Consider the following 55996-nt stretch of genomic DNA (forward strand, 5'->3'; position numbering starts at 1 on the left):
ATTGCCGTGCGCGCCGATCTTTGGCGTGCCATCGCCGAGAATACGGACGCCTTTTTGAATGAGGTCGTCGCGCGCCGCCAGTATATCCGGCACCTCGAAGCAGAGATGATGTGTGCCGCCGCCCGGATTGCGTTCAAGAAAAGTGGCAATCGGCGAGTTTTCCCCGAGCGGGTGAAGAAGTTCGATCTTGGTGTTATCAGCCTGAATGAAAACAACCGTCACGCCATGTTCAGGCAGGGCTTGTGGTTCCGAAACCGCCGCGCCAAGCGCCCTGTAACGGGCAATGGCGGCATCGAGGTCGGGTACCGCGATGGCGACGTGATTCAATCTTCCGAACATGGCCGCCTTCCCTCACACGTTCCGCCTGATGCCTTCGAGCAGGTCGAGCACCTTGTTGGCCGCATCCATGACATTGGTACCGGGGCCGAAGATGGCCGATACTCCGTGGTCGAGCAGGAACTGATAATCCTGGCGCGGAATGACCCCACCGACAACAACGATGACGTCTTGCGCGCCTTTCTGTTTCAGCGCCTCGACCAGCTGCGGCGCAAGCGTCTTGTGCCCTGCGGCGAGCGACGACATGCCGACCACATGCACCTTGTTCTCAACGGCAAGCTCGGCCGCCTCCGCCGGTGTCTGGAACAGGGGACCGGCCAACACGTCGAAACCAATATCGCCGAAGGCAGACGCAATAACCTTTGCGCCACGATCATGCCCATCCTGCCCCAGCTTGGCGACCATGATTCGCGGTTTTGTGCCGATCCGTTCAGCCACACCTGAAAGGCGGGCGGCAAGCGTAGCGAGTTCCGGCTCATCCTTATAAGCCTCGCCGTAGATATCGCTCACCACCTCGGGCACCGCAGCGTGGTCTCCGAAGGCCGCGCGCAGCGCATCGGAAATCTCTCCCACCGTGGCGCGTGCACGGGCCGCGACGACGGCGGCTTCGAGAATATTGCCCTTGTCGCCGCGGGCCACCTCTGAAAGCGCCTGTAAAGCGGCGGTCACGTCCTTGCCATCGCGGCGCCGGCGCGTGTCTTCGATGCGGCGGATTTGCGCGGCCCGCACGGCGGCGTTATCGATATCGAGAACATCGATATCCTCTTCATTCTCGAGACGATAGCGGTTGACGCCGACGATCACCTCCTCGCCCTTGTCCACCGCCGCCTGCCGGCGTGTCGCGGCCTCCTCAATCAGCCGTTTCGGCAGGCCTTCCGCCACGGCCTTTGTCATGCCGCCAAGCGCCTCGACCTCCTCGATCAGCGCCCAGGCCTTCTCGGCCAGCTCATTCGTCAGGCTTTCGACATAATAGGAACCGGCCAGCGGATCGACGACCCTGGTGACGCCGGTTTCGTGCTGGAGGATCAGCTGGGTATTGCGGGCAATGCGGGCGGAGAATTCCGTCGGCAGCGCAATCGCCTCATCGAAGGAATTGGTGTGCAGTGATTGCGTGCCGCCGAGCACGGCGGACATGGCCTCGAAGGCAGTGCGGACGATGTTGTTATAGGGGTCCTGCTCCTGGAGCGACACGCCCGATGTCTGGCAATGGGTGCGCAGCATTAGCGACGACGCCTTTTGCGGCTTGAATTCCTCCATGATGCGTGACCAGAGCAGGCGCGCGGCGCGCAGCTTGGCCGCCTCCATGAAGAAATTCATGCCGATGGCGAAGAAGAACGACAGGCGGCCGGCAAAATCGTCAACATTCAGCCCCTTGGCCAGCGCTGCCCGCACATATTCACGGCCATCCGCGAGTGTGAAGGCAAGTTCCTGCACCAGCGTCGCCCCGGCCTCCTGCATGTGATAGCCGGAAATGGAGATGGAGTTGAATTTCGGCATCTCTCTCGCCGTATATTCGATGATGTCGGCGATGATCCGCATCGAGGGTTCGGGCGGATAGATATAGGTGTTGCGGACCATGAACTCCTTGAGGATGTCGTTCTGGATGGTGCCTGAAAGCGCTGCACGCGGAACACCCTGTTCCTCCCCCGCGACGATGAAACTGGCAAGGACGGGGATGACCGCGCCATTCATCGTCATGGACACCGAGACCTTGTCGAGCGGGATGCCGTCGAACAGGATTTTCATGTCCTCGACGCTATCGATCGCCACACCCGCCTTGCCGACATCGCCCTCCACGCGCGGATGGTCGCTGTCATAACCGCGATGGGTAGCGAGATCGAAAGCCACGGAAACGCCCTGCTGACCGGCGGCCAGCGCCTTACGGTAAAAGGCATTCGAGGCTTCCGCGGTGGAGAAACCGGCATATTGGCGGATGGTCCAGGGCCGTCCCGCATACATGGTGGCGCGCGGGCCGCGGGTGAAAGGCGCAAATCCCGGCAGGCTGTTCAGATGGGAAACATGTTGCAGGTCGTCGGCCGTATAGAGCGGCTTGACCTCGATACCCTCGGGCGTGTGCCAGACGAGTGTGTCCGGTGAGCGCTTCAGCTCCTTCTCAGCAAGGTGAAGCCAATCCCGCACCGTTTTTTCACCCGACATGCATCTCTCCCCGTTTGCATTTCGCTCTAGCATTCTGGCGGGAGATCAAGGCAAGATTCGCCCGGCCCGCCCGCGGGTCCGACCCCGTAAACCGCCCCGGCCGGGATCCGTTCCGGAAAAACCGGCAGCGACCTTCACTCGAACTCGAGAATAACCTCATCCACAGCGAGACTATCGCCGGGTTTCGCCGCCACTCTCGCAACACGACCGCGTTTTTCGGCACGCAGGATGTTTTCCATCTTCATGGCTTCCACCGTCACCAGTGCCTGCCCGGCCTCTACCTCGTCACCCTCACCCACCGAAATACCGGTGATGACCCCCGGCATGGGGCAGAGCAGCAGTTTCGACGTATCCGGCGGCAGTTTTTCCGGCATCAGCAGCGCCAGTTCCGCCACGCGCGGGCTGCGCACGCGGGCGAGAACATCCATGCCACCCCAGCGCAGACGAGCCGCTGCGCCTGCAAGATCGACCTTGACGGCAATGACCTCGCCCGCCACCGTAAACAGGCCAAGGCTTTGACCGGGAAGCCAGCCGGTATCGATGGTGAGCGCTGTCCCGTCTTCAAAACGGACCGCCGCGCCATCCGCACCGGTTTCAATGCTGAGCCGGTGGCGAAACGCACCAAACGAAACCATCCAGTCTTGCCCGATAATGCGGCGATGATTGCCGATGGTACCGGAAATTTCCACCGCTCGGTTCTGAACACGCTGATTGATGATAGCGGCAATGGCAGAAAGCCTGCGTGCTGCGGCTTCATCCGGCTCGACGCCGGAGAAGCCTTCCGGAAACTCTTCCGCGATGAAGCCCGTCGTGAGGCTGCCAGAGCGAAAGCGTTCATGCTGCATGACGGCCGACAGGAAGGGCAGATTGTGGCCGATGCCCTCCACTTCGAAACGGTCGAGCGCCCGCCCCATGGCATCGATGGCCGTTTCGCGATCCTTGCCCCAGCTGCACAGCTTGGCGATCATCGGATCGTAATACATCGAAATCTCGCCGCCTTCGAAAACACCGGTATCGTTGCGGAGAATGGTGCCGTTTTCCTGCGCCCCCTCCTGCGGCGGCCGATAACGCGTCAGACGGCCGATCGAAGGAAGGAAGTTGCGATAGGGATCCTCGGCATAAAGCCGGCTTTCGATCGCCCAACCGTTCAGCTTCACATCCGCCTGTCCGAAGGACAGTTTTTCACCTGACGCCACACGGATCATCTGTTCTACCAGATCGATGCCGGTAATCAGTTCCGTTACCGGATGTTCCACCTGCAGACGGGTGTTCATTTCGAGGAAATAGAAGTTGCGGTCGCCATCAACAATGAATTCCACCGTGCCGGCGGAGTGGTAACCGACCGCTCTCGCCAGCGCCACGGCCTGCTCGCCCATGGCATGCCGAGTCGCCTCGTCCAGAAACGGCGACGGCGCTTCCTCGATGACCTTCTGGTTACGCCGCTGGATAGAGCATTCGCGCTCCCCGAGATAAAGGATATTACCGTGCCTGTCGCCCAGCACCTGAATTTCAATATGGCGCGGCTGGGTGACGAATTTTTCGATGAAGATGCGATCGTCACCAAAAGAGGATTTCGCCTCGTTTTTCGAGGACTGGAAACCCTCGCGCGCCTCAGCGTCGTTGAAGGCGATGCGCATGCCCTTGCCGCCACCGCCGGCAGACGCCTTGATCATGACCGGATAACCGATCTGCGAGGCGATCTTCACCGCCTCATCCGCATCCTCGATCAGCCCCATATGGCCGGGTACGGTGGAAACGCCGGCTTTCGCAGCCAGTTTCTTCGACGTGATCTTGTCACCCATGGCCTCGATCGCGCCGACTGGTGGACCGATAAAAACGACACCCGCCTTTTCCAGCGCCTGCGCAAAGGCAGCGTTTTCCGACAGGAATCCGTAGCCCGGATGGACCGCATCCGCTCCGGTCTTCTTGATCGCCTCAAGGATCTTGTCGATGACGATATAGGACTGTGACGAGGGTGCCGGGCCGATATGAACGGCTTCATCTGCCTGTCTCACATGCAGCGCATTGGCATCGGCATCCGAATAGACCGCAACGGTGGCGATGCCCATCTTCTTCGCCGTCTTGATGACCCGGCAGGCAATCTCGCCGCGATTGGCGATAAGGATTTTCTTGATCATGCGGTTGTTGCCCTCTCCCTCAGCACAAACCCTTAAACAGCCCTCAAATCTCGAAAAAATTCTCGAAGGATTCCGGGAAATTCTGCCGGGCGACGCGTTCGTCTATGACGAGCATTGCCTGATAGGAAACAGGGTCGAAATTTTTCTCCGCAGGTACGACCTCGCGGCCGAAAAGCAGGTTGAGGCGGGCGGCGTCGAGATTGCCGCGCTCGAAGGGCTCGGCACCGAAATGGTGCCAGAGCGAGTGCAGAAAGGCGGCATCGATGCGATGCTCCTTGGTGTCGTTGCGCGCCCGGCGGGGTATCATCTTGATCGGTGTTACCCCTTTGGGATTGGCGCGGCGGATGGTGAACTGGACGCCCGTGCTCGGCATACCGGAAGGAAATCCCTTGTGTTTGGTCATTTCGGGCAGGTTCGCCATCTTTAGTCCTTCTTGTATCTGTTACGCCTTGCCGATCTTGTCCTGTGTCTTCGTGTCGAAGTCGGAGGCATCGTGGCGTTCATGTAATTGTTCAGACGGATCGCCGGAGGTCTTGTTGACGATCACGCCGCGTTTTACAGCAGGGCGTTCGCCGATTTCCAGCGTCCAGCGCATGACGTTCTTATAACCGTCTGCTTCAAGGAAAGCACCCGCATCGCCATATGCCTGGCCAAGCGCGATCTTGCCATACCACGGCCACACCGCCATGTCGGCAATCGTGTATTCCGAACCGGCGAGATAACGGTTTTCGGCGAGATGGCGATCCAGCACGTCGAGCTGGCGTTTGACTTCCATGGCGTAACGATCGATGGCGTATTTGATCTTGATCGGCGCATAGGCATAAAAATGGCCGAAACCACCGCCAAGGAAGGGGGCGGAGCCCATCTGCCAGAACAGCCAGTTCAGCGCCTGCGTGCGGGCATTGCCCTCCCTCGGCAGGAAGGCGCCGAATTTTTCAGCGAGGTAAACGAGGATGGAGCCGCTTTCGAAAACGCGCGTCGGCTCAGGCGTCGAATGATCCATCAGCGCCGGGATCTTTGAATTCGGATTGACGCCGACGAAACCGGAACCGAACTGGTCGCCTTCGCCGATCTTGATCAGCCAGGCATCGTATTCGGCGCCCTTGTGGCCGGCAGCAAGCAATTCTTCCAGCATGATGGTGACCTTCTGGCCATTCGGCGTCGCCAGCGAATAAAGCTGCAGCGGATGCTTTCCGACGGGAAGTTCCTTTTCATGGGTGGGACCGGCGACCGGCCGGTTGATATTGGCGAACTGGCCGCCATTGCCCCTGTCCCAGGTCCAGACCTTGGGCACTTCATACCCGGCGGGGAAATTATCTGCTGAGGATTTTTCGGCCATGAAAATGTGTCCTTGTGCGTTTCAAGAGGACATCCGGACATCCGGGCGCCTGAACATCCATATAGTAAGGTGGCCGAAGCATTTTTCCAGCCCTTCAGCAGATCAGAGCGGAATGGTGTCGTGTTTCTTCCAGCGGGTTTCCACGCTCTTGTTGCGCAGCGACGCAAACGCGCGGGCGATGCGGCGGCGCGAGGAATGCGGCATGATGACCTCATCGATAAATCCGCGCTCCGCCGCGACGAAGGGATTGGCGAAACGCTCCTCATACTCTCTTGTGCGCGCAGCGATCTTCTCGGGATCGGCAAGCTCCGAACGATAGAGGATTTCCGCCGCGCCCTTGGCACCCATCACGGCAATTTCGGCCGTTGGCCAGGCGTAGTTGACGTCCGCCCCGATATGTTTGGAGGCCATCACGTCGTAAGCCCCGCCATAGGCCTTGCGGGTGATCAGCGTCACCATCGGCACTGTCGCCTCCGAATAGGCGAAGAGAAGTTTTGCGCCGTGCTTGATGACGCCGCCATATTCCTGGGCCGTGCCTGGCAGGAAACCCGGCACATCCACCAGCGTCAGCAACGGAATGTTGAAGGCGTCGCAGAAGCGCACGAAGCGGGCGGCCTTGCGCGAACTGTCGATATCGAGGCAGCCGGCCAGCACCATCGGCTGGTTGGCGACGACGCCGACCGTCTGGCCTTCGAGACGGATGAAGCCGGTGATGATGTTTCGGGCAAAGGCCTCCTGCAATTCGAAGAAATCGCCCTCGTCGGCCAGCGCGTGGATCAGCTCCTTCATATCATAGGGCTTGTTGGAACTGTCGGGGATCAGCGTATCGAGCCGCGCTTCCAGGCGCGCCGGATCGTCGTGGAACGGCCGCACCGGCGGCTTTTCGCGATTGTTGAGCGGCAGGAAATCAAAGAGCAGCCGCACATGTTCCAGCGTCTCGATGTCGTTTTCGTAAGCGCCATCGGCAACGGACGATTTTTTGGTATGGGTGGAGGCCCCGCCCAGTTCTTCGGCCGTGACAATCTCGTTCGTCACCGTCTTCACCACATCCGGCCCCGTCACGAACATGTAGGAGGTGTCACGCACCATGAAGATGAAATCGGTCATGGCAGGCGAATAAACCGCACCGCCCGCACATGGCCCCATGATGACGGAGATCTGTGGCACGACGCCGGAGGCGACGACATTACGCTTGAAGACATCGGCATAACCGCCAAGCGAGGCCACGCCTTCCTGAATACGCGCGCCGCCACTGTCGTTGAGGCCGATAACAGGCGCGCCGTTACGCACCGCCATATCCATGATCTTGCAGATTTTCTGCGCATGGGTCTCGGATAGCGAACCGCCGAGCACGGTGAAATCCTGGGAAAACACATAGACCTGCCGGCCATTGATGGTGCCCCACCCGGTCACGACGCCGTCGCCCGCGATCTTCTGACCCGCCATGCCGAAATCCACCGCCCGGTGGGTGACATACATGTCGTATTCTTCGAAGGAACCCTGATCCAAGAGCACGTCGATGCGCTCGCGCGCCGTCAGCTTGCCCTTTGCGTGCTGCGCCTCGATGCGCTTGACGCCGCCACCGAGCCGAGCCTCTTCCCGCCGCGTTTCCAACTGCTCCAGAATGCCGGGCATGTATCCTCCATGCGTTATGCCACGATCAATAACCCAGAAAATACTCTGCCAGAAGCCTTGATCGTGCGCGTATGCGTGCCATAAATATTTGCAATATTTAATTTTGCAAAGTTGCAACATGGCGACGGAAAAACTCTTCATCGGCCGCAAGGTGCGCGGCCTTCGCGAAAATGCCCGCGCCACGCAGGCGCAATTTGCCGAACGGCTGGGCATCTCCGCGAGCTATCTGAACCAGATCGAAAACAACCAGCGCCCCGTTTCGGCCAGCGTTCTGGTGACGCTGGTGGAAAAATTCCAGCTCGACATGGCGGAACTGGCGACAGGCGAAAGCGACCGGCTGGTTTCAGCCCTGCGCGAGGCGCTGAAGGACCCGCTGTTCATGAATTATGAACCGGGGCTTCAGGAGTTGAAGCTGATTGCCCAGAACGCACCTGGTTTTGCCCATGCGCTGCTGCGGGCCCATCAGGCCTATCGCCAGAACAGCGAACAGCTAGTGCAACTGGATGACCGCCTGGGCCGCGGCACCGCACAGGTTGAAAGAACCCCCTATGAGGAGGTCCGCGATTTCTTTCACTTCGTCGACAATTACGTTGCCGAGATTGATCTTCTGGCCGAGGAGCTGGCGCAGGAACTGGAGATCGAGGGAGGCGAGACCGACAGCATTCTGTCAGCGCATCTCAGGAACCGTTACGGCATCCATATCACAAGAACCGCGGCGGCAGGCGGGCTGATCCGGCATTTCGATCCTGTCGGCAAAACGCTCGCCCTCAGTTCCTACATGGCCGCATCCACCCGCTGTTTTCAGCTCGCGTTGCAGATCGCCCAGCTTCACGCCGGCCCGACGGTGGACAGGGTGCTGGCCGGCGCCGGTTTCCGCAACACGGAAGCGGCCGAAATCTGTCGCATCGGACTGCACAATTATTTTGCCGCAGCGCTCATCCTGCCCTATGGGCAATTTCACCGGGCGGCACAGGAACTGCGCCATGATCTCGAACTTCTCGCCGTGCGTTTCGGCGCGAGCCTTGAGCAGGTGGCCCACCGTCTGAGCACCCTGCAGCGCCCGGGCATGAAGGGCGTACCGATCTTTTTCGCCAAGATCGACCGCGCCGGCAACATCACTAAACGCCACAGCGCCACGCGGCTGCAATTTGCCCGGTTTGGCGCGGCCTGTCCGCTGTGGAATATCCATCAGGCTTTCGAAAGCTCCGACAGGATCGTGCGGCAGCTGGCGGAAACACCTGACGGCGTGCGCTATCTTTCCATCGCCACCCAGATCGAAAAGGCCGGCGCCGGTTTCAATACGGAAAGACCGCGTTACGCCATCGCACTCGGCTGCGAGATTTCCCATGCGCAGAATTTCGTCTACGCCGACACGCTCGATCTCGGCAATGCGGCTTCCTTCAAACCGATCGGCATTTCCTGTCGGGTGTGCGAAAGGGTGGATTGCGTGCAGCGCGCCGTGCCGCCGCTGAAACGCAAGCTGCATTTCGATCATCTTTCACGCGGCGCCCTGCCCTATCGGATTGCCGATTTTTGACCCGCTCAGGGCAGTGGCACCATCGCGCGCCGCATGATGTTGGCGTAATAACCCCAGAAAAGCCGGGCGGCGACGGAGCGCCATGGCGACCAGAGTGTCGCGCGTTCCGCGAGCCATTTCGCTTCCGGCCTTATCTCCAGATCGAGCGCATGTGCCACCGCTGATCTCAGCGCCACATCGCCAACGGGAAAAATATCCGGATGGCCTCCGCAGAACATCAGATAGACCTCGGCCGTCCATGGGCCTATGCCACGAAGCGCCACGAGTTCAGAAAGGGCTGCACTCCCCTCCTTGCGCACCACGCCGTCAAGGTCGATCTGCCCTTCGGTAACGGCGCGAGCCAGTCCTTCCAGCGTCGTCGCCTTGGCGCACGAAAGGCCGAAAGTAGCCCGCAATTCCTCCGGTGCGCCGAGATAATTTTCCGCCGTGACCGCGCCGCCCGTCCCGGTGAGAATACGCGCCCATATGGCAGTGGCGCTGGCGCGCGACACCATCTGCGAGACGACGATATGAGCAAGGCCGGCAAAGCCGGGCTCGTGGATGCGCAGTTCCAGCGGACCGGCTATCTCAATGACAGGGGCAAGTGCGGGGTCGAGGCGGGCGAGATGCTCCAGCCCTTCGCTGATGTCATCCATCCCGGTGATGATTTTCATGTCGGTCATTCCATATGCCGCACCCGCTGGCGGGGTGCATTAAAACATGGCAGAAGAAACCATGCCTTCATCCATCCGTCAAAAACCGGTTTACCGTTTCGCACCAAGCCCCAACGGCCCGCTGCATCTCGGCCATGCGCTTTCCGCATTCCTGAACCATGACATGGCGCTGAACAATGGCGGCCGCTTTCTGCTGCGTATAGAGGATATAGACCAGACGCGCTGCACGCCGCAGCTGGAGCAGGCGATCTATGATGATCTCGGCTGGCTGGAACTCTCTTGGGAAGAGCCAGTGCGGCGACAATCGGAGCATTTCGATGAGTACCGGATGGCGCTGCACAGGCTGATCGAGGAGGATCTTGCCTATCCCGCCTTTCTCAGCCGTGGCGAAACCAGGGCCATTGTCGGTGCCTTCGAAGCGGAAGGCGGGACATGGCCGCGCGATCCTGACGGAGCGCCGCTCTATCCGTCCGTCGACCGCGAGAGGCCGAAGGCGGAACGGGCGGCCCTGCTCGCATCCGGCCGGCAACACGCCTGGCGGCTCGACATGGACAAGGCGATCCGCGCCGCCCATACCCCACTGTTCTGGCAGGAGAGCGGCGACGGGGTGACGGGCCAGATCGAGGCCCTGCCCGCGCTCTGGGGCGATGTGGTGCTGTCGCGTTCCGACGCGCCTTCGAGCTATCATCTTTCCGTTGTGGTTGACGATGCACTGCAGGGGATCACCCATGTGGTGCGCGGCATGGATCTCTTCCATGCCACCGCCATCCAGCGGCTGCTGCAGCAGCTGCTGGACCTACCGCAGCCCGCTTATCATCATCACCGACTGATTTTGGGCACGGACGGGCGCAAGCTTTCGAAAAGCGAAGGCAGTACCGGGCTTTCCGCCCTTCGCGCCGAAGGAGCGACGCCCTCAGATATCCGCCGGCTTGTCGGCCTCCTCTAGCGCCTGCCCGCGGCGCGCGCCATTGCCGCCGATGTTACGGCGGATGATCTGCCGGACCTTGTATTTCATCAACGCGGCATTCACCTCCGCGCCGAGCATGAAGATGACGCCGACCATATAAAGGAACACCAGAACCACCATGACGGAGGCGAGACCGGCATAGGTGGCGGCATAATTGGCGAAGGTGGAGAGATAATAGGCGAAGATAGCCGCGCCGATGACCCAGAATATCATCGTCAGCAAAATACCCGGCCAGACATCCCAGATGCGGCGCTTGCCTGCGGGTAGCCACAGATGCGCCGCCACCAGCCCCGCCGTCAGCACCACGATGGTGCCATAAAGGCCGAGGCTGGAGATGGTGTTCAGCACATCCGTCAGCCACGGAAACCGCCGTTCGGCGAAGGACATGGCGACCGGCACGGCGACGAGCACGGTGCTGATGCCGGCAAAGACCACAACGGCAATCAGGACATAAAGCAGGCTGAGCAGCCGGGTCACATACCACCAGCGCGTTTCCGTGACGCGATAGGCGCGGTTCAGCGAAATGCGCAGCGCCTCGACGCCATTCGAGGCAAAGTATGCGGCCGCCAGCACCGAAATCGTCAGCAGGCCGCCGCGCGGGATGGTGAGAACCTGCTGCACCTGAGCTGCCAGCGGACCGGCAATCGCTTCCGGCCAGGTGTCGAAAATCAGATGCACCGCCGTTTCTGAGAACTGGTCGGCGCCCAGAAAACCGGCTAGCGCCGTGCCGAAGATCAGGAACGGAAACAGCGCGAGCAGGATGGACAGCGCCATGTGGCTCGCCATCGCCCAGCCGTCATCCTCGGCGAAATGGGAATAGGCATCGAAGGCAACCTTGCCTGCCAGGCGCACTGCGGCAACCATGTCGCCTCCATTCATCGGCATTTTATTTGTAACTTCGCCCCGAATATGGGAAATCAGCTTCGTTTTGTACAGCGCGCAAGCTGACCTTTCGGTTCCCGAAGGACACGGATTTCGCGCGATTGGATTTTAACGGGCCGGGTAATCGGACCAGAGCGACAGTCGGTTTCCCGGAGCGGCAAATGTCTGAAAAACCCGTCATCATCATCACCGGATGTTCCTCGGGGATCGGCGCCTATTGCGCCGGCGCGCTCCACCGGGACGGCTGGCGGGTCTTTGCCACCGTGCGGCGCATCGCTGACATGGCAGCCCTCGAAAATCAGGGCATAGAAACCCTGATCATGGATTACACAAAGTCCGAAACCATCGCCGCGCTGGTGGACACCGTCGCCGCCCGCACCGGCGGCCGCATCGATGCGCTTTTCAACAATGGCGCCTATGGCCAGCCGGGCGCGGTGGAGGACCTGCCAGTCGAAGCGCTGAGAGCCCAGTTCGAAACCAATATCTTCGGCTGGCACGATCTGACGCGGCGGGTCATTCCCTTTATGCGGGCGCGTGGTGCGGGCCGCATCGTGCATTGCTCGTCCATTCTCGGGCTCGTGCCCTATCGCTATCGCGGCGCCTACACCGCTTCGAAATTCGCGCTTGAGGGGCTGGGCGTCACCCTGCGCATGGAGCTTCAGGACAGCGGTATCCATGTCAGTCTGATCGAACCCGGCCCGATCACGTCGAAATTCACTACGACGGCGCTTGCTCATATCAATGAGCATATCGATCTCGAAAACTCGGCCCATGCCGCAGAATATAAACGCCAGCTGGCGCGTATGGATGGTTCCGGCCCCGTCAACCGTCACAAGCTCGGCCCGGATGCCGTTTATGCCGTGCTGAAACACGCCCTGACGGCTGCAAGGCCGAAACCACATTATCCCGTTACCGTTCCGGCCAAACAGGGGCTTATGCTGAAACGGCTCTTGCCTGCCGGACTTTTCTATCGTCTGCTGCGCAGATTCGATTGAGGAGGAGTAATACCGCATGTCCGGCTTCACCACCGTTCTGGCCCTTATCGTCATGGGGCTTGTCGTCATCGTGTTGATACGCGGCCTCTTCAACATGCTGAAGGGACAGGACGCCAACCGGTCCAACAAGCTGATGCAGCTTCGCCTGCTTCTGCAGGCCATTGCCATCGCTCTGATCATGCTCACCCTCTGGCTCACCGGAGGCGGCCGCTGACATGGTGAAACTGAACAAAATCTACACCCGCACCGGCGACAAGGGCACGACGGCGCTGGTTTCCGGCCCGCGCCGACCGAAGCACGATCTGCGCGTCGAAGCCTATGGCACGGTGGACGAGACCAATTCGGCCATCGGTGTCGCGCGGCTTCACACGGCTGGGCTGGAAAAGCTGGATGCCATGCTTTTCCGCATCCAGAACGATCTTTTCGACCTCGGCGCCGATCTTGCCACGCCTGACGATGGCGAACCGCTGCCTTACGAACCGTTGCGTATAGTCGAAAGCCAGGTCACACGGCTGGAAAGCGAAATCGACGACCTCAACGCCACCCTCGAACCGTTGACGTCCTTCGTGCTGCCGGGCGGCAGCGCCGCGGCGGCAAATCTGCATTTGGCACGCACGGTTTGCCGGCGCGCAGAAAGGCTGATGGTGGAGCTTTCCGTCACCGAGAATGAGATCGTCAGCCCGGCCGCCATCAAATATGCCAATCGCCTCTCCGACTTCCTGTTTGTCGCGGCCCGTTTCGCCAATGATGCCGGCAAGGCCGACATATTGTGGGTTCCGGGCAAGAACCGCTAAGGCGTTTCAACGACGCAACCAAAGGGCGTTCGATGTTCATACCGCTGCACGATGCGAATTCCCTCAAGCATATCCGGCTGCAATATGTCACCATCGGCCTGATCGTGGTCAACGTGCTGGTCTGGCTGTTTACCGGCGTGCTGGCCAGCGACACCGAAGCCAATGCCGCTGCCCTCGGCCTCGGCTTCATTCCCGCCGTGGTGTTCGATTACGCCTATCTGGAACCCGCCCTGCAGGTCGTGCCTGATGACCTCACCGCCATCACCTATGCCTTTCTTCATCTCGATTTCTGGCATCTAGCCGGCAACATGCTGTTTCTCTGGGTCTTCGGCGACAATGTCGAGGATGCGCTCGGCCATTTTCGTTTCCTGATCTTCTATCTCGCCTGTGCCATCGCCGGCGCGCTGTTTCACGGTTTCGTCGCACCCACCTCGGAAGGACCACTGATCGGTGCCTCGGGTGCGGTTTCCGGCGTCGTCGCGGCCTATTTCCTGCTGCATCCAAAAGTGCGCGTCTGGGTGCTGGTCCTCATGCGCATTCCGCTTCCCCTTCCCGCCTTCATCCCCCTGGCGTTATGGATCGGCCAGCAGTTCCTGATGCTGGCGCTCGGGCTGGAAGAGAATGTCTCCTGGGGCGCGCATGTCGGCGGCATCTTGGCGGGCGCCATCATGGTAATTTTCATGCGCAGACGGGGCGTTCCCCTGTTTGATCGCACCATTGTCCCGCCGAGGGCGGCACAGTTCAAAAATACGTCGCAAACGGCGGGGTTGTCGCAAATCGAACGCGGCTATGACGGGGGTAGATGAGACGTCACGTCAGAGATAGAGTATTTACGTTAACGTCAACGTAAGATATGCCTTGTGTGCATGCGATAATGAAGATTGCTCCGTTGTAATTGCGGGAAAAATGCTTATCCATGTCGCCAACCTGTTTTTGGAGGTCCGCTCGGCACTGCCAAGCGGACAGGAGTTTGAGGAAAGCCGCCGATGAAAATCCTTGTCCCCGTTAAACGAGTCGTCGATTACAACGTGAAGATCCGCGTGAAGGCGGATGGTTCTGGCGTTGAGCTTGCCAATGTGAAGATGTCGATGAACCCGTTCGACGAAATCTCGGTGGAAGAGGCCCTTCGCCTGAAGGAAGCCGGCAAGGCTGAAGAAGTCGTCGTCGTCTCCATTGGACCTGCCAAGGCGGAAGAAACGCTGCGCACCGCGCTTGCGATGGGTGCCGATCGCGCCATCCTGATCGAGACCGATGAAACGGTCGAGCCGCTCGCCGTCGCCAAGCTCCTGAAGGGCGTGGCCGAGGCTGAGCAGCCCGGTCTCGTCATTGTCGGCAAGCAGGCGATTGACGACGATTCGAACCAGACCGGCCAGATGCTGGCAGCCCTCCTCGGCTGGGGCCAGGGCACCTTCGCCTCAAAGGTCGTGCCTGCCGACGGCAAGGTTGCGGTGACCCGCGAAGTCGATGGCGGCCTGCAGACGGTGGAACTGAAGCTTCCCGCTGTCGTCACCACCGATCTTCGTTTGAACGAGCCGCGTTATGCCTCGCTGCCGAACATCATGAAGGCGAAAAAGAAGCCGCTCGACAAGAAGGCTCCGGCCGATTTCGGCGTCGATGTTTCGCCGCGCCTGAAGGTGTTGAAGACCGAAGAGCCGGCGGGCCGCAAGGCCGGCATCAAGGTGGGCTCGGTTGCCGAGCTGGTCGAAAAGCTCAAAGCCGACGGCGTCCTCTAAGGTTTCGGAAAAGGGAGATATTCTCATGGCCATTCTTCTTCTGGCAGAACACGACAACGCAACCCTTTCCGACCTGACGGCAAAGACCCTGACGGCGGCAACTCAGATTGGCGGCGACGTCCATGTGCTGGTCGCCGGATCCGGCGCCAGGGGCGCTGCCGACGCCGCAGCAAAACTTTCCGGTGTTTCCAAGGTGCTGCTTGCCGACGATGCATCCTATGCAAACCAGCTGGCGGAACCGCTGGCGGCGCTGATCGTTTCGCTTGCCCCGTCCTATGACGTCATCATCGCTCCTGCGACCGCCTCGGCAAAGAACGTCACGCCGCGTGTTGCTGCGCTTCTCGACGTGGCTCAGGTCTCGGAAATCATCGAAGTTGTCAGCCCGGATACCTTCAAGCGCCCGATCTATGCCGGTAATGCCATCCAGACCGTTCAGGCAACCGATGGCAAGAAGGTCATCACCGTTCGCCCGACGGCCTTTGCGGCAGCGGCAGAAGGCGGTTCGGCAGCGGTCGAGACGATCGCCGCCGCTGAAAACCCCGGCGTCTCCTCTTTCGTTTCTGATGCACTGGCCTCGTCCGACCGTCCGGAACTGACCTCCGCCAAGATCATCATCTCGGGTGGCCGTGCTCTCGGTTCTTCGGAAAAATTCAAGGAAGTCATCCTTCCTGTCGCCGACAAGCTCGGTGCTGCCGTTGGTGCATCGCGCGCTGCCGTCGATGCCGGCTATGCGCCGAATGACTGGCAGGTGGGCCAGACCGGCAAGGTCGTCGCCCCACAGCTTTACATCGCGGCGGGCATTTCCGGTGCCATCCAGCATCTGGCCGGCATGAAGGACAGCAAGGTCATCGTCGCCATCAACAAGGACGAAGAAGCGCCGATCTTCCAGGTTGCCGATTACGGCCTTGTGGCGGACCTCTTCGAGGCATTGCCGGAACTGCAAAAGGCTCTCTGATTTCAAATAGATGATGAAGGCGGCGCGTTTTTTGAACGCGCCGCCTTCTCTTTTTCGGCGATATGCGTAACATCGCCAGCGAATTTGCACATGCAGCACATGGGAGAACAGCATATGACCGCCCCCTTTAAGAACATCGGTGTCATCGGAGCCGGTCAGATGGGGTGCGGCATCGCACATGTCTCTGCGGTTGCCGGCTACAGGGTTCATATCTACGATCTTTCCAAAGACGGCATCGAGGCCGGCCTTGCCACCATCAACGGCAATCTCGCGCGCCAGGTCACCAACGGCAAGCTTTCCGACGAGGCCCGCAAGCAGGCCCTGGCGCTCATCAGCGGTTCGACCGATGTCAACGATCTGGCACCCATGGACCTCGTCATCGAGGCTGCCACCGAGAACGAAGAGATCAAGCGCAAGATCTATGCGCAGATCTGCCCGGTCCTGAAGCCGGAGGCGCTTCTCGCCACCAACACGTCTTCACTTTCCATCACCCGGCTTGCCTCTGCCACCGACCGTCCCGAACAGTTCATGGGCATCCACTTCATGAACCCGGTGCCGGTCATGAAACTGGTGGAACTGGTGCGCGGCATCGCCACCAATGAAAAGACCTTCGATGCGGCCAAGGACTATGTGCGGACGCTCGAAAAGGCGATCACCGTCGCCGAAGATTTCCCAGCCTTCATCGTCAACCGCATCCTTCTGCCGATGATCAACGAGGCAATCTATACGCTTTATGAGGGCGTTGGCTCCGTGGAAGCCATCGACACCGCCATGCGCCTCGGCGCGAACCACCCGATGGGTCCGCTGCAGCTCGCAGACTTCATAGGCCTCGATACCTGTTTGTCGATCATGCAGGTGCTGCATGACGGCCTGTCCGACAGCAAATACCGCCCTTGCCCGCTGCTGGTCAAATATGTCGAAGCCGGCTGGCTCGGCCGCAAGTCCGGCCGCGGTTTTTATGATTACCGCGGCGAGACGCCGGTTCCGACGCGGTAAAAATCGACCTTGTGCTGAGGGAGAGGAAATATCTCTCCCCCAAGCCGAAAACTCAAAGCTACCTGGATGTTGCGGCCGTCACCAACGCCTTGGCATCTTCGCTATCCCACGCCGCCGGCCCGTTCATCGCTGCGAGAAGACAGCCGTTTTCATCCAGCAGCAGGGTGGCCGGCAGGCCGAAAGCGAGACCTTCCTTTTTCAGAACGTTGAAGACGCCCATGGAACTATCGCGGTAATGTTTCAGCGCGTCGATTTTGTATTCATCCATGAAGGCTTTCGGTTTTTCATCCGCGCCGACATCGATATTGACGGCCACGACTTCGAACTTGTCGCCACCTTTTTCCTTCTCCAGCGCGTTCAGAGCCGGCATCTCCTCCCGGCAAGGCACGCACCATGTGGCCCAGAGATTGAGAAGAACCGCCTTGCCCTTGAGATCGGCGAGCGTCATGTCCTTAGCCTCCGGTCCCTTGAAGGACAGCGGGACGACACGCGGCCTGTCCGCCGCCGACATGGCGGCCACCTGCCCCTTCAGAAACGGTTTCAGCGAGTCGATGCGGCTTGCCGCACCCTCACATAAACCGCCGTCTGCCGCCGCTGCCCCTTGAACCGGGCTCTCAGACCCAATATGCCTGAACCAGACCGCGCCAGCACCGGCGAGCACACCGGCAACGGCAGCAATTGCAACCAACTTGGCGGAAGGAAGCCTAAACGGCCTTTTTTCTGTCATCGAATACTCCAGGGCACGACATATGGCTGACGGCACAGATCAGAAATCCTCCAACCAGATGTGGGGCGGGCGTTTCGCTTCCGGGCCATCTGCCATCATGGAAGAGATAAATGCCTCCATCGGCTTCGACAAGAAACTTTACGCCCAGGATATCCGCGGCTCTATGGCGCATGCCGCCATGCTGGCATCTAAAGGCATTATTTCGCCTGAAGATAAAGACAAGATCACCGAAGGCTTGAACACGATCCTGTCAGAGATCGAATCCGGCAGCTTCGAATTCTCCCGCAAGCTCGAAGATATTCACATGAATATCGAAGCGCGGCTTGCCACCCTCATCGGCCCGGCCGCCGGCCGCCTCCATACCGCCCGCTCGCGCAACGACCAGGTGGCGCTCGATTTCCGCCTGTGGGTCAAGGAAGAATTGCAGAAAACCGAAGGTATGCTGACGGCGCTCATCGCCGCCTTCCTCGACCGCGCCGAGGAAAACGCCGATACGGTGATGCCCGGCTTCACGCATTTGCAGACGGCGCAGCCTGTCACATTCGGCCATCATTGCATGGCCTATGTGGAAATGTTCGGCCGTGACCGCGCCCGCGTACGCCACGCCATCGAGCACATGGACGAAAGCCCGATTGGTGCGGCCGCCCTTGCCGGCACCGGCTATCCGATTGATCGCCACATGACGGCCAAGGCGCTCGGTTTCCGCGAGCCGACCCGCAACTCCATCGACACTGTGTCCGACCGCGATTTCGCGCTGGAATTCCTGTCGATCGCCTCCATCTGCGCCACGCATCTGTCGCGTCTTGCCGAAGAGATCGTCATCTGGTCGACGCCGCAATTTGGTTTCATCCGGCTGTCGGACGCCTTTTCCACAGGCTCGTCGATCATGCCGCAGAAGAAGAACCCTGATGCCGCTGAGCTGGTGCGCGCCAAGACCGGCCGCATCAACGGCTCGCTGATCGCTCTCCTCACCGTGATGAAGGGTCTGCCGCTCGCCTATTCCAAGGACATGCAGGAAGACAAGGAACAGGTTTTCGACGCCGCCGAAAGCCTGGAACTGGCGATCGCCGCCATGACCGGCATGATCCGCGACCTCGAAGTACGCAAGGACCGCATGCGCGCAGCGGCGGGTTCAGGTTATTCCACCGCGACAGATCTGGCCGACTGGCTGGTGCGAGAAGCAGGTCTGCCCTTCCGCGATGCCCACCATGTGACCGGCAATGCCGTGGCGCTGGCGGAAAAGAAAGGCTGCGATCTCGCCGATCTTTCGCTGGAGGAGTTGCAGGCGATCCACCCCGGCATCACCGATAGCGTTTTCGATGTTCTTTCGGTGGAAGCATCGGTCGCTAGTCGCACAAGCTTCGGCGGCACGGCTCCTTCGGAGGTACGCAAGCAGATCGCCTGGTGGCGCGGACGCAACTGATAAATCTGCGTTACGCTGCGATCACAAGAAACAGGGTGCACAAGCGCCCTGTTTTTCGTTATCAGAGAAGCACATATTTCCTTTGGACAGGCCCATGCTTTCAAAATCCGTGCGCAAACTCATCGTTCCCATCGGCATGACGCTTGCCGTAAGCCTCGCTCTCAGCGCCTGCGGGCGCAAGGGCGACATCGATCCGCCGAGCACGCCGGTCGAAATGCGCAACAAGCGCGCCGCCGATGGCAGTGAGCCGAAGCCGGCAACGGCGGAACGGCCCTTCATTCTCGACAAGCTTCTCTGACGGGTAAAAAGCCGTGAACCATTTTGGCTATATCGACGGCGTGCTGCACGCCGAAAACGTGCCCGTGCCCGAGATCGCCAAGGCGGTCGGCACGCCCTTCTACGTCTATTCGACCGCAACCCTGGAGCGCCACTACAAGGTGTTCTCAGGTGCGTTTGCCGATGTGGACGCCATGGTCTGTTATGCCATGAAGGCCAATTCCAACCAGGCGGTGCTGAAGACGCTGGCAAAGCTCGGCGCTGGCATCGACGTCGTCTCCGGCGGTGAATTGCGTCGCGCTCTGGCTGCTGGCGTGCCGGCAAACCGCATCATGTTCTCCGGCGTCGGCAAGACGGTTGCGGAAATGGATTATGCGCTGGATGTGGGCATTTATTGTTTCAACATCGAATCCGAGCCAGAGCTGGAAGTCCTCAATCTGCGCGCCATCAAGGCGGGCAAGCGGGCGCATGTCTCCTTCCGCATCAACCCTGATGTGGATGCGCGCACCCACGCCAAGATTTCCACCGGCAAGAAAGAAAACAAGTTCGGCATTTCCTATGAGCGCGCTCGCGCGGTCTATGCCCGTGCCTCAACGCTGCCCGGCATCGAAGTGACCGGCATCGACATGCATATCGGCAGCCAGATCACCGAATTGCAGCCGTTCGAGGATGCCTTCCGGTTGCTGCGCGAACTCGTCGAGGCCCTGCGAACCGATGGCCACACCATCAGCCATGTCGATATTGGCGGCGGACTCGGCATTCCCTACCGCGACGACAACAATCCGCCGCCTTTGCCGGATGCCTATGCGCATATCGTCAAGAACGAGTTGAAGAGCCTCGACTGCAAGATCGTCACCGAGCCCGGCCGTCTGATCGTCGGTAATGCCGGCATTCTGGTAACGGAAGTCATCTATGTGAAGGATGGCGGCGAAAAGACCTTTGTAATCGTTGACGGCGCGATGAACGACCTCATCCGTCCGACGCTATATGAGGCCTATCACGGCATCCGCCCGGTGGTGCAACCGGCAGGGGATACGCCGCGCATCAAGGCCGATATCGTCGGCCCGGTCTGCGAAACCGGCGATTATCTGGCGCTGGACCGTGAGATGGCCGCACCGCAACCGGGCGATCTCATCGCCGTCAGTTCCGCTGGCGCCTATGGTGCGGTGCAGGCAGGAACCTATAATTCCCGCCTGCTGGTGCCGGAAGTGCTGGTCAAGGGTGACAAATTCCATGTCATCCGCCCCCGCGGCACGTATGAAGAGCTGATCGCCCTCGATTCCGTGCCCGCCTGGCTCGACTGATCCGCTTGCAGCCGATCACAATTGAGCGAAGCTGCCTAAAAAATGGGGGTGAGGGCTTGGCTGCCCTCGTCTTCGCCATAAAGAATGTTATCCTTGCCTCTGTGATATGGAGAACTCGCCGTTCCGGGAATGGCGTTGACGTGGCCAGAACCGGGAGAACGGATTGATGACCACAGCCGGAGAGGACAGGACAGGCAGAAAGCGCTCCACTGGCGCATTCGTGCAGCGGCCGGACCTTGCCCGCCGGGTTGCCGCCAAGCGTTTCTTCGCAAAAATCGTTCTGCTTTCGGAGAAGATCGCCCCGAAAACGCTATGGCCGCTCTCTATTGCCGCTCTGTTTCTGGTGCTTGCCTGGTTCGGCCTTTACCGGCACATGCCGGATTTTCTGCGGCTCGGCGTCGTTTTCGTGCTCGTGTTCGCCTTCATTGCCACTCTCCTGCCGATCGCGCGGCTGAAATGGCCGACTGACAACGACGCTTCCCGCCTTCTCGAAGATCGCAACGGTCTTGCACACCAACCTGTTGGAGTACAGGAAGACGAACCGGCCTTCGACACGCCTTTTTCCAGAACGCTCTGGAAGGAACACCAGATCCGCATGGCGGAGCGTATCGCCGCACTGAATGCCGGTCTGCCGAAGCCCGATATCGCCCGTTATGACCGTCTCGCCCTACGCGCCGTTCCCGCCCTTCTTCTGGCCGCTGCCTTCGGTTTTTCCTTTTCCAACGGCGCAGGCACGATTGCCGATGCCTTCCGCAGCCAACCGACCGTGGGTCCGCTCAATCCCGATATTCGACTGGACGCCTGGGTTACGCCGCCCTCTTATACCGGCCGTGCACCGATTTTCCTGACTGGGCGTGACGCGACCAACCGCGACGCGGTTTCCGTGCCGCAGTCCTCCAGGCTGACGATCCGCATGACCGGTGGTGATGGCGGCGAAGAAGTGACCTTCGAACCGGAAATGGCGGGCGCCCTGCAAAAGCTCGCTCCCGAGACAACCCGGGCCGACAGCGCGAGCGGTGATGTCGCGGTTCCGGCGCAGGCTCCTTTGGCGGATCAGCCCTTGGCACCGCGCACCTTCGCGATGGATGTCACCGAAAGCGGCATGATAACCGCCAATGGTGAGCAATGGTTGTTCAATGTCATCCCGGACCAGCCGCCCAGCATTGCCTTCGACAACATGCCGCGCCGCGCCGTCAACGGCGCGCTGGAAATCGGCTTCACCGCCAAGGATGATTACGGGTTGAAGGAAGCTCACGCAATTATTGAGCCTATCGGCGTTGCCGAAGGCGCGACAGCGCTTTACCCGTCGCCGGAATTCAAGCTCGATCTGCCGCGGCAGAACAATCGCGAGATCAAGGGGCTGACCAGCCGCAACCTGACCGAACATCCGATGGCCGGGAAACGCGTGCGTATTACACTGGTGGCGACTGACGGTGCAGGCCAGACCGGCCGCAGCCCTCCGCATGAAATGGTGCTGCCGGGCCGCAATTTTTCCGAACCGCTGGCCGCTTCCATTGCCGAACAGCGGCAGATTTTTTCGCTCGACACACGCCAGATGCCGAAGGCGATCGCCTATAACGAGGCGGTTGGAATGCGTCCGCAAGAGACCATTCCCAACACGACGCATTATCTCCTGCTGCAATCGGCGCAGACCCGCATGCGGCTCGCCTATAATGAGGAGATGCTGAAGGACACGGCGGATTACCTCTGGGAGATCGCACTGGGCATCGAGGATGGTGATCTTTCGCAGGCGGAAAGGCGCCTGCGCGATGCACAGACCGCCCTTTCCGAGGCGCTTCAGCGCAATGCCTCCGATGAAGAAGTGGCCAAGCTCATGCAGGAGCTGCGCGAGGCGATGCAGCAGTTCATGAGCGAGCTTGCGCAACGCATGCAGAATGCGCCGCAAGCCAACATGAACCAACAGGCACAGAACGTGCTGCGCCAACGCGATCTGGAAAACATGATGAACCAGATCGAGAATCTCGCCCGTTCCGGAAACCGCGATGCCGCGCAGGAAATGCTCTCGCAATTGCAGCGCATGATGAACAATCTGCAAGCCGGCCGACCGCAGCGTCAGGGGCAGCAAGGCCAGCAGCAGAGCAGCAAGATGCGCCAGCAGATCGACAAGCTTGGCGAAATCCTGCAGCAGCAACAGAAGCTGATGGACGAAACCTTCAAGCTGGATCAGGCATTGCGCGACCGGATGCAGCGCGGTGATCCGCAGCAGGGCGGCGAAAGCGACGACCAGCAGATGGGCGAAAACGGCCAGCAACCGCCTCAGGGCCAGCAAGGCCAACAGGGTGAGAATGGCCAACAGGGCGGACAGCAGCAGACTGACCAGATGACCGCCGAGCAATTGCGCGAAGCGCTGAAAAACCTGCGGGCCCAGCAGGATGCCCTCGGCAAGCAGCTCGGCGAATTGCAGCAGGGACTTCGCGATCTCGGCATGGAGCCGGGCGAAAATTTCGGCAAGGCGCAGCAGGAAATGCAGGGTGCCGGTGAGGCGTTGGGCAAGAGCCAGGGTGAGCAGGCCGTCGAGGGCCAGGGCAATGCGCTGAATGCGCTGCGCCAGGGCGCACAGGACATGATGGGCCAGATCATGCAGGCCATGCGCCAGCAGGGCCAGCAGCCTGGTCAGGGGCAGGAAGGCATGGCCGGTCAAGGCGGCCAGAACGGCCGCGATCCGCTCGGCCGTCCGCGCAGCACCACCGGCCCTGACTTTGGCGATCAGGTGAAGGTGCCTGACGAAATAGACGTGCAACGCGCCCGCGAGATTCTTGATGCCATCCGCGAAAAGCTCGGCAACAATCCGCCGGGTGAGGTGGAACGGCGTTATCTCGAGCGGCTGCTGGATATCAGGTGAGGGTCCGCACAGGTAATGGTGCGCCTCGTTACATCCTTTTTCAGAAGCTAGAGTTTCCGTCATGCCGGACTTGATCCGGCATCCAGCAGACGCGCGTCTGCGCGGCGGAAAGAGTTCTTTCAGCCCAAGGACTTGGGCTGGCTGGATTCCGGCTCAAGGCCGGAATGACGGAGGTAGGGAACTGCGCTGAGCCAGGGGGCTGACCAACAAAAAAGGCGGCCCGACGGCCGCCCTTTAAATCTCTGCGCCCTTGCCACTCAGGCCGCAAGCGCCCGCGCCACGGCCTTGCGAATATCCGGAAGCGCAAAAGGTTTGGAAACCACGTCCACGATCTTCGTCGCCAGATCATCCGCCCGTTCGCGCTGCTCGGCGTAACCGGTCATCAACAAAATACGCATGGCCGGGAAGCTTTCGGCGGCGCGGTGCGCCAGCTCGATGCCATCCATGACCGGCATGCGGATATCCGAAAGAAGAAGATCGAAACTGGTTTCCTGAAGCTTTTCCAGGCCCTGCTCGCCGTCTGCCGCCTCATGGGTCTCGTGACCGTCGAGACGGAGCGCCCGCGCCACGAAAGAACGCAGCGCATCCTCGTCTTCGGTAATCAGAATCTTCGCCATTACTCATTGCTCCTGGGCATCATTTCCAGCCGTGAGCAACATCGCAGGCTCCTCTTTTCAAGAGGTAAACACCCAGGCTTTGGCTAGGTGAATGGTTAATGAGGCGTCTCTTCGCTGTGCCGTTCCGGCACGGGAAAACTGCTCAGGCGTCGCCGGTGACAACGCCGACGAAGGGCAGCTCGCGGAACGCGTAAGCGACATCCATGCCGTAACCCACCACGAAATAATCAGGACATTCGAAACCGACATAATCGGCTTCCAGATCTTCCTTGCGCTTGACTTTCTTGTCGAGAAGGACGGCGATGGTGACGTTGCGAGCGCCACGTTCGTAAAGCAGTTCCTTGGCGAAGCGCAGCGTGCGGCCGGATTCGAGAATGTCGTCAATCAGCAGGACGTCGCGGTCTTTCACGTCGCTGTCGATATCCTTGACGATCCTCACGCCCTGCGAGACCGTGCCGGTGCCATAGCTCGACAGCGTAATGAATTCGACCTCGGGGGCAAGACCACTGTCATGCAGCGCGCGGATAAGGTCGGCCGCGAAAATGAACGATCCCTTGAGCACGGCAATGACGAGCAGATCCTTGGTCGGGCCGCTGGCAATGTGCTTGGCCATGTCGCGATTGCGCTCTGCAATCTGCTCGGCGGTATAAAGCGGCTCGATGTTTTTTCCACGGACGACGGGCATTCTTACTCCTGTGCTGCGCCTTGCCGATTTTACCTTTCAGTAAAAATAGAAGACAGGCGTTAGCACAGTCAGCGTCCGGACGCACCCGCCTCAACGAAGGAAAGCTTGATCTCGGGCGTTTTTCCACCGGGATGGCGCAGTTTTGCCGAAAAACCGTGGCTGAAACCGGGCTGCATCTGTTTAACCGGCGGTTCAATGACCATGCTGGCCACCAGTTGTCCCTTGGCGGCAAAAAGGTCGGCGCGAAGGGCCGGCACCTCTTCAAGCTTGCCGCCGTTATTCTCCACGATGCCATTGATGAGCAGGATATCCATACCGCCCGCCTCCTGCGGCGTCACGGTGACATGGGAAATGGCGAGGGGGCTGACCGACGCTGCTATAGCGGTCTTTTCCGGCACCACCACCGAGAGGCCGCCTGAACAGACAAAAACAAGAATGGCGAGCCCCGCCACCAGCGCGGAATAAGCGTCCGCCGAAAGGAGGGATAATCTGCGATCCAGCCAGCCGATGAAGGCGAGGCCGAGCACACCGATGGTGACAGGTGGTTTTGCACCGTCCAGGGGCCTCGCGCCGCGATTGTCGTTTCCGGGCTGGCGTGGACGGTTTTCCTTGATGGTGACAAATTCCGCGTCTACCACGTCAACTGTCGGGTTTGCCGCCCGCGCCGTGCGGCGCAGCGGCGTCTCCGGCATCAGGAGGTCAAAATCGAATGCCGCTTGCCGGCGAGATGAACGGAACATAGCCATAGAATTCCTTGGGTGAGGTTTTCCGGCCCGCAAAACTGGGCATTGCAACGAATCCTGCCAAGTTTTAAATTTAAATGGTTAATGCTTCGCAAAAACCGCTCGCCGGGCGTCCCGAACCGGGGTAGACCGCGCCCTCCGGCTTCATCCCAGCGGCTTGCGAACCACCACGAAACGAAGAGACTGGAAGTCCGTTGATCCATTTCGAAAATGTCGGGTTGCGTTACGGCATGGGACCCGAAATCCTGAGGGACATGACCTTCGATATTCCCAAAGGGTCGTTCCAGTTTCTGACCGGCCCCTCGGGTGCCGGCAAGACAACGCTCCTGCGCCTGCTACTGATGTCGCTGCAGCCGACCCGCGGCAATATCCGCATGTTCAATCGCGATGTGTCACGCATTCCGCGCAGCGAGCTGCCGATGTTGCGCCGACGCGTCGGCATCGTGTTTCAGGATTTCCGGCTGCTTGATCATCTGACGACCTATGAGAATGTCGCCCTGCCGCTGCGCGTGCGTGGCAAGGAAGAAAGCGCCTATCGCAACGACGTGATCGAGCTTCTGAAATGGGTTGGGCTCGGCGAGCGTGTCAACGTGCTGCCGGCGATCCTTTCCGGCGGCGAGAAGCAGCGCGCCGCCATTGCCCGCGCGCTGATGGACCAGCCGGAAATATTGCTGGCCGACGAGCCGACCGGCAATGTCGATCCGCCGATGGCCAAGCGCCTTCTCAACCTGTTTCTGGAACTCAACCGGCTGGGCACCGCCGTCGTTATCGCCACCCATGACTTCGGCCTGATGGACCAGATCGATGCGCGCCGGATGATCCTGACCGAAGGGCGGCTCGACATCTATGAATGAGATCACCCGCAAACCGTTGAAGCCGGAAGCGGCGCAGCCGAAGCGTCCGCCCATGCGCATCCGCCCGATGGCACCCATTCTGCCGCCCTCCAACATTCAGGGCAATGCGCTGATGGTGGTCATCGCCATCATGGCTTTTCTCGCCTGCCTCACGCTCGGCGCCGTTTCCATGGTGCGCGCCACCGCCGCCACGTGGCAGAGCCAGATTTCCCGTGAGATCACCATCCAGATCAAACCCGAGGACGGGCTGGACATGAATGCAGCGCTGAACAAGGCGCGCAATATGGCGCTCACCTTCGTCGGCACCCGCGATGGCACCATTCTTGACGATGCGGCGACATCACGCCTGCTGGAGCCGTGGCTCGGCAGCGGGCTCGATCTCTCCGAACTTCCCATACCGCGTCTCGTCGTCATCACCATCGATGAAAACAATCCGCCCGATTTCCAGGCGATGCGGGATATGCTGAAGGCCGAGATTCCACAGGCATTTCTAGACGACCATCGCACCTGGGTCGACCGGCTCGTTTCCATGGCAAGAACCACTGTCATGATCGGCGTTGGCGTCCTCGTTCTCGTGTTCACCGCCATGGTGCTGACCGTCGTATTTGCAACCCGCGGCGCGCTTTCCGGCAACCGGCACATTGTCGAGGTGCTGCATTTTGTCGGCGCGGAGAGCAGCTTCGTGGCGCGGGAATTCCAGAAACACTTCCTGAAGATCAGCCTCAAGGGCGCGGCGGCGGGCAGTGCGCTGGCGGCCGCCGTGTTCCTCGTCGCCGGTTTCTGGCAGTCGAGCACCGTCGCCACCCCCCAGAGCGACCAGGCAAGCGCGCTTTTTGGCTCCTTTTCCGTCGGCCTTGGCGGTTATTTCGGCATTGCGATGACGATGATCATCATCGCGCTTCTCACCACCATCACCGCACGCGTCACCGTCATCCGCACCATCGACGATATCGATCGTGTCCGGTCCGATCCGTCGAAAAGCGACGGCCTGGCATCGTGATGACACGATGAATCTAGCGGAAAAACTGAAACCGTCACGAACGGGATGTAACCTGCGGACGGTGGACAAAAATGCCTGTTCCTTGCCTTAATCGGCGAGTAATCAGGAGGAATGTTTGTGAGTCGGACGGACCAGGATCAGGCAGCGACGCGACCGGCCCGAAAGGGGCTTTTGGCGCGGCGTGGTCCATTGCGCCGTTTTATCCGCGGCCTCATCCTGCTCTGCGTCATCGCGCTCGGCGCATTTTCCGGTGGTTTCCTGTGGTTTGCGGATTCTGTCGCCTCGATGCGCCCGCCCGAGGGTGCCAGAGGCGATGCCATCATCGTGCTCACTGGCGGTTATCAGCGCATCGAACAGGCGGTCGGCCTTCTGAGAGACGGCGTGGGCAAACGGCTTTTGATTTCAGGCGTCAACCCGGCCACCACCCGCTCGCAGATACGCAAGATGACGCAAGGGTCGTCCGATATGTTCACCTGCTGCGTGGACATGGGCTACAAGGCGATAGATACGATCGGTAACGCCAATGAGGCGGCGAGCTGGATACGCGATCACAACTACTCTTCCATCGTGGTCGTCACAAATAATTATCACATGCATCGCAGCCTTCATGAATTGCGCAGCGCCAGCCCACACACGCAATTCATCGCCTATCCCGTCATCAGCGCCGATCTTGCCCGCACGAACTGGTTCGTGGAACCGGATGTGGTGAGAACCATGCTTTATGAATATCTGAAATTCGTGGCGGCGGCCGGACGTGACCTGACGGGCTTCGGCAAGGGCGATGGCCTGCGCAAGGCCACTGCCGATCACACTGCGCCTAAAGTCACTGCGGCTTCCTCATAAGCATCCAGAAACACGCTTGCAGCCGCCCCTTGTTTTCGTGTAGGCGTCTGACATCGGCATCCGGCATCGAAACGCTAAAGACTTCGAAACGGCTGCGTCCCGGGAAGGCTGTTGATGCTCAAGCTTCGCTCTTTTCTTTTCAATACGCTGTTTTATCTCAATCTGATTGTCCGCATGATCGTGCTGACGCCGATCTATTTTATCCTGCCACGCAAGATCGCCTACGAAATCCCGAAGAACTGGGCGCGCTCCAATCACTGGCTGATGAAAACCATCGTCGGCACCACCTTCGAGATCGAAGGGCTGGAAAACATTCCAGAGACTGGCTGCATCTTCGCGCCGAAGCACCAGTCCTTCTGGGACACCTATGCGCTGCTGCCCAACCTTCCCGATCCGGTCTATATTCTCAAGCGCGAACTTTTGTGGATCCCGCTGTTCGGCTGGTACGCGATGAAACAGAGGATGATCCCGGTCAACCGCGCCGCACGCGGTAAGGTGATGCTGAAGGTGATGGAGCGCGCGAAAGAGGAAATGGCCGCGGGCCGCGAACTCATCATCTATCCCGAAGGGACACGCCGGCCGCCGGGCGCCGAGCCTGAATATCGTTACGGCATCGCGAGGCTTTACCGTGACCTTCAGGTTCCGGTCATTCCCGTCGCCATGCATCCGGGCCTCTTCTGGCCGCGCCGTTCCACCATGCGTTATCCCGGCCATTTCAAGGTGCGTATCCTGCCCGCCATCGAACCGGGGCTCGACCCCGATGTGTTCTTCAAGCGCCTGATCGATGTCACGGAAAAGGCAAGCGACGAATTGCTGCTGGAAACCGTGCGCAACAATCCGCATTTGCCCTTGCCGCCGACTGCGGTGAAGCGGATTGCCGAACTTCAGGGCAAGGAATCAACGGCTGGCTGAGCGACAAGCGCGCCGACATTGGCAGCGATGCTCTCCAGCAAGGAATCGCGTATGCCCATGTCCTGCAGATGCTGCACGGTGTTGAAGACGTAATCCGTGTTCGGACCGGAGCGACCGGCCGCAGCCGCGATGATGACAGCCGATTCGGCAACGCCGAGACCGCCGATATATTGCTCATGCGCGGGATCGGCCACATATGTCACGGCGCTGCCGCGCCGGCCGTCGGAAAGCGCGATCGAAACTACCCGCTCCTTGTAAACGTTCGTCACCAGTTCGCGCTCACGCAGATAGGCCATGACGGGATCATGATCCTTGCCCCGCACGCGAAAAGCGACGCCAAGACATGAGCCACCGCGTTCCAGCCCGAGAACGAGGCCGGGCTTTTCTTCCGTGCCTCTGTAAAAATTGGAGCTGATGCAGAGCGAGCGCCGATAACCGTGCAATCGTGCCTGCTGCCTCTCCTCAAAGGCGAAGCCAGGGTTCCACATTAACGAACCGTAGCCAAAGACCCAAAAATCGTCCATATCCCAAGCCAAATCAAAATTCCCTGAAGTCTGTTCATCGGAGATCAATATGGCAGCGTCAAGCCAATCCGGCACGGCCAAAAAATTCCTCTGGCTCGCCATCGCCATCCTCGTGGTTATCGGACTTTATACCGCCGGGTGGTTTTACGCCGCCGACAGGCTGAAGCAGACTGTCCTGAACGTGATTTCCCCCTCGCAGGCCCGCAGCGTCAGCGGCGAATGCAGCGATATCGCCTTCAAGGGTTATCCCTTCCGCATCGGCCTCTTCTGCGCGAAGGTGACGGTGGATGACAGCCAGAACGGCGTCTCCGCCTCCTTTGGCGAATTGCGCTCGGCGGCACAGGTCTACAATCCCGGCCATATCGTCTGGGAACTCGATTCGCCTGCGGAAATCCGCTCGGCCCACGGCCTGACCATTTCGGCGGAATGGAAGAACATGCAGTCCAGCATCGTCACCAGGCTGAAGGGCATTGACCGCAGCTCACTCATCATCGATGGGCTAAAGGCGCAGGCGGTTTCCTCGGTCACCGGCCAGACCATCGACTTCGATGCCGTCAAGACGGAGATGCACCTGCGCCAGAACGGCGCCGATCTCGATGGCGCGATCACGCTCACGGATTCCGCGACCGTCATCAAGGACTGGCCGCAGATTCTTCCGCGCCTCAACGCCATTGCCGATGTCACGCTCGCCGGCAAAGCGGGCATGGTGGATGGCAGCGATACAGCTGGCCTTTATGGCGCAAGCGGCGAGCTTCGCCGGCTGGTCGCCGATATCGGCGAAGGCCGTGTCATGCGCGTCAGCGGCCCCTTCTCCTTCGATAACGAGGGTTATCTTTCCGGCAAGTTCAAGCTGGAGATCGAAAAGCTCGGCGCGTGGTCTGACAATGCCAAGCAGGCGTTTCCACAGCTGCAATCCACCATCGACACGGCGCGCAAGCTGCTCGGCGCACTCGCCGGCGGTGGTGACAGGGCCTCCGTCGATCTCGTAGTGGACCGCGGCCGCGCCACGATCAGCGGCTTTATCCCGCTGGGCAAGATTCCGCCGATCTGAGGGTTAGCCCGTAATCGACGTCATCCTTGGGACAAGCCCGAGGATGACGAAAGCAAGGCTTTGACACTTTACCAGCGGTTTGATGGCCGGATCAAATCCGGCCAAGACTGTCGCCAGCGGCGCCCTACTTCTTCTGATCCAGCGCGTGACGACCGAAGTCGGGCGCATCGACGTCCTGACCTGCCTGCACGATCGAGCGACGAATAGCGCGGGTGCGCGAGAACAGCTCGAACAGCTTGTCGCCCTCTCCCCAGCGAATCGCCCTTTGCAGGGAGGCGAGATCCTCGGAAAACCGGGCCAGCATCTCAAGGATGGCGTCCTTGTTGTGCAGGCAGACGTCGCGCCACATGGTAGGATCGGAGGCGGCCAGACGTGTGAAGTCGCGGAAACCGGAGGCAGAATATTTGATGACTTCCGATTCGGTCACCGTCTCCAGATCATCCGCCGTGCCGACGATGTTATAGGCGATGATGTGCGGCAGATGCGAAACAATGGCCAGAACCTTGTCGTGGTGTTCGGCATCCATTTCATCCACGCGCGAACCGAGCGCCCGCCAGAAATCCTTCAGCTTTTCCAGCGCTGCCGCGTCCGTGCCCGGCAGCGGAGTGAAGATGCACCAGCGGTCACGGAAGAGGCCGGCAAAACCGGCATCCGGGCCGGATTTTTCCGTACCTGCCAGCGGGTGGCCGGGAATGAAATGCACGTTGTCAGGCATATGCGGCGCCATCTGTGCGATGACCGAAGCCTTGGTGGAGCCGACATCAGTGACAATAGCGCACGGCTTCAGATGCGGCGCAATCTGCTGTGCGACGCTTTCCGAAGCGCCGACCGGCACCGAAACGATGACGAGATCGGCATCCTTCACCGCTTCCGCCGCCGAGACGGTATAATTCGTGCCAAGCGCCAGTTCTTCCGCCCGTTTCAGTGTATCTTCGCTGCGGGTGGAAATAATCACATGGCGGGCGAGCCCCAGTTCCTTGATATCCCGGGCAATGGACGAGCCGATCAGGCCGATGCCGATCAGCGCGATGCGTTCAAACATGATCTCAGCCATCAAGCCCGCCCCATGAACTCGGTGAGAGCAGCGATGACGCCAAGATTGGCCTCTTCCGAACCGATGGTCATTCTGAGCGCATTGGGGAAACCGTAACCACGCACCGCACGCAGAATGTATCCGCGGCGGCTCAGGAACTCGTCAGCGTCCGTTGCCCGCTTGCCGTCCTGATCCGGAAAATGGATGAGGATGAAGTTGGTGACTGACGGCGTGACGGTGAGGCCGAGGTCGGTAAAGGTCGTGACCAGCTTTTCCATCCACACCGCGTTGTGCGCCACGGCTTTTTCGACGAAAGCCTGATCGCGGATGGCAGCGGCACCCGCTGCGATGGCCGGCGCGCTCATGTTGAACGGCCCGCGCACACGGTTCAGCGCGTCGACGATGGCGGCCGGACCATACATCCAGCCAACCCTCAGGGCAGCAAGGCCATAGACCTTCGAGAAGGTCCGGGTCATCACCACGTTGCGGTTGCCGGAAACCAGTTCCAGCCCGGCCTCATAGTCGTTCTTGCGCACATATTCGGCATAGGCCGCATCCAGCACCAGCAGAACATGTTTCGGCAGGGCGGCCTGCAGGCGGCGAATTTCCGCAACCGGAACATAGGTGCCGGTGGGATTGCCGGGATTGGCGATGAACACCATTTTGGTCTTCGGCGTCACGGCGGCGAGGATCGCGTCCACGTCGACAGCGCAGTCTTTTTCCTTCACCGTCACCGGTGTCGCGCCCGCGCCCATGATCTGGATCTTGTAGACGAGAAAACCGTGTTCGGTGATGATCGCCTCATCGCCCGCACCCAGATAGGCGTGGCAAAGCAGGCCGAGAAGCTCGTCCGAGCCGTTGCCGCACAGGATATTCGCGATGTTAAGGCCATGCACGTCGGCAATCGCCTGCCGCAACGCAATCGCCTGCCCGTCCGGATAGATTTCCAGATGGCTGGCCGCCGTACTGAAAGCCTCGATGGCTTTCGGGCTTGGCCCGAGCGGGGTTTCATTGGAGGAGAGCTTATAAACCTTCGCAACGCCATCCACATGCTCCTTGCCCGGAACATAAGCGGCGATATCCAGAATACCCGGACGCGGAACAGGTTGGCTAAGCTCTGCACTCATTTGATCGACCTTTGGAAAGCGCCGGAGAACCCGGCAAAAGCAATGCCGGAGGCATTAGACCGGAACGGTCGCTTTGTCGAGGGTCAGCGCGGCTTTCCTTGGCTTGCGGCAGTGCGGGTGGTGGGCACCCCCTGTGGCGCGAGTACCGGAACGAAAACCCGGCGCGAGGCGCGCTGGGTGACTGGCAATCCCTGATAGAGACGTTTTTGCGCTTCCACCACGATGACGCCGGAAAACAGCGGCCAGAGACGACGCCCGGTATGTTCGAGGTAACGGCGGAATTTCAGCACCGGCCGGCTTGTAGTGGGCGGAAAGAACAGCGCCTCGGCGGTGGCGCCCGGCGTGAAATTGGTTTCGCGCAACAGCGCCGTCAGCTGCCCGCGCGAATAGGGCCGGCCGGAACCGAAAGGCGTGTGTTCCATGCGCGCCCAGACGCCGCGGCGGTTCGGCACCACGATGACCAGGCGGCCGCCCGGCGCCAGTACCCGCCATAGTTCCTTGAGGCTTTCCCGCGGATTTTCGGCAAATTCCAGCGCATGCACCATGAGAACCCGGTCTATCGACGAATCGGGCAGCGGCAATTCCTCATCGAACACCAGCGCGGTGGAGGAAAGCTCTCCCGCCGGCCAGTTCACCGCCCCCTGCCCGGCCGGCATGAAGGCGAAGGTGCGCTCCGTATCGCGGCGGAACCGGTCCAGAAACGGCACGGCATAACCGAGGCCCACCAGCCGCTCTTCCGGCAAGGGAGGCCACAGCGTCGAAAGCGCCATGGTGATCGCCTGCTCGGCAGAGCGGCCAAGCGGAGAATGATAGAATTCGCGCAGATCGACGATATCGGTATTCATGGGCGAGAATGTAGCATCAGGCGGTTGGACTTCAAGGCGTCTGCCCTTACATTGGAAGTTAGTTGGGAAAGTCAGGCAGGCGAATGCGCCGGTTTTGGCCGGCAAATGGAGAGGATACGATGAAACCTTTGGAAATAGACGTCTTTCTTTGCCGCAGCGACAATTTCGGGGTTCTGTTGCACGACCCCGAAAGCGGGGCGACTGCCGCCATCGACGCGCCGGAAGAAGGCCCTATCCTGCACGCTCTCGACGGCCACGGCTGGAAGCTCACCCATATTTTCACCACGCATCACCATCAGGACCATGTGGAAGCCAATCTTGCGCTGAAAGACAAGTTTCAGTGCGAAATTTACGGCCCTTACGATGAGGCCGTGGCCATACCGGGGCTCGACCGCTCGCAGGCCGATGGCGACGAATTCGAATTCGCCGGCCGCCGCGTTCAGATCATCGCCACACCCGGCCATACGGCGGGGCATATCTGTTATTATATGCCGGATGACGGGCTGCTGTTTGCCGCTGATACGCTGTTTGCCATGGGCTGCGGCCGCCTTTTCGAACGCCCGGCGGCGGATATGTGGCATTCCTTCCAGAAGCTGATGGCTTTGCCGGATGAGACCAAGGTCTATTTCGGCCATGAATACACGCTGAGCAATGCCCGCTTTGCCCTGACCGTCGACCCCGACAATGCCGCGCTGCGTGACCGCGCGGAAAAGGTGGAAAAGGCACGGCAGGCGAATGAATTCACGATTCCCACCACCATCGGGCTCGAAAAACAGACCAACCCCTATATGCGGGTGGCGGATACCGGCATTCGCAAAAATCTTGGTCTGGAAAGCGCCACCGATGCCGACGTCTTCGCGGAAATCCGCACGCGCAAGGATAATTTCTGATGGGAACGGATATATCTGCGCAGGCGATCATTCGTGAACTGGGGCTCGAGCCGCATCCCGAGGGCGGTTTTTACCACCAGACTTTCCGTGACAAGGCCGGCGGCGATCGCGGTCATTCGACGGCCATCTATTATCTCCTGGAAAAAGGCGATCGCTCGCACTGGCATCGGGTAACCGATGCGGTGGAAGTCTGGCACTATTATGCCGGCGCGCCGATCGCGCTGCATCTTTCGCAGGATGGCCGGGAAGTGCAGACCTTCACGCTCGGCCCTGCCATTCTGGAAGGCGAGCGCCCGCAGGTCATCGTTCCCGCCAATTGCTGGCAGTCGGCCGAAAGCCTCGGCGAATTCACGCTCGTCGGCTGCACCGTCTCGCCGGGCTTTGCCTTTTCGAGCTTCGTTATGGCAGAGCCCGGCTGGTCGCCGGGTGATGCGCAGTAACTTTCAGAGCAATGCTGGCAGCGGGATGAGGAGGCAAAGCGAGAGCTTGCCCTCTCATCCGACCCTTCGGGTCACCCTCTCCCTGGCGGCGAGAAAAAATACGCCGCAACGTCTGCTTTTCTTACACTACCATCAGCCTTAGTCAGCCGCCGTATTTCGTGGCGGTGATGTAGACCTGTCCCACCCGCGTCGGGATGATCGCATAAACAGGCGCATAGACATCCATGTTGTTCGACTTGGCGAACCAGATCTCCATCGAAATGGATTTCAGATATTCGATATCCTTGCGCCCCTGCCGGTAACCCGACTTCGGCACATAACGCGCCTTGCAGACGATGGCATCGCCATTAAAACCATTGGTCTTGAACGGCTTGGTGCCGCTGGAGCTCAAAACGAGATCGAGTCGCGATTCGCCGTCATAGATCGGTAGACGAGTCGGGCAGATGCGGCCGCCCGCGGGAATGATGAGACCGGAAATCGGATCGAGAACCGAGCGCAGGTCGCGGTCTTTCACATCAACCCAATTGTCCGGCCGTGTCTTCGGCTCCGGTTTCACCGTCGTCGATGTCACGTTGCCGTTGCGATAGACAACGTCATAGGTGCGCACCCGCTTACCGTCCTTATAGACCAGCGAGTACTCGTTGGCCTGCAGCCGGTGGCCACGTCTGGCGCCGGAAACGGTCGTCTTGCCGGAAATATCCTTGAGAATGCTGGCAAGACCGGCGGCGCTGAAGGACCCGGAGATCGAATAATTTGGTCCATCCATGCGAGTCGAAAAACTCGCTTTGGCAATCGGCAAAATACCGAGATTGATGCTGTATTCGCTTGTGTGGCGCGCTTCGGCAGCGAGCGAAGGGGAGACGCCCGCTAATGCCATCGTCGCGGCCACGAAAATGCTTTTTCCTCTGGCAATCATTTCGATATCACCTTAAAAGAGGCGCGGAAGCGGCCTTATCGGGCGATGATATACGCCGACTTGTGGCAATAAAAAAGCGGATGCCGGTTGAAAACGCCGGAATTTCCTTTCATTTGCTCGCGAGCGGCTTGACTGTTAAGTCTCGTCTGACTATAGAACCGCAACTTTCCAATCATGGCCAGTTGGATTGCCACCCCGGTTTTTGCCGGTGGCGAGCCAGTGGTGAAACAGACGAAACGAAATAGGTGTACCCATGTCCCGTGTATGCGAATTGACCGGCAAGGGCGTCCAGACGGGCAACAACGTCAGCCACGCCAACAACAAGACCAAGCGCCGGTTCCTTCCGAACCTTTGCCAGGTTACGTTGATCTCCGATGCTCTCGGCCAGCGTTTCCGCCTGCGTGTTTCCGCAGCCGCTCTGCGCTCCGTTGAACACCGTGGCGGCCTCGATGCCTTCCTTCTGAAGTCCGGCGAAAACGAACTGAGCATGCGCGCTCGTCTCCTGCGCCGCCAGATCGCCAAGAAGACGGCTGAAGCTGCTTAATAGCAGTTTCGACATCATCGACATTCGGAAGGCTTGACTGGCTTTGGCCGCTCAAGCCTTTTGCTTGTTTAATCCGGTTCCAACTGGTGGCATCACCCAGGATAAAAAAATGCTCTACCTGCGCTATACGCTTATCTATGTCGTGCTGATGACCCTCGTGGTCGTTGCGTCCAATATTCTGGTGCAATATCCGCTTTCCGGTTCGCTGTTCGGCATCAATCTCGGCGACCTACTGACCTGGGGTGCCTTCACCTATCCAATCGCCTTCCTTGTCACGGACCTGACGAACCGCCAGTTTGGCCCATCCATCGCGCGCCGCGTCGTGCTTGCTGGCTTCGTCGTCGGGGTCACGCTGTCTTTCTGGACATCCATTCCACGCATTGCGGTCGCCTCTGGGACGGCTTATCTGATCGGCCAGCTGCTAGACATTTCCGTGTTCAACCGCCTGCGCCGCCAGCGCTGGTGGCATGCGCCGCTGGCCGGCTCCATGCTGGGTTCGGTGCTGGATACGGCGCTCTTCTTCTCCATCGCCTTTGCGGCAAGCCTCTCCTTCGTCGGCCCCAACGATGCCTTCGCCATCGAAAACGCTCCCATCCTCGGTGTCTTCGCCGTGGAAGCGCCCCGTTGGATTTCATGGGCCCTGGGTGATCTTTCGGTGAAGGTTCTCGTCGGCCTTGTCATGCTCCTGCCTTACGGCGCGCTGATGAACACGCTGAAGCCGATGCCGGGCGCCGTCAAAACCGGCCGCGTTTGAGACCGTCAAGCGCGGATGAAATCGCGCTTGCAAGCCAGCCGTCAGCATTGCAGTCTGTCGTCCGTGGCACAGCGCGGAGGCAGGTAGACATGCAGATCAAGGACGTTATCGACATTGTAGAGGCCGCCAGCGCTACGCTTTCAGGCTCAACCTTCAATGACGTCAATCTTTCCGGCACGGTCTTCGACAACGTCAATCTTTCCGGGGCGAGCTTCAACAATATTAATTTGTCAGGTGCGTCGTTCACGGATAACAACATGTCCGGCTGGTCGATCGATGACGTCAATTTTTCCGGTCTGAAACTGAGCAACTCAAATCTGTCCGGTGCGCAGATAACGTCATGCCGAATGACCGGCATGAAGATCGACGGCATTCCCGTCGAGTATCTGATGGCTGCCTACAAGGCGGCACAGCAGCAGACCTGATTTTACTCCACTAGTCTGAATTCCAGCATCAGGTTGCGCTGGAGGAAAGAGTGGTTGTCATCAGAAATGATGACGAGGCGCGTCGAACCATCCGGCCCCTTCACCACATCCATGCCTTCCATATTGTCGATCTGGTAGGCCATGCCGGCTTCCATGAGGATTTCACCATCCACCACCGCGCCCGGCCGGATATCAGCACCGCGGATGCGGCGGATGCGCATGCCGACGCCTTCGGCAAAATTGAAGCGGCGCTCGAGCAGCAACAGGTCGCCATTGGGCAGGAATGCGCCATCAGTCACGTCGAACGAGGGATGGTGGGTAACCGCGAATGTGCCTTTCAGCGGCCCCTCAAGGATCGCGGCGAGAAGATTGCCGTCCGCATCAATGCTTTTCTCCGCAACGACGACGAGAGCGCCCGCGAGCGGCGAACCGGCTGGCGAGACCGCCAGCGCCTCCATGCCGCCATTGTGGCGCAGCTCATTATTGGGGATGAGATGCGGCAGACGGCCAAGTGGCTTTGAGGTGGCAAAGCCCGGATCGGGATAGATATCGATCCTGTGGCGTTGCTCGTAACTGACGAAAACCCTGCCGCCGCGGAGCGCCAGCCCTTCCGCATCCATCTCCATCTTGCGCGGCGGTTCGCGGCCGTTCATGTCCAGCATCGGGGTAATACGGACTTCAGCAAGACCAGACAGCGCCCCGACAGCGTCACGTGTCACCCTACCGGTCAGCCAGTGGCCGGTATCCAGCACCGCAACGAAGTCTTCCCCGTTGGGGCGGAACCGAATGGAGGAGATAGCGCCGAACAACTTTTCCGGCGCACTCATCACCATGCCGCCAATGAATTCCAGCTTGCCGAAACGTTTTTCGCTGGTGCCGACCTCGAAACCGGAGAGCTGACGGACGCTGACCGGCACATCGATGGCGGACGCGCCAATGGAAACCGGACAAAGCGATACGGCCGCCAGAATGGCGGCCATCAAGAGCGTTTTGCGAGTGGAGGACGCCCCGCCCTGCTTATCCCGCACGACGGACCCTGCGGGACGAACCGGCAGCGCCGCTCGTATCTTCAAAGAGCGCCGCGAGCTGTTCGGTCATCGCGCCAGCCAGCTCGTCCGCATCCACAATGGTGACCGCGCGGCGGTAATAACGTGTCACGTCATGACCGATACCGATTGCCAGCAGCTCCACCGGCGAACGCGTTTCGATCTGCTCGATAACGGCGCGCAGGTGCCGCTCCAGATAGTTGCCCGGATTGACAGACAGGGTTGAATCGTCCACCGGCGCACCATCAGAGATCATCATCATGATCTTGCGCTGCTCGGGGCGGCCGATCAGGCGATTATGCGCCCACATCAGCGCCTCGCCGTCGATGTTTTCCTTGAGCAAGCCTTCGCGCATCATCAGGCCGAGATTGCGCCGTGCGCGCCGCCACGGCGCATCCGCCGACTTGTAGATGATATGGCGCAGATCGTTAAGGCGGCCCGGCGAAGCCGGCTTGCCGCTGGCGAGCCATTGCTCACGCGATTGCCCGCCCTTCCATGCCTTGGTGGTGAAGCCCAGAATTTCCACCTTTACACCGGAGCGCTCCAGGGTACGCGCCAGAATATCGGCGCAGGTGGCGGCAACCGTGATCGGACGGCCGCGCATCGAACCGGAATTGTCGATGACCAGCGAAACCACGGTATCGCGGAATTTGGTGTCGCGTTCCTTCTTGAAGGAGAGCGGCTGCATGGGATCGATGATGAGCCTGACGAGGCGGGCCGGATCGAGATAACCCTCTTCCAGATCGAAATCCCAGGAACGGTTCTGCTGCGCCATCAGGCGGCGCTGCAGACGGTTCGCCAAGCGCCCCACAGCGCCCTGCAGATGGGCAAGCTGCTTGTCGAGGAAGGCGCGCAGACGGTCAAGCTCGGCCTCGTCGCACAGTTCCTCGGCGTGGATTTCCTCGTCGAATTCCTGCGTGAAGATGCGGTAATCGACTTTCTCGTTGAAATCATCGAAAGGGCTGTTGGGACGGCGGGTCTCGCCGGGCGTTTCGGAATCCTCGTCGAGATCGTCGGACATTTCCTCGTCCGACATCTCGGCGCCGTCCATCTCGCCTTCTTCCATTTCCTCCTGCGAGGCCTCGTTCTCATCGGCGGGCGTCGCGTCGGAGCCGGCCTCTTCCTCGACCTGCTCTTCTTCGGTCTCGTTGGTGCGCGGCTGGTCCTCGTTGGATTCCGCTTCCTGGCTTTCCGGCTCGTTATCCTCGTCGCCGAAATCCTCCGCCATCTGCATGGAGGTCAGCATCTTGCGCACCAGACGCGAAAACGCCTTCTGGTCGCCGATCACCCTGGAAAGATCGTTCAGGTCGCCGGCAGCCTTGTCCTCGATGAAGTCGCGCCAGAGGTCGAGAACCTTGCCGGCACTTTCCGGCGGCTTTTCGCCTGTCAGCTTCTCGCGCACCAACAGCGAAACGGCTTCGGCAAGAGGAGCATCATCCTGTTTTGTAATACCGGCAAAATTCGCCTTGGCGTATTTTTCCGTGTTCATGGCATGGATATTGGAAGCCATGCCCGGCATGCGCAGCGCACCGATCGATTCAACGCGCGCCTGCTCCACCGCATCGAAGATCAACCGCGCTTCAGCGCCCTGCGGCGACATCACCGCATGGGTATCCGCATCGTGGCAGGCGAGACGCAGCGCCATGGAATCGCCGAGGCCGCGGGTTATCGCGATTTCCTGCGCGGTGGGTTTCTTGGAAATTTCCGGCAGGCGCATGCGCTCGCCGGCAAGACCCGGCCGTTCATTGGCGAAAACGACTTCGACTTCGGCATCGCCAGCGACGGATCGCACGCATCCGGCAATCGCCTGACGCAACGGTTCCGTATCGACCGCCGTACCCGGTTTCGCTCTGGAATTGTCGCCGCGCGCTGCCATTGTCTTTCCTGTCGATTGTCGACGCCTGCGGCCCACGCATCTCTGGATGCGCGATCCGCCGGCGTCCTCAAGTCATGGATGATCTTTTCCGGGCAAGCCGGGAACGATCAGGCGCTGAGAACGATGTTCGCAGCGCTTTCCTTCAGCTCGACGCCAAAGGCCCGCTGATACTGTTCGGCCACCAGCGTGCGCTCCAGCTCGTCGCTTTTGTTGAGGAAGGTCACGCGGAAGGCAAAGGCGAGATCGCCGAAGATTTCCGCATTTTCCGCCCAGGTGATGACGGTACGCGGGCTCATGACGGTGGAGAGATCGCCATTGATGAAAGCCGAACGGGTAAGATCCGCCACGCGCACCATCTTGGAGACGGTTTCGCGTCCCTTCGGATTGTCGAAGCTCTTCACCTTGGCGGCGATGATGTTCACTTCCTGCTCATGCGGCAGATAGTTCAGCGTGGTGACGATGGACCAGCGGTCCATTTGCGCCTGGTTGATCTGCTGCGTGCCGTGGTAAAGCCCCGTCGTATCACCAAGGCCGATGGTGTTGGCGGTCGCGAAAATGCGGAAGGCCGGATGAGGACGGATAACGCGGCTCTGGTCGAGCAGGGTCAGGCGGCCAGACGATTCCAGCACGCGCTGGATCACGAACATCACATCCGGGCGACCGGCATCATATTCATCGAAGACAAGCGCGACATTGTGCTGGTAGGCCCAGGGCAGGATGCCGTCCTTGAATTCGGTAACCTGTTTGCCGTCTTTCAGGACGATGGCGTCCTTGCCGACGAGATCGATACGGCTGACATGGCTGTCGAGGTTGACGCGCACGCAGGGCCAGTTGAGACGGGCAGCCACCTGCTCGATATGGGTGGATTTACCCGTGCCGTGGAAACCGGAGACCATGACACGTCGGTTGTGAGCAAAACCGGCAAGGATCGCGAGCGTCGTGTCGCGGTCGAAAAGATAGTCGGGATCGAGATCAGGCACATAGGCGTCGCCCTGGGAATAGGCGGGAACCCGCAGATCCGTATCAATGCCGAAAACCTCCCGCACGGACACCGTCGTGTCGGGCAGGTTGGAAATATCAAGGTCGATTTTGCTCATCACGTCTCCAAGGCGGGCGGCAGCCACCCGGCCACATCATCAATCAGGCGGTAAACACAGAAGTTGGCTTAGCAGAAACCTGACTGCTTTAACAATTGATATGCTTGAACAACAGCCCGAAAACGTTCTTCCGAACCACGATCGCCACCATTAGCATCAGGATGGTGCTTTTTGACAAGCTCCTTATAGCGCCTTTTTATGTCTTCCTGCTTTGCACTGGAAGAAAGTCCGAGCGTATCGAAGGCTTTTGCCTCCAGCGTCTTCAATTTTCGGTCCTGCTGCATGCGGGTGCCGCCTGCCTTCGAGCCACCCGCAAAACCGCCGGCAAAGCCGAAAGGATCACGAATACGGGCATTGCCGCTCGCCGTGCCGGAGCGCAGCGTGGAATGCAGCGGGCTGTCGCGGGCGGTCTTGTTGACGCCAACCGTCCAGGTGGGGCGATGCCCGGTGATCGCTTCCTTCTGGTAACGGGCGATCTCGCTGTCGGACAGGCCGGAAAAATAATTATAGCCTTTATTATATTCCTTCACGTGCTCAAAACAGAACAGGAAGAATTGCCCCTCAGCATTGCGGCCGACGGGTGCCCGGTGAATGCCCGGCTTGTCGCATCCGTCCCACTGGCAGGTTGGGGCCTGAACCTCAGGTTCCCGCTCCCTTTTCCGGCGCGTGCGGATGCGGTCGAAATATTTCGAATCCAGTTTCATGATGCCCTGATTATGGGGTGCGAAAAGCCGCACAACAAGAATTGACAAAGCGGAATGTTACAGGCTTTTAGGGAGCCCCCTTCAAAGACCGGCAAACAGAATTGGAGCCCTTCGAATGTCTCTGCGAGAGCGCATAGAAACCAAGCTTCGGGAAAGCTTTTCACCGGAGCGCCTGAGGGTCGTCGATGAAAGCCAGATGCATGCGGGCCACCAGCCGGATATCACAGGTACCGGCGAAACGCATATGCGTGTTCAGATAGTGTCGGAGAGCTTTTCCGGCAAGTCCCGCATCGAACGGCACCGGGCAATCAACGCGATTTTGAAGCCCGAACTCGATGCCGGGCTGCATGCTCTGGCGATAGAGGCAGCGGCACCGGGGGAAGCGGTGCGGTTTTAAGTAAAGGTTGTCATCAGAACCGAGAGCAAGCCCCCTTACCCGGCCCTTCGGGCTACCTTCTCACCGGCGGAGAGAAGAAACCGGGCGGCAACGCCTTGCTCAACGCGCCAGCAACTTTTCCCCGTAGAGCATTGCCAAAACAGCTTGTTCTTTTCCCGCCGGGGAGAAGTGCCGGAGCGAAGCGAGGCGATGAGGGGGCGCCCTCACCGTACCTCTCAGCGCCAGTTCACCCCGGATGCTTCTCCGACAGGAAGGACTGCACCTCGGATGCCGCAACGTCATCCGCCACGAAGGACTGGCCAATGCCGTGGGTGAGGATGAAGGTGAGCTTGCCGCCCTTGACTTTCTTGTCCTGCGCAATTGCCGTCATCAGCGTTTCGACGGGCGGCAATTCTCCAGGAATATCTTTCATCGTGGTCGGCAGGCCGACTGCCTTCAGGTGCGCTTCGACGCGCGCGGCATCGTCAGGACTTGCAAGGTTCAGGCGGGCAGAGAACTGGTGCGCCAGCACCATGCCGATGGCGACACCTTCACCATGCACCAGCCGCTTGCTGTCGTAATTGGTCGCCGCCTCCAGTGCGTGACCGAAGGTGTGGCCGAGGTTCAGAAGGGCGCGTACGCCGTTTTCCTTTTCGTCGGCCACCACCACGTCTGCCTTGGCCTGGCAGCTGGTCGCAATCGCCTGGATGCGGGCAGGGCCGCCGGTGCGGATGTCGTCCCAGTTCTTTTCCAGCCAGAAGAAAAAATCCGGCTTGTCGATCAGGCCGTATTTCACCACTTCGGCGTAGCCGGCGCGGAATTCGCGCGGACTGAGCGTATCGAGCACTGCCGTATCCGCCAGCACCAGATCAGGCTGGTGGAAGACGCCAATGAGGTTCTTGCCGTGGCGGGTGTTGATGCCGGTCTTGCCGCCGACGGAGGAATCGACCTGCGCCAGAAGCGAGGTCGGTATCTGCACGAAACGTACGCCGCGGCGGACGATACCGGCTGCAAAACCGGCGAGATCGCCGATCACGCCGCCGCCAAGCGCGATTACCGCATCATTGCGCTCCACCCTTGCGGCTAGAACCGCATCGCAGACAGTGACGAGATGCTCGAAGCTCTTGGTCTTTTCACCGGCCGGCAGGGTCAGGGAAACAGCCTCGATGCCGTCCGTCTGCAGTCCATCCATCAAGCCTTCAAGGTAGAGCGGCGCGACATGCTCATCGGTGATGATCGCCGCACGCCGGCCCCTCAGCCGCGCCGAGATTTCGCCGCCAGCCCGGCCGATGAGGCCCGGCCCGATCAGAATGTCATAGGCGCGCTCACCGAGCGGCACATGGACGAGACGTTCATCGGCGTGGATTTCAGAAGGCGTCATGGGAATCAGTCTTTCTGTTCGATGCCGGCAATGGCGGCCAGCACTTCGGTCACGATGATTTCCTTGCGGACATCACGGGATTCGATGGTGATATCTGCTTCCGAATAGATCGGATAGCGCTTCTCCATCAGGGCCGCCAGCGTGGCCCTGGGGTTTTCGGTCTTGAGAAGCGGGCGGTGATCACGCTTGTTCACCCTCTCCCACAATACCTCCAGATCCGCCTTCAGCCACAGCGAAATCCCACCACGGCTGATGTGCCGGCGCGTATTGTCGTTTATGAAGGCGCCGCCGCCAGTTGAGATGACCTTGGGCCCGCCGCGCAGCAGCCGCTTGATGACCCGCGTTTCCAGCGACCGGAATTCTTCTTCACCATAGGTGGCAAAAAGTTCTGATATCGTCATGCGCGAAACCCGTTCGATTTCGACATCCGTATCGATGAAGGGAACCCTGAGCTGCTGGGCAACCATGCGACCTATCGCCGACTTTCCGGCGCCCATCAGTCCGACAAAGACGATATTGCGCCGTCCGAGCTTTGCCCGCGCTTGCTCCCCGAGTGTGGCCGGGACGGATAAATTCGTTTCGCTCATAAATTTGAAAGCCCGTTTGGCATGGATATCTGCAAATGTTTACGAAGCGTCAAGCCAAATTGCTGACTGAATTGCGGTGAATCACAATGATCGCCGCATGCGGCGGTGACAGTGGCAGGCTTTTTCAGCTTGCCGCCGGTTTCGCCGCACCGCATATACGTTTCGACCGCCACCTTCACGGAGCCGCCATGCCCACCCTCTTCCGCTTCACGATGATACTGGCGACCATCGCGGGGCTGGTCTATGGCGGCATGGTGCTGCTTGTCATGGTCGTTCAGCCCCGCGACCGCGAAGTAACGGTGCGCATTCCCTCGGAAAGGCTGAACCCACCGGGGGCAGAACCGGCAAGGCGCACCCCATGAGCGGACAACCGGCGGGGGGGCGCGACAGCGCGCGGCTGGAGAGTTTTCTGGAGATGATGAGCGCCGAGCGGGGTGCAGCCGCCAACACGCTCGCATCTTACGAGCGTGATCTGACGGACCTGCGCGAGTTCCTTGGGAGCCGCCGCCAGTCTCTGACAGAAGCCGCCACATCGGACCTTTCCGCCTATCTGACCCATCTTTCCGCGCAAGGCTTCGCTGCGACCTCGCAGGCGAGACGCCTCTCATCCATGCGGCAGTTTTATCGCTTTCTTTATTCGGAAGGCCTGCGCAGTGACGACCCGACCGGCATTATCGAAGCGCCCAAGAAGGGCGTTGCCCTGCCGAAAACGATGAGCGTCGCCGATGTAAACCGTCTCCTTGGGCTCGCAGCGCAGGAAGCGGCAACCGAAGGTCCCGGCCAGCTCGCGCGCATCCGCATGCATCTGCTGCTCGAGCTTCTTTATGCCACCGGCATGCGTGTCAGCGAACTCGTCTCGCTTCCGGTCAAAGTGCTGCGTCAGGAAGGGCGTTTCCTGATGATCCGCGGCAAGGGTAACAAGGACCGGATGGTTCTTCTTTCCCGAACGGCGATCGAGGCCATGGAAAAATATGAAGCCGCCCGAAAGGCGCTTGCCTCAGAAAAAGGCAAGGCAGCGAAAAAGGCCGAAGCGACGGATAGCCCGTGGCTCTTCCCATCCAACAGCAAGGAAGGCTATCTGCCCCGTCAGGTCTTCGCCCGCGACCTCAAGGACATCGCCATTCGGGCCGGGCTGCACCCCTCGGCAGTGTCACCGCATGTGCTGCGCCACGCCTTCGCCAGCCACCTCTTGCAGAACGGTGCGGATTTGCGCGCGGTGCAGGAACTGCTCGGCCACTCCGACATTTCCACGACACAAATCTATACACATGTGCTGGAAGAACGCTTGCAAGAGCTGGTACAAACACATCACCCCCTTGCCAAACAGGGCAAAAACCTTGATTAGAGCGACCGGAACCGCCGGATAATCCGGTCAAACCTTGCGCAAAACGATCGGAAACGGATCTCATGCACAATTATCTCGACTTCGAAAAACCTATCTCGGACCTTGAGGGCAAGATCATCGAGCTGAAGAAGCTTGCCGATGAAGACGAGAGCATAGACACCTCGGAGGAGATCAACCGCCTGGAATCGCGCGTCAACGATGCGATGCAGGACATCTATTCCAAGCTGAACGCCTGGCAGAAAACGCAGGTCGCGCGTCATCCGCAGCGTCCGCATTTCGTTGATTACGCCAAGGCCCTGTTTACGGATTTCACGCCGCTTGCCGGCGACCGCAAGTTCTCCGAAGACGCCGCCATACAGGCCGGCCTTGCCCGTTTCAACGGTCAGCCAGTCGCAATTATCGGCCAGGAAAAGGGCAATGACACCAAGAGCCGGCTGAAGCACAATTTCGGCAGCCCGCGCCCGGAAGGTTACCGCAAGGCTATCCGCGTGCTGGAATTGGCCGACCGCTTCTCGCTGCCTGTCGTCACGCTTATCGATACCGCGGGCGCCTACCCCGGCGTGGGTGCGGAAGAGCGCGGCCAGGCTGAGGCCATCGCCCGCTCGACGGAAATGTGCCTGAACGTGAAGGTGCCGATCGTCTCCGTCGTCATCGGCGAAGGCGGCTCGGGCGGAGCCATCGCGATTGCCACCGGCAACCGCGTCTACATGCTGGAACATGCAATCTACTCTGTAATCTCGCCGGAAGGTGCGGCCTCCATTCTCTGGCGCGATTCGACCCGCGCCAAGGAAGCCGCCACCAACATGAAGATCACTTCGGAAGATCTGAAGTCGCTCGGCGTCATCGATGGTATCATTCCCGAGCCGATCGGTGGCGCGCATCGCGCGCCGGAAACCGTGATCAGCGCGACAGGCGACGTTATCGCCAAGGCGCTGGCCGATCTTTCCCAGCGCTCGGGCACGCAGCTTAGGGCCGAACGCCGCCAGAAGTTCCTGGATATCGGCCGTAATCTCTGAGGCGGCCTTAATTTCCGCCGCTATCGCCCCAACTCGGCCATAGTCCGGTCACATCAAAAGATGGATCGGCGGCCGCGGGGGCGGATCCGATTTGAGTTAAGAAGATGTAAACGGTTAATACCGTATTTAAATTGCACACGGAACGGTATAGAACTGCCGCCACTTCGTGCCATCGTCTTTCGGATCAGATCATGCGTTTGACACATTTTGCACTTCTTGCCTGTACCGCGCTCGTTCTCGCCGGTTGTAACGATACACTCGAAACCGTCGAACGTGATGTGTCGCACATCAAGAACAAGGTTGATTACCCGCTGTCTCCGTCCATTCTGGCCGAGATCGACAAGAAGGGCATGGACCGCACGTCGCCGATCATGATCCGTATCTTCAAGGAAGAAGGTGCGCTGGAAATCTGGAAGGCCAAGCGCGATAACCGTTTCGACAAGATTGCCGAATATCAAATCTGCGCATGGTCGGGAAAACTCGGCCCCAAGGTCAAGGAAGGCGACCGGCAGGCGCCGGAAGGTTTCTACAACCTGACGCCAGCCCATCTCAATCCGAATTCGAAATATTACCTCGCCATCAATACCGGCTTCCCGAACCGCTACGATGCTGCCAATGGCCGCAACGGCACCAACCTGATGATCCATGGCGCCTGCTCATCATCAGGCTGTTACTCGATGACGGATGCGCAGATTCTTGAAATCTACGGTTTTGCCCGCGATGCCTTCAAGGGCGGCCAGAAGACAGTTCAGCTGCAGGCATTTCCTTTCCGCATGACGGCGGAAAACATGGCCCGTCATCGCAAGAGCGAGCACCTCGAATTCTGGAAGATGCTGAAGGTCGGCTACGACAATTTCGAAGTCACCAAACGTCCGCCGGAAGTGAATGTCTGCGAGAAGAAATATGTCTTCAACCAGCAGGCGGAAGGTGGCAGCTTCAACGCGTCGGCCCAGTGCCCGCCCATGAGCACGCCGCCCGCACTCGTCAGCGCGCTTTCGAGCTATGAGAAGACTTACGATCTCGCCTATGAAAAGGCGATGAAGAAATATGAAGGCATGGCCTGGTACGACCCGAGCGAAGCCGAGCGCAAGGCGCTGGTGGCCGAAAAGCGCAAGGGCCGCGAACCCGCCTATGCCCCGACCGGCTCCGCGCTGAAGGCCGGCAAGCTGATGAAGGAAACGGAATATGCCGCGCTGATGGAGAAGAAGGCGCAGCAGGTGACATCGTCTTCGCCAGCGACCACCGCAACCGCCTCGGCGCTGCGTGGCCCTCGCCCTTCGGCTAACCAGCCGGCCACGGCGCCGCAATCGAACCCGGCACCAGTTGCCCCCACAATGGTTGCCTCGGCTACGCCTGCAGCAGGCCAGACTGGCGCTGCTGCCCAGAGCGTTCCGGTGCCAGCCATGAACCCGCTTGCCTATTCCGCAGCCCCGGCGCCGGAAGCACCGGAGAAAAAGCCATTCTGGAAGTTCTGGGCTAAGGAATGACCGCAACAAGCGATATCGTCTATGATTTGAGGGGGCTTAAATGCCCCCTTCCGGTTTTGAGAAGCCGCAAGAAACTTGCAACGCTGAAGACGGGGGATGTTCTCACCGTCGAGACGACCGATCCTTTGGCGGTGATCGATATTACACATATGTGCAATGAGGATGGGCATCGTCTGGTGGAGACGACGGCGCTGGATAACGGCCATCGGTTTCGGATTATGAAGGGTGGGAAAACCGACGTTTGACGGTGTCGCCGGTGGTTCACCCCCCTCTGTCCTGCCGGACATCTCCCCCTCAAGGGGGGAGATCAGTCGCTGTGGCCGCTCGTTCCCTCGCCAGTATGCTCGCTGCGATCGTCGATGCGGAAAAGAGTATTCGGAGCAGGCCCCTTGTCGATCTCCCCCCTTGAGGGGGAGATGTCCGGCAGGACAGAGGGGGGTAAGCCACACCCCGGCCCGGCCGCCATTCCATACTACTTCAAAACTTCAACCCAGAAACCGCCAAAGGATTATCCGTCAGCGCCTGCCTGTCCGGGCGGTCAATACCCGGCGCGCTGGTGAAGGCAGCGAAGAGGTCCTTTACGAAAGCCTCCGGCAAATCCTTCGTAATCAGCACCATGCGCGTGCGCTGATCAGCGGGGTCCGGCCAGGCGGAAAGACGCTCCGGCGCGTGAAAAATCGTCTGCACGCCATGGAGCACCAACGGCCTGTCCGGATTGTCCGTGAGCTTTACGATGGCCTTCATGCGCAGAAGCTTTTCACCATGCGCCGAGCGCAGCAAATCCACAAACATGTCGATGGCCATTGGGCTTATCGGCTCGTCGTGTATGATCGAAAAGGAACGAATGGATGCATCGTGGCGGTTCACGTCGTGGTCATGGTGGTGGTGGTGATCATCGTGGTCGCCGTGATGGTGATCATGTGCATGATCATGGTGGTGGTGATCGTGCAGCGCCTCTTCGCCTAACCAACGGCTGACATCGGCAGTTTTATTGCCGGCATCGTAAAGGCCGTTATTGAGCAGATAAGCTGCGCTCCAGTCGGTTTTGTCACCGTCCTCGATGATCGCGCGCGGATTGAGCGCCTCTAGGCGGGCAGTCAATGCCGCAATCGTGGCGTCATCGGCGAGCGCTCGTTTCGTCACCACAAGACGATCGGCCACAGCCACCTGTTTCACGGCTTCCTGATGATTGTCGAGTGTGGAGAGGCCATTCACGGCATCCACCACAGTGACCATGCCAACCAGCACGAAATTCTGCGCAATGACCGGGTTACCCATGACCGACTGCATGACGGGAGCGGGATCGGCAAGGCCGGTCGTTTCGATGACCACGCGCTTCACCGGCTTCAGCTTGCCGGTCTGGATACCGTCCATCAGTTCCGCCAGCGTGTCCACCAGTTCGCCGCGCACGGTGCAACAAAGGCACCCTTCCGCCAGTTCTATAATGCCCTCGCCCGCGCTTTCGACCAGCATGTGATCGATGCTGACATCGCCGAATTCATTGATGATGATCGCTGCGTCGCTCATGTCAGGATCCTTGAGGAGCCGATTGAGCAGAGTCGATTTTCCGGCGCCGAGAAATCCGGTGATAATGGAAACCGGGATACGATCGCGAGACATGTCTGGCCTGTATGTTGATTGCCGCTTTGGGGAAGTCAGTTCAGGACGTAAAACCCGCAACGGCATGAAGCTAAAACAAATCGCCCGAGGCTGGAAGCCGCGAGCGCCACTGTAATATCATAACATGATCGATCTGCGAATAGCCAAATGGCAGGCGGCCGGGAGACCTCTCCCGGCACCTTCGCCTGTCCGTCAGAATGTGGGGCGCGGGATCGGGATCGGCACATTCGCCAATTGGCCCTTTGCGGCCGCGCCCTTGGGCGCATTAACCGCGACCGTCTCGCTGCCCGGTATAAGACCGGCAAAGGAATATTCCGGCGGGCGGGTCATTTCCTGCACATAGGGCGAATGGATGACCATGCGGCCGGCATCGTCGCGTCCCTCACTGCGGATTTTGGCCGCCTTCGGGTTGCATATTTCGGCGCTGATATCGTTGACCTCTGCGGTATCGCCATAAGGGGCAAGCGAGGCGAGCGAGACACCCTGACCGGAAGGAGACGTCAGGCCCATCTGCAGAAGATCGGCCGACTGGTCGGTTCGACCCGCGAGACTATCGGCACCCAGCACCACAGTGATGATCGAGCGGCCATTGCGCACGGCCGATGCCACCTGGTTGAACCCGGAAGCGCAGATAAAGCCGGTCTTCATGCCATCCGCGCCATCGAAGCGGCCAACCAGCATATTGAAATTGGCGTAATTCTTTTTGCCGGTGGTGACGCCCTCAAGCGAGAAATAATGCGCATATTCGGGAAATTCCCGCTTGATGATCAGCGCCAGCAGCGCGAGGTCGCGGGCCGTCGTGTACTGGCCCTTCCCTGGCAGACCATTGGGGTTCACGTAATGCGTGGAATTCATACCGAGGCGCTGCGCCTGCGCATTCATCTGCGCCACGAAATTATCCGTGTTGCCGCCGATGGTCTCCGCAATCGCGACTGCAATATCGTTGGCGGACTTGATCAGCAGCAGCTTCAGCGCGCTGTCCATCGTCAGTTTCTGGCCGGGCTTGAAATACATCTTGGAGGCGGGCTGGTCGGCGGCCTTCTTGCTCATCACCACTTCGGTCTGCGGGCTGATCTTGCCAGCCTTCATCTGCGAAAAGGCGATATAGGCGGTCATCAGCTTGGTCAGCGAGGCCGGATACCATTTGCGGAAGGCTTCCTGGTGCGAGATCACCTTGCCGGTTTTGACATCAACCACCATTTTCGGATTGGCATTGGCCACCGGGGCCGCGGCGACGACACCGGCGGTGATGATGGCAATGGCTGCGGAAAGCCGGCGGGCGGCGATTGGCGATTTGAAAGTCTGTGGCAAGGCTAGTCCTCGAATTCCCGTCTTCAGTCGGGGAATGGCAATATTCACCATATATGTCCTAGCAATGGCAAAGTACATTGATTACGTCAATTATGCGGCGCACTATCCACCACGGAGGATGGAGTTTTACAAAACGCCGCACCGATGAACCCAGGAATGAACGAATGCCGATTTTGAACAGAGCCGCCGAACTCCAGCAGGAAGTCAGCGAATGGCGGCATCACCTGCATGAAAATCCAGAGATTTTGTATGATGTCGACAACACCGCGGCCTTCGTCGCGGAGAAGCTGAAATCTTTCGGCGTTGACGAAATCGTGACCGGTCTCGGCCGCACCGGCGTCGTCGGCATCATCAGGGGCAATCTTCCAGGCAATCGCACCATCGGCTTCCGCGCGGATATGGACGCGCTGCCCATAGTCGAGGAAACCGGCAAAGCCTGGGCATCGAAAACGCCCGGCGCCATGCACGCCTGCGGCCATGACGGCCACACCGCGATGCTTCTCGGCGCGGCGAAGTACCTCACCGAGACCCGAAATTTCGCGGGCTCGATCGCTGTCATTTTCCAGCCAGCGGAAGAAGGCGGCGCCGGCGCGCTCGCCATGGTCGAAGACGGCTTGATGGAGCGTTTCGGCATCGACGAAGTTTACGGAATGCACAATATGCCGGGCATTCCGCTTGGCGCCTTCGCCATCCGCAAGGGCGGCATCATGGCAGCACCGGACAAGTTCTCAATCACGGTCAAGGGCCGAGGCGGCCATGCGGCCCAGCCGCATCGCACGATCGACCCCATCACCATCGGCGCGCAGATCGTAGGCAACCTGCAAATGATCGCCTCACGCAATGCCGATCCGATCCGCTCCGTTGTCGTCTCGGTCACGCGCTTTCAGGCCGGCTCCAGCCACAACATCATTCCCAACGAGGCGCTGATCGCCGGCACCGTGCGCAGCCTCGATGAGACAGTGCGCGATCTCGCCCAGGAACGTATCAAGCAGATGGCGGAAGGCATTGCGCTTGCCAATGGCGCAGAAGCCGAAGTCGTCTATGAGCGCTATTGCCCGGTGACCTTCAACCACGCCGCTGAAACCGACCACGCTATCCGTGTGGCCCGCGATGTGGTTGGCGAACCGAATGTAGACCCCGATGTCGATCCCTCCATGGCAGGAGAGGATTTCTCCTTCATGCTGAAGGAAAGGCCCGGCTGCTTCATCTTTATTGGCAATGGCGATTCGGCCGGGCTCCACAATCCGGGTTATGACTTCAACGACGAAGCCATCGCCTACGGCATCTCCTATTGGGTGAAACTTGCAGAACAGCGCCTGACGAGCTGATGTCAGGCCAACGCGAAGAAAGCGGAGGACGAGATCAACCGCGATGAAGAACGCGGTTGATCCGCCGGCTGGGTCAGGTTAAAGAGCAATTCAGTGTCCACGTAGCTCAGCAGGATAGAGCACAGGATTCCTAAGACAAATTGGGGGTTGCGTCCGGAAACGACGCAATCGATCTGCTCAAAGTCGGGGAAAGCTTCGCTGGTCTTCCAGCATGCCAATCCCGAGCCAAGCTCCGGAGAAATCCGGTGAAGGTGTAGAGACTGGATGGGCAGCACCTAAAGGCCTCACGGCCCATGGTGAAGGGACAGTCCAGACCACGAACGCCCTTCCCAACAAGGCAGGGCGGCGGCGAAAGCCGAAGCGGTATGAATCCTGGGGTCGGAGGTTCGAATCCTCTCGTGGACACCATTTCCTGAAAATTATTTAAAATCAATGACATAATCGGACAGCGACCAGCAGACAGCTGGTCCGGGCGCGAGAAGTGGTGCGTATTCTTTGCCAGCCTGCCGCCTGCAATTGGCAAATATCAGATCGACCGACATAATAGCGGTTCCTCCTAGAACACAGAAAGTTCAAAGCTTCGTAAGGGAACGTTGAAAGCCCGCAATCGCTTCCTATTTCCTATCAGTGACGACGAGGCGCCTGTCGAAGTGGGTCGCGCGAGACGAGGGAGATTTGATGATCGACGAATATGGTCCATATGTGCAGATGTCCACGCTTGGAGAACAGATGGCTGCCTGCTACCAGACGGATGCAAATCTCGCGCTGGAACCGCATCTGGCGCATTACATGGACGAGGTGGAGGTGAATATAGCCGCCGACAGCTTCAACCATGTTGGCTTCCTGAACAGGATCAGCAGCCGGTTGCAGGTGACGCTGGCGGCAACGACCAATCAAAGACGCCGGGAGTTTCTGCAAGCGGTTGTGGCTTCACTTCAGGAGCGGATCGACCGCCATTCGTTCGATGTGGCTCAATAGGATTGGACCACTCATCTCCCCGCGGTTGACCGGCTTGCCGCACTTGGTCGACGAGACGGTCACAAGGCCTGTCTTACAGGAGCCCTCGGCGGCCGTTGTTGACTTGGACGCGCCGTCGTTATTCGACGAAAATCCGGACACTCGACGCACGGCCATCGGCGTCAATCACCGTGAGTGTGGAAAACCCCTGCCCTTCCGGGCGCCATTCACTGCTGCGACGGTGGGATGCATCCGGCAGAGGCAAACCGTTGGCGAGCCAGCGGAAGGGTGCACGCCCGCCCTGGAGCTTCAGCACCAGTGGCGAGATGCCCGACTGGCCGGAAAGCTCCACACGCGCGCCCTCGGGCGGATAAACGATGCGCGGGGCGCTTTCACGTCTTGAAGCCGAAAGCAGGCCGTTTGCCGTCGTCGTGAAACGCCGCTGGTTTGCCGGAAGGTCGGCCACGCTCACGCGCGCGACGCCGGAGGGTGCTGCCGGCATTGGCGTGATGGCCACGCCCGATTTTTCAAAGGCCTCGAAGAGGATGGGAGCCGCCGTCGCGTAACCGGCAATACCCGGCACGGCGCCGTTATCGGCGCGGCCGACCCAGACGCCGACCACGTGCCGCCCGTCATACCCGATCGACCAGGCGTCGCGGTAACCGTAGCTAGTGCCGGTCTTGTAGGCGATGCCGCGCTGTTTCATGCCGAGCGGCGGCAGCACGCCGGACAGGATGTCCGAAACGTTCCAGATTGCGGCATCGGAAAACAATCGGTCGCCTTCCAGTCGTTCCGGGGCGGAGCGGACGCCATCACCGAGGCGTACGGGACCCTCGCCACCTGTTAGCCCGGCATAAAGCTGGACAAGATCGACAAGCGAAATACCGGCGCCTCCGAGAGCAATGGCGAGCCCGGGTGCTTCGTTGGCAGGCAACGCGAGTGTGACGCCAGACCGCCGGAACCGCACCATCAGCGCCGATGGGCTCACCGCGTCGAGCAATTTCACGGCGGGCACGTTGAGCGACAGTTGCAGCGCCTGCCTGATGCTGACATCGCCCTGATAATGCATGTCGAAATTGCGCGGCCGGTAACCGGAAAAATCAGCCGGGCGATCCTCGATGATGGTCTCCTGACCGATCAGGCCATCCTCAAAGGCGAGGCCATAAATGAATGGCTTGAGGGTCGATCCGGGCGAGCGCACCGCGCGGCTCATCTCCACGAAACCCCTCCTCGCGGTATCGAGATAATCCGCCGAGCCGACCTCCGCCAGAATATCCCCGCTCTCTGCGTCGGCCATGACGATGGCGACGGATACCTTATCGCCGATTTTTCCTGCTGCATGGCGCGCCACGCCTTCCAGTTCCCGCTGGATCGAAAGCTTCAGAGTCGAGCGTATTTCCGCAGCATTGGGGAATTTCGCACGCGCGGCAGCAGCCATGTGCGGTGCTAGCGCCGGCAGATCGCGCCGGCTGGTCGGAACGCCCGCAAGCGTCGCCCGTTCCGCTTCGCCCTCACCCACGACACGTTCGACGGCAAGCCTCTGCAAGACCCGTTCCCGTGCCTGTCTCGCCGCCTCGGGATACCTGTCCGGGCGACGCCTTTCTGGCAATTGCGGCAGGGCGACCAGAAGGGCTGCCTCGGCCGTGTCGAGCCTTCCCGGCTCCTTGCCGAACCAGGCGAGGCTGGCCGCGCGTATGCCTTCGAGATTGCCGCCATAGGGCGCGATATTCAGATAAAGATCGAGGATATCCGCCTTGCTGAGCCGCCGTTCGATTTGAATAGCCCGCACGGACTGAAGAAGCTTTGCCGAGAAGGAGCGATCGGCGCGCGGCTCGACCAGCCTCGCCACCTGCATGGAAAGCGTCGAGGCGCCGGATACGATCCGGCCGTTGCTCACCAGTTGCCACGCGGAACGCAGCAAGGCCCAGGGATCGATACCGTGATGGTCGTAA

The 55996-nt window shown here is 59.9% G+C and carries 57 protein-coding genes (2 of these 57 only partly in view); 31 read left to right on the forward strand and 26 right to left on the reverse strand.

The window, feature by feature from the left end; translation table 11 throughout:
• From mce to DOU54_RS24495, 6 genes are all read right to left on the reverse strand, one after another.
• Positions 1-339 carry the 5' portion of a methylmalonyl-CoA epimerase gene (mce, locus tag DOU54_RS24470; protein WP_107340910.1) on the reverse strand. The gene continues 78 nt to the left of window position 1, outside the view, so the window shows 339 of its 417 coding nt (coding positions 1-339); its start codon is at positions 337-339; its stop codon lies off the left edge, out of view.
• 12 nt (positions 340-351) lie between these two features.
• On the reverse strand, positions 352-2493 hold the full coding sequence (gene scpA, locus DOU54_RS24475) for a methylmalonyl-CoA mutase (protein ID WP_113731974.1): 2142 nt from the start codon (positions 2491-2493) through the stop codon (positions 352-354).
• A gap of 134 nt (positions 2494-2627) precedes the next feature.
• Positions 2628-4631 (reverse strand): acetyl-CoA carboxylase biotin carboxylase subunit, encoded by a 2004-nt coding sequence (locus DOU54_RS24480; protein ID WP_113731975.1) that lies wholly within the window; start codon positions 4629-4631, stop codon positions 2628-2630.
• Between the two features lie 43 nt (positions 4632-4674).
• On the reverse strand, positions 4675-5052 hold the full coding sequence (locus DOU54_RS24485; protein ID WP_004445608.1) for a hypothetical protein: 378 nt from the start codon (positions 5050-5052) through the stop codon (positions 4675-4677).
• 21 nt (positions 5053-5073) lie between these two features.
• On the reverse strand, positions 5074-5970 hold the full coding sequence (yghU, locus tag DOU54_RS24490; protein ID WP_113731976.1) for a glutathione-dependent disulfide-bond oxidoreductase: 897 nt from the start codon (positions 5968-5970) through the stop codon (positions 5074-5076).
• 102 nt (positions 5971-6072) lie between these two features.
• Complete coding sequence (locus DOU54_RS24495; RefSeq protein ID WP_113731977.1) at positions 6073-7605, reverse strand: acyl-CoA carboxylase subunit beta; 1533 nt, start codon at positions 7603-7605, stop codon at positions 6073-6075.
• Between the two features lie 118 nt (positions 7606-7723).
• Here DOU54_RS24495 and DOU54_RS24500 point away from each other — a divergent pair, with 118 nt between their 5' ends.
• Positions 7724-9142 (forward strand): helix-turn-helix domain-containing protein, encoded by a 1419-nt coding sequence (locus tag DOU54_RS24500; protein WP_113731978.1) that lies wholly within the window; start codon positions 7724-7726, stop codon positions 9140-9142.
• Positions 9143-9147: 5 nt separating this feature from the next.
• On the opposite strand, the gene DOU54_RS24505 is transcribed toward DOU54_RS24500, so the two are convergent.
• Entirely contained in the window at positions 9148-9804 is a 657-nt protein-coding gene (locus tag DOU54_RS24505) for a DNA-3-methyladenine glycosylase family protein (protein WP_193603455.1), read from the reverse strand.
• 37 nt (positions 9805-9841) lie between these two features.
• On the opposite strand from DOU54_RS24505, the gene gluQRS reads away from it, so the two are divergent.
• Positions 9842-10741 (forward strand): tRNA glutamyl-Q(34) synthetase GluQRS, encoded by a 900-nt coding sequence (gene gluQRS / locus DOU54_RS24510; RefSeq protein WP_113731979.1) that lies wholly within the window; start codon positions 9842-9844, stop codon positions 10739-10741.
• Here gluQRS and DOU54_RS24515 read toward each other — a convergent pair.
• Positions 10709-11626 (reverse strand): YihY/virulence factor BrkB family protein, encoded by a 918-nt coding sequence (locus DOU54_RS24515; RefSeq protein ID WP_004445618.1) that lies wholly within the window; start codon positions 11624-11626, stop codon positions 10709-10711. The two genes, gluQRS and DOU54_RS24515, sit on opposite strands and share 33 nt — an antisense overlap.
• Positions 11627-11805: 179 nt before the next feature.
• On the opposite strand from DOU54_RS24515, the gene DOU54_RS24520 reads away from it, so the two are divergent.
• The 7 genes from DOU54_RS24520 to DOU54_RS24550 all read left to right on the forward strand — a co-directional run bounded on the left by DOU54_RS24520 (position 11806) and on the right by DOU54_RS24550 (position 17117).
• A complete protein-coding gene (locus DOU54_RS24520) occupies positions 11806-12639 on the forward strand; it encodes an SDR family oxidoreductase (protein ID WP_113731980.1) in 834 nt (277 codons plus the stop codon).
• A 16-nt stretch (positions 12640-12655) separates the two neighbouring features.
• Positions 12656-12853 carry a twin transmembrane helix small protein gene (locus DOU54_RS24525; RefSeq protein ID WP_004445622.1) on the forward strand — a complete coding sequence of 66 codons (198 nt, stop codon included), beginning with the start codon at positions 12656-12658 and terminating at the stop codon, positions 12851-12853.
• Between the two features lies 1 nt (position 12854).
• Entirely contained in the window at positions 12855-13433 is a 579-nt protein-coding gene (locus DOU54_RS24530; protein WP_022563004.1) for a cob(I)yrinic acid a,c-diamide adenosyltransferase, read from the forward strand.
• A gap of 32 nt (positions 13434-13465) precedes the next feature.
• Complete coding sequence (locus DOU54_RS24535; RefSeq protein ID WP_004445626.1) at positions 13466-14239, forward strand: rhomboid family intramembrane serine protease; 774 nt, start codon at positions 13466-13468, stop codon at positions 14237-14239.
• A 180-nt stretch (positions 14240-14419) separates the two neighbouring features.
• On the forward strand, positions 14420-15166 hold the full coding sequence (locus DOU54_RS24540) for an electron transfer flavoprotein subunit beta/FixA family protein (protein ID WP_022563006.1): 747 nt from the start codon (positions 14420-14422) through the stop codon (positions 15164-15166).
• Between the two features lie 25 nt (positions 15167-15191).
• A complete protein-coding gene (locus tag DOU54_RS24545; protein WP_006697715.1) occupies positions 15192-16121 on the forward strand; it encodes an electron transfer flavoprotein subunit alpha/FixB family protein in 930 nt (309 codons plus the stop codon).
• A gap of 114 nt (positions 16122-16235) precedes the next feature.
• A complete protein-coding gene (locus DOU54_RS24550) occupies positions 16236-17117 on the forward strand; it encodes a 3-hydroxybutyryl-CoA dehydrogenase (protein WP_004445632.1) in 882 nt (293 codons plus the stop codon).
• 58 nt (positions 17118-17175) lie between these two features.
• On the opposite strand, the gene tlpA is transcribed toward DOU54_RS24550, so the two are convergent.
• Positions 17176-17844 carry a thiol:disulfide interchange protein TlpA gene (gene tlpA, locus DOU54_RS24555; protein WP_113731981.1) on the reverse strand — a complete coding sequence of 223 codons (669 nt, stop codon included), beginning with the start codon at positions 17842-17844 and terminating at the stop codon, positions 17176-17178.
• Positions 17845-17866: 22 nt separating this feature from the next.
• Between tlpA and argH the strand changes: the two genes are divergently transcribed.
• The 4 genes from argH to DOU54_RS24575 all read left to right on the forward strand — a co-directional run bounded on the left by argH (position 17867) and on the right by DOU54_RS24575 (position 23710).
• On the forward strand, positions 17867-19267 hold the full coding sequence (argH, locus tag DOU54_RS24560) for an argininosuccinate lyase (RefSeq protein ID WP_006697718.1): 1401 nt from the start codon (positions 17867-17869) through the stop codon (positions 19265-19267).
• Between the two features lie 94 nt (positions 19268-19361).
• On the forward strand, positions 19362-19565 hold the full coding sequence (gene lptM, locus DOU54_RS24565; RefSeq protein WP_004445637.1) for an LPS translocon maturation chaperone LptM: 204 nt from the start codon (positions 19362-19364) through the stop codon (positions 19563-19565).
• Positions 19566-19578: 13 nt separating this feature from the next.
• The gene (lysA, locus tag DOU54_RS24570; RefSeq protein ID WP_113731982.1) at positions 19579-20847 is read left to right on the forward strand and encodes a diaminopimelate decarboxylase; all 1269 of its coding nucleotides are present in this window, start codon (positions 19579-19581) and stop codon (positions 20845-20847) included.
• 166 nt (positions 20848-21013) lie between these two features.
• Positions 21014-23710, forward strand: a complete 2697-nt coding sequence (locus DOU54_RS24575; protein WP_113731983.1) for a TIGR02302 family protein — start codon at positions 21014-21016, stop codon at positions 23708-23710.
• A gap of 257 nt (positions 23711-23967) precedes the next feature.
• Here the strand turns inward: DOU54_RS24575 and DOU54_RS24580 are convergent, their stop codons facing one another.
• The 3 genes from DOU54_RS24580 to DOU54_RS24590 form a co-directional block, all read right to left on the reverse strand.
• Positions 23968-24327, reverse strand: coding sequence for a response regulator (locus DOU54_RS24580; protein ID WP_004445642.1), 360 nt, complete (start codon positions 24325-24327; stop codon positions 23968-23970).
• A gap of 142 nt (positions 24328-24469) precedes the next feature.
• Positions 24470-25012 (reverse strand): hypoxanthine phosphoribosyltransferase, encoded by a 543-nt coding sequence (gene hpt, locus DOU54_RS24585; protein WP_004445644.1) that lies wholly within the window; start codon positions 25010-25012, stop codon positions 24470-24472.
• Between the two features lie 68 nt (positions 25013-25080).
• The gene (locus DOU54_RS24590) at positions 25081-25752 is read right to left on the reverse strand and encodes a DUF3426 domain-containing protein (protein ID WP_113731984.1); all 672 of its coding nucleotides are present in this window, start codon (positions 25750-25752) and stop codon (positions 25081-25083) included.
• A gap of 197 nt (positions 25753-25949) precedes the next feature.
• On the opposite strand from DOU54_RS24590, the gene ftsE reads away from it, so the two are divergent.
• The 4 genes from ftsE (at position 25950) to DOU54_RS24610 (ending at position 29364) form a co-directional block, all read left to right on the forward strand.
• Entirely contained in the window at positions 25950-26609 is a 660-nt protein-coding gene (ftsE, locus tag DOU54_RS24595) for a cell division ATP-binding protein FtsE (RefSeq protein ID WP_004445648.1), read from the forward strand.
• Positions 26602-27609 carry a cell division protein FtsX gene (locus tag DOU54_RS24600; RefSeq protein ID WP_113731985.1) on the forward strand — a complete coding sequence of 336 codons (1008 nt, stop codon included), beginning with the start codon at positions 26602-26604 and terminating at the stop codon, positions 27607-27609. Before ftsE ends, DOU54_RS24600 begins: the two co-directional genes overlap by 8 nt.
• A 111-nt stretch (positions 27610-27720) precedes the next feature.
• Entirely contained in the window at positions 27721-28452 is a 732-nt protein-coding gene (locus DOU54_RS24605; RefSeq protein ID WP_035209126.1) for a YdcF family protein, read from the forward strand.
• Between the two features lie 114 nt (positions 28453-28566).
• Entirely contained in the window at positions 28567-29364 is a 798-nt protein-coding gene (locus DOU54_RS24610) for a lysophospholipid acyltransferase family protein (RefSeq protein ID WP_004445653.1), read from the forward strand.
• Here DOU54_RS24610 and DOU54_RS24615 read toward each other — a convergent pair.
• Positions 29337-29888 (reverse strand): gamma-glutamylcyclotransferase, encoded by a 552-nt coding sequence (locus tag DOU54_RS24615; protein ID WP_004445654.1) that lies wholly within the window; start codon positions 29886-29888, stop codon positions 29337-29339. The genes DOU54_RS24610 and DOU54_RS24615 overlap by 28 nt on opposite strands.
• 49 nt (positions 29889-29937) lie before the next feature.
• Between DOU54_RS24615 and DOU54_RS24620 the strand changes: the two genes are divergently transcribed.
• The gene (locus tag DOU54_RS24620) at positions 29938-30939 is read left to right on the forward strand and encodes a DUF2125 domain-containing protein (protein ID WP_113731986.1); all 1002 of its coding nucleotides are present in this window, start codon (positions 29938-29940) and stop codon (positions 30937-30939) included.
• Positions 30940-31063: 124 nt separating this feature from the next.
• Here DOU54_RS24620 and DOU54_RS24625 read toward each other — a convergent pair whose 3' ends face one another.
• The 3 genes from DOU54_RS24625 to DOU54_RS24635 form a co-directional block, all read right to left on the reverse strand.
• Positions 31064-31993 carry a prephenate/arogenate dehydrogenase family protein gene (locus DOU54_RS24625; RefSeq protein ID WP_113731987.1) on the reverse strand — a complete coding sequence of 310 codons (930 nt, stop codon included), beginning with the start codon at positions 31991-31993 and terminating at the stop codon, positions 31064-31066.
• Complete coding sequence (gene hisC / locus DOU54_RS24630; RefSeq protein WP_113731988.1) at positions 31993-33099, reverse strand: histidinol-phosphate transaminase; 1107 nt, start codon at positions 33097-33099, stop codon at positions 31993-31995. Before hisC ends, DOU54_RS24625 begins: the two co-directional genes overlap by 1 nt.
• A gap of 83 nt (positions 33100-33182) precedes the next feature.
• A complete protein-coding gene (locus DOU54_RS24635; RefSeq protein WP_044459158.1) occupies positions 33183-33944 on the reverse strand; it encodes a class I SAM-dependent methyltransferase in 762 nt (253 codons plus the stop codon).
• A gap of 119 nt (positions 33945-34063) precedes the next feature.
• On the opposite strand from DOU54_RS24635, the gene gloB reads away from it, so the two are divergent.
• Together gloB and DOU54_RS24645 are read left to right on the forward strand one after the other, a co-directional pair.
• On the forward strand, positions 34064-34834 hold the full coding sequence (gene gloB, locus DOU54_RS24640) for a hydroxyacylglutathione hydrolase (protein ID WP_006697143.1): 771 nt from the start codon (positions 34064-34066) through the stop codon (positions 34832-34834).
• The gene (locus DOU54_RS24645; RefSeq protein WP_153775901.1) at positions 34834-35274 is read left to right on the forward strand and encodes a cupin domain-containing protein; all 441 of its coding nucleotides are present in this window, start codon (positions 34834-34836) and stop codon (positions 35272-35274) included. The genes gloB and DOU54_RS24645 overlap by 1 nt, the downstream gene beginning before the upstream one ends.
• 142 nt (positions 35275-35416) lie before the next feature.
• Here DOU54_RS24645 and DOU54_RS24650 read toward each other — a convergent pair whose 3' ends face one another.
• Positions 35417-36190, reverse strand: coding sequence for a DUF3108 domain-containing protein (locus tag DOU54_RS24650; protein WP_004445663.1), 774 nt, complete (start codon positions 36188-36190; stop codon positions 35417-35419).
• Between the two features lie 253 nt (positions 36191-36443).
• Here DOU54_RS24650 and rpmB point away from each other — a divergent pair, with 253 nt between their 5' ends.
• The 3 genes from rpmB to DOU54_RS24665 all read left to right on the forward strand — a co-directional run bounded on the left by rpmB (position 36444) and on the right by DOU54_RS24665 (position 37913).
• The gene (gene rpmB / locus DOU54_RS24655; RefSeq protein WP_003509888.1) at positions 36444-36734 is read left to right on the forward strand and encodes a 50S ribosomal protein L28; all 291 of its coding nucleotides are present in this window, start codon (positions 36444-36446) and stop codon (positions 36732-36734) included.
• Positions 36735-36843: 109 nt separating this feature from the next.
• On the forward strand, positions 36844-37488 hold the full coding sequence (locus DOU54_RS24660) for a queuosine precursor transporter (protein ID WP_113731989.1): 645 nt from the start codon (positions 36844-36846) through the stop codon (positions 37486-37488).
• Between the two features lie 89 nt (positions 37489-37577).
• Positions 37578-37913: a pentapeptide repeat-containing protein gene (locus DOU54_RS24665; protein WP_113731990.1), complete on the forward strand. Its 336-nt coding sequence runs from the start codon at positions 37578-37580 to the stop codon at positions 37911-37913.
• A gap of 2 nt (positions 37914-37915) precedes the next feature.
• On the opposite strand, the gene DOU54_RS24670 is transcribed toward DOU54_RS24665, so the two are convergent.
• The 4 genes from DOU54_RS24670 to DOU54_RS24685 all read right to left on the reverse strand — a co-directional run bounded on the left by DOU54_RS24670 (position 37916) and on the right by DOU54_RS24685 (position 42636).
• Positions 37916-38893: an esterase-like activity of phytase family protein gene (locus DOU54_RS24670; protein WP_193603466.1), complete on the reverse strand. Its 978-nt coding sequence runs from the start codon at positions 38891-38893 to the stop codon at positions 37916-37918.
• Between the two features lie 37 nt (positions 38894-38930).
• Positions 38931-40835 carry a cobaltochelatase subunit CobT gene (gene cobT, locus DOU54_RS24675; RefSeq protein ID WP_037092701.1) on the reverse strand — a complete coding sequence of 635 codons (1905 nt, stop codon included), beginning with the start codon at positions 40833-40835 and terminating at the stop codon, positions 38931-38933.
• Positions 40836-40942: 107 nt separating this feature from the next.
• Positions 40943-41932 (reverse strand): cobaltochelatase subunit CobS, encoded by a 990-nt coding sequence (cobS, locus tag DOU54_RS24680; RefSeq protein ID WP_113731992.1) that lies wholly within the window; start codon positions 41930-41932, stop codon positions 40943-40945.
• A 68-nt stretch (positions 41933-42000) separates the two neighbouring features.
• Positions 42001-42636 carry a J domain-containing protein gene (locus DOU54_RS24685; RefSeq protein ID WP_004445673.1) on the reverse strand — a complete coding sequence of 212 codons (636 nt, stop codon included), beginning with the start codon at positions 42634-42636 and terminating at the stop codon, positions 42001-42003.
• Positions 42637-42751: 115 nt separating this feature from the next.
• On the opposite strand from DOU54_RS24685, the gene DOU54_RS24690 reads away from it, so the two are divergent.
• Entirely contained in the window at positions 42752-43033 is a 282-nt protein-coding gene (locus DOU54_RS24690) for a BolA family protein (RefSeq protein ID WP_006697148.1), read from the forward strand.
• 226 nt (positions 43034-43259) lie between these two features.
• On the opposite strand, the gene aroB is transcribed toward DOU54_RS24690, so the two are convergent.
• Positions 43260-44393, reverse strand: coding sequence for a 3-dehydroquinate synthase (gene aroB, locus DOU54_RS24695; RefSeq protein WP_004445676.1), 1134 nt, complete (start codon positions 44391-44393; stop codon positions 43260-43262).
• Between the two features lie 5 nt (positions 44394-44398).
• A complete protein-coding gene (locus DOU54_RS24700) occupies positions 44399-44980 on the reverse strand; it encodes a shikimate kinase (protein ID WP_113731993.1) in 582 nt (193 codons plus the stop codon).
• 188 nt (positions 44981-45168) lie between these two features.
• On the opposite strand from DOU54_RS24700, the gene DOU54_RS24710 reads away from it, so the two are divergent.
• The 5 genes from DOU54_RS24710 to DOU54_RS24730 all read left to right on the forward strand — a co-directional run bounded on the left by DOU54_RS24710 (position 45169) and on the right by DOU54_RS24730 (position 49073).
• Complete coding sequence (locus DOU54_RS24710) at positions 45169-45342, forward strand: hypothetical protein (RefSeq protein ID WP_034497628.1); 174 nt, start codon at positions 45169-45171, stop codon at positions 45340-45342.
• Complete coding sequence (gene xerD / locus DOU54_RS24715; protein WP_113731994.1) at positions 45339-46325, forward strand: site-specific tyrosine recombinase XerD; 987 nt, start codon at positions 45339-45341, stop codon at positions 46323-46325. The genes DOU54_RS24710 and xerD overlap by 4 nt, the downstream gene beginning before the upstream one ends.
• Before the next feature lie 62 nt (positions 46326-46387).
• Positions 46388-47341: an acetyl-CoA carboxylase carboxyltransferase subunit alpha gene (locus tag DOU54_RS24720; protein WP_004445681.1), complete on the forward strand. Its 954-nt coding sequence runs from the start codon at positions 46388-46390 to the stop codon at positions 47339-47341.
• Positions 47342-47532: 191 nt separating this feature from the next.
• On the forward strand, positions 47533-48828 hold the full coding sequence (locus tag DOU54_RS24725; RefSeq protein WP_113731995.1) for a L,D-transpeptidase family protein: 1296 nt from the start codon (positions 47533-47535) through the stop codon (positions 48826-48828).
• Entirely contained in the window at positions 48825-49073 is a 249-nt protein-coding gene (locus DOU54_RS24730; protein ID WP_113731996.1) for a sulfurtransferase TusA family protein, read from the forward strand. The genes DOU54_RS24725 and DOU54_RS24730 overlap by 4 nt, the downstream gene beginning before the upstream one ends.
• Positions 49074-49305: 232 nt before the next feature.
• Here DOU54_RS24730 and DOU54_RS24740 read toward each other — a convergent pair whose 3' ends face one another.
• Together DOU54_RS24740 and DOU54_RS24745 are read right to left on the reverse strand one after the other, a co-directional pair.
• Complete coding sequence (locus DOU54_RS24740) at positions 49306-50448, reverse strand: CobW family GTP-binding protein (protein ID WP_044459151.1); 1143 nt, start codon at positions 50446-50448, stop codon at positions 49306-49308.
• 192 nt (positions 50449-50640) lie between these two features.
• Entirely contained in the window at positions 50641-51759 is a 1119-nt protein-coding gene (locus DOU54_RS24745; RefSeq protein ID WP_168246997.1) for a D-alanyl-D-alanine carboxypeptidase family protein, read from the reverse strand.
• A gap of 164 nt (positions 51760-51923) precedes the next feature.
• Between DOU54_RS24745 and DOU54_RS24750 the strand changes: the two genes are divergently transcribed.
• Complete coding sequence (locus DOU54_RS24750) at positions 51924-53087, forward strand: M20 aminoacylase family protein (RefSeq protein ID WP_004445691.1); 1164 nt, start codon at positions 51924-51926, stop codon at positions 53085-53087.
• A gap of 678 nt (positions 53088-53765) precedes the next feature.
• Positions 53766-54065, forward strand: coding sequence for a hypothetical protein (locus DOU54_RS24760; RefSeq protein WP_004445697.1), 300 nt, complete (start codon positions 53766-53768; stop codon positions 54063-54065).
• Between the two features lie 118 nt (positions 54066-54183).
• On the opposite strand, the gene pbpC is transcribed toward DOU54_RS24760, so the two are convergent.
• The coding region annotated (gene pbpC / locus DOU54_RS24765; protein ID WP_286079956.1) for a penicillin-binding protein 1C crosses the window boundary (this coding region is incomplete at its 5' end): on the reverse strand, positions 54184-55996 show 1813 of its 1957 nt. The annotated region continues 144 nt past the right edge of the window.

The sequence above is a fragment of the Agrobacterium sp. MS2 genome (genome assembly GCF_003261015.1).
Taxonomy (GTDB): domain Bacteria; phylum Pseudomonadota; class Alphaproteobacteria; order Rhizobiales; family Rhizobiaceae; genus Agrobacterium; species Agrobacterium pusense.

What these genes read in the sequence shown, in the direction of transcription:
- DOU54_RS24710 (WP_034497628.1), top strand. Translation starts at nt 45,169, where the DNA reads ATGCCCACCCTCTTCCGCTTCACGATGATACTGGCGACCATCGCGGGG.
- DOU54_RS24535 (WP_004445626.1), top strand. Translation starts at nt 13,466, where the DNA reads ATGTTCATACCGCTGCACGATGCGAATTCCCTCAAGCATATCCGGCTG.
- yghU (WP_113731976.1), bottom strand. Translation starts at nt 5,970, where the DNA reads ATGGCCGAAAAATCCTCAGCAGATAATTTCCCCGCCGGGTATGAAGTG.
- DOU54_RS24550 (WP_004445632.1), top strand. Translation starts at nt 16,236, where the DNA reads ATGACCGCCCCCTTTAAGAACATCGGTGTCATCGGAGCCGGTCAGATG.
- hpt (WP_004445644.1), bottom strand. Translation starts at nt 25,012, where the DNA reads ATGCCCGTCGTCCGTGGAAAAAACATCGAGCCGCTTTATACCGCCGAG.
- DOU54_RS24750 (WP_004445691.1), top strand. Translation starts at nt 51,924, where the DNA reads ATGCCGATTTTGAACAGAGCCGCCGAACTCCAGCAGGAAGTCAGCGAA.
- hisC (WP_113731988.1), bottom strand. Translation starts at nt 33,099, where the DNA reads ATGAGTGCAGAGCTTAGCCAACCTGTTCCGCGTCCGGGTATTCTGGAT.
- DOU54_RS24495 (WP_113731977.1), bottom strand. Translation starts at nt 7,605, where the DNA reads ATGCCCGGCATTCTGGAGCAGTTGGAAACGCGGCGGGAAGAGGCTCGG.
- DOU54_RS24605 (WP_035209126.1), top strand. Translation starts at nt 27,721, where the DNA reads ATGTTTGTGAGTCGGACGGACCAGGATCAGGCAGCGACGCGACCGGCC.
- aroB (WP_004445676.1), bottom strand. Translation starts at nt 44,393, where the DNA reads ATGACGCCTTCTGAAATCCACGCCGATGAACGTCTCGTCCATGTGCCG.
- DOU54_RS24730 (WP_113731996.1), top strand. Translation starts at nt 48,825, where the DNA reads ATGACCGCAACAAGCGATATCGTCTATGATTTGAGGGGGCTTAAATGC.
- cobT (WP_037092701.1), bottom strand. Translation starts at nt 40,835, where the DNA reads ATGGCAGCGCGCGGCGACAATTCCAGAGCGAAACCGGGTACGGCGGTC.
- gluQRS (WP_113731979.1), top strand. Translation starts at nt 9,842, where the DNA reads ATGGCAGAAGAAACCATGCCTTCATCCATCCGTCAAAAACCGGTTTAC.
- DOU54_RS24600 (WP_113731985.1), top strand. Translation starts at nt 26,602, where the DNA reads ATGAATGAGATCACCCGCAAACCGTTGAAGCCGGAAGCGGCGCAGCCG.
- tlpA (WP_113731981.1), bottom strand. Translation starts at nt 17,844, where the DNA reads ATGACAGAAAAAAGGCCGTTTAGGCTTCCTTCCGCCAAGTTGGTTGCA.
- rpmB (WP_003509888.1), top strand. Translation starts at nt 36,444, where the DNA reads ATGTCCCGTGTATGCGAATTGACCGGCAAGGGCGTCCAGACGGGCAAC.
- DOU54_RS24530 (WP_022563004.1), top strand. Translation starts at nt 12,855, where the DNA reads ATGGTGAAACTGAACAAAATCTACACCCGCACCGGCGACAAGGGCACG.
- DOU54_RS24610 (WP_004445653.1), top strand. Translation starts at nt 28,567, where the DNA reads ATGCTCAAGCTTCGCTCTTTTCTTTTCAATACGCTGTTTTATCTCAAT.
- DOU54_RS24620 (WP_113731986.1), top strand. Translation starts at nt 29,938, where the DNA reads ATGGCAGCGTCAAGCCAATCCGGCACGGCCAAAAAATTCCTCTGGCTC.
- DOU54_RS24505 (WP_193603455.1), bottom strand. Translation starts at nt 9,804, where the DNA reads ATGACCGACATGAAAATCATCACCGGGATGGATGACATCAGCGAAGGG.
- DOU54_RS24540 (WP_022563006.1), top strand. Translation starts at nt 14,420, where the DNA reads ATGAAAATCCTTGTCCCCGTTAAACGAGTCGTCGATTACAACGTGAAG.
- DOU54_RS24525 (WP_004445622.1), top strand. Translation starts at nt 12,656, where the DNA reads ATGTCCGGCTTCACCACCGTTCTGGCCCTTATCGTCATGGGGCTTGTC.
- DOU54_RS24500 (WP_113731978.1), top strand. Translation starts at nt 7,724, where the DNA reads ATGGCGACGGAAAAACTCTTCATCGGCCGCAAGGTGCGCGGCCTTCGC.
- DOU54_RS24615 (WP_004445654.1), bottom strand. Translation starts at nt 29,888, where the DNA reads ATGGACGATTTTTGGGTCTTTGGCTACGGTTCGTTAATGTGGAACCCT.
- DOU54_RS24485 (WP_004445608.1), bottom strand. Translation starts at nt 5,052, where the DNA reads ATGGCGAACCTGCCCGAAATGACCAAACACAAGGGATTTCCTTCCGGT.
- DOU54_RS24515 (WP_004445618.1), bottom strand. Translation starts at nt 11,626, where the DNA reads ATGGTTGCCGCAGTGCGCCTGGCAGGCAAGGTTGCCTTCGATGCCTAT.
- DOU54_RS24740 (WP_044459151.1), bottom strand. Translation starts at nt 50,448, where the DNA reads ATGTCTCGCGATCGTATCCCGGTTTCCATTATCACCGGATTTCTCGGC.
- cobS (WP_113731992.1), bottom strand. Translation starts at nt 41,932, where the DNA reads ATGAGCAAAATCGACCTTGATATTTCCAACCTGCCCGACACGACGGTG.
- DOU54_RS24665 (WP_113731990.1), top strand. Translation starts at nt 37,578, where the DNA reads ATGCAGATCAAGGACGTTATCGACATTGTAGAGGCCGCCAGCGCTACG.
- xerD (WP_113731994.1), top strand. Translation starts at nt 45,339, where the DNA reads ATGAGCGGACAACCGGCGGGGGGGCGCGACAGCGCGCGGCTGGAGAGT.
- DOU54_RS24590 (WP_113731984.1), bottom strand. Translation starts at nt 25,752, where the DNA reads ATGTTCCGTTCATCTCGCCGGCAAGCGGCATTCGATTTTGACCTCCTG.
- DOU54_RS24720 (WP_004445681.1), top strand. Translation starts at nt 46,388, where the DNA reads ATGCACAATTATCTCGACTTCGAAAAACCTATCTCGGACCTTGAGGGC.
- DOU54_RS24700 (WP_113731993.1), bottom strand. Translation starts at nt 44,980, where the DNA reads ATGAGCGAAACGAATTTATCCGTCCCGGCCACACTCGGGGAGCAAGCG.
- DOU54_RS24580 (WP_004445642.1), bottom strand. Translation starts at nt 24,327, where the DNA reads ATGGCGAAGATTCTGATTACCGAAGACGAGGATGCGCTGCGTTCTTTC.
- DOU54_RS24625 (WP_113731987.1), bottom strand. Translation starts at nt 31,993, where the DNA reads ATGGCTGAGATCATGTTTGAACGCATCGCGCTGATCGGCATCGGCCTG.
- DOU54_RS24670 (WP_193603466.1), bottom strand. Translation starts at nt 38,893, where the DNA reads ATGGCCGCCATTCTGGCGGCCGTATCGCTTTGTCCGGTTTCCATTGGC.
- DOU54_RS24685 (WP_004445673.1), bottom strand. Translation starts at nt 42,636, where the DNA reads ATGAAACTGGATTCGAAATATTTCGACCGCATCCGCACGCGCCGGAAA.
- DOU54_RS24650 (WP_004445663.1), bottom strand. Translation starts at nt 36,190, where the DNA reads ATGATTGCCAGAGGAAAAAGCATTTTCGTGGCCGCGACGATGGCATTA.
- DOU54_RS24635 (WP_044459158.1), bottom strand. Translation starts at nt 33,944, where the DNA reads ATGAATACCGATATCGTCGATCTGCGCGAATTCTATCATTCTCCGCTT.
- DOU54_RS24725 (WP_113731995.1), top strand. Translation starts at nt 47,533, where the DNA reads ATGCGTTTGACACATTTTGCACTTCTTGCCTGTACCGCGCTCGTTCTC.
- DOU54_RS24660 (WP_113731989.1), top strand. Translation starts at nt 36,844, where the DNA reads ATGCTCTACCTGCGCTATACGCTTATCTATGTCGTGCTGATGACCCTC.
- DOU54_RS24690 (WP_006697148.1), top strand. Translation starts at nt 42,752, where the DNA reads ATGTCTCTGCGAGAGCGCATAGAAACCAAGCTTCGGGAAAGCTTTTCA.
- DOU54_RS24480 (WP_113731975.1), bottom strand. Translation starts at nt 4,631, where the DNA reads ATGATCAAGAAAATCCTTATCGCCAATCGCGGCGAGATTGCCTGCCGG.
- DOU54_RS24575 (WP_113731983.1), top strand. Translation starts at nt 21,014, where the DNA reads ATGACCACAGCCGGAGAGGACAGGACAGGCAGAAAGCGCTCCACTGGC.
- DOU54_RS24760 (WP_004445697.1), top strand. Translation starts at nt 53,766, where the DNA reads ATGATCGACGAATATGGTCCATATGTGCAGATGTCCACGCTTGGAGAA.
- gloB (WP_006697143.1), top strand. Translation starts at nt 34,064, where the DNA reads ATGAAACCTTTGGAAATAGACGTCTTTCTTTGCCGCAGCGACAATTTC.
- DOU54_RS24645 (WP_153775901.1), top strand. Translation starts at nt 34,834, where the DNA reads ATGGGAACGGATATATCTGCGCAGGCGATCATTCGTGAACTGGGGCTC.
- scpA (WP_113731974.1), bottom strand. Translation starts at nt 2,493, where the DNA reads ATGTCGGGTGAAAAAACGGTGCGGGATTGGCTTCACCTTGCTGAGAAG.
- DOU54_RS24545 (WP_006697715.1), top strand. Translation starts at nt 15,192, where the DNA reads ATGGCCATTCTTCTTCTGGCAGAACACGACAACGCAACCCTTTCCGAC.
- DOU54_RS24520 (WP_113731980.1), top strand. Translation starts at nt 11,806, where the DNA reads ATGTCTGAAAAACCCGTCATCATCATCACCGGATGTTCCTCGGGGATC.
- lptM (WP_004445637.1), top strand. Translation starts at nt 19,362, where the DNA reads ATGCTTTCAAAATCCGTGCGCAAACTCATCGTTCCCATCGGCATGACG.
- argH (WP_006697718.1), top strand. Translation starts at nt 17,867, where the DNA reads ATGGCTGACGGCACAGATCAGAAATCCTCCAACCAGATGTGGGGCGGG.